Origin of the sequence: Pseudomonas sp. M2, from assembly GCF_015751845.1 — a bacterium.
Classification (GTDB): domain Bacteria; phylum Pseudomonadota; class Gammaproteobacteria; order Pseudomonadales; family Pseudomonadaceae; genus Aquipseudomonas; species Aquipseudomonas putida_E.
Genome location: NZ_JADOUD010000001.1, coordinates 5,546,212 through 5,602,494 on the forward strand (window position 1 = coordinate 5,546,212; position 56,283 = coordinate 5,602,494).

At 63.3% G+C, this 56,283-nt stretch carries 53 protein-coding genes (2 of these 53 cut by a window edge); 22 read left to right on the forward strand and 31 right to left on the reverse strand.

What is annotated here, in order from left to right; genetic code table 11:
* Both IWW33_RS25620 and IWW33_RS25625 read left to right on the forward strand, forming a co-directional pair.
* Nucleotides 1-215 carry the 3' portion of a bifunctional allantoicase/(S)-ureidoglycine aminohydrolase gene (locus tag IWW33_RS25620; protein WP_012314347.1) on the forward strand. It extends 622 nt beyond the left edge of the window, so only the last 215 of its 837 coding nucleotides appear in the window; its start codon lies beyond the left edge, outside the window; it ends in the stop codon at nt 213-215.
* An 89-nt stretch (nt 216-304) separates the two neighbouring features.
* The gene (locus tag IWW33_RS25625) at nt 305-904 is read left to right on the forward strand and encodes an START domain-containing protein (RefSeq protein WP_046787646.1); all 600 of its coding nucleotides are present in this window, start codon (nt 305-307) and stop codon (nt 902-904) included.
* A 6-nt stretch (nt 905-910) separates the two neighbouring features.
* On the opposite strand, the gene sodC is transcribed toward IWW33_RS25625, so the two are convergent.
* Nucleotides 911-1,426 carry a superoxide dismutase family protein gene (gene sodC / locus IWW33_RS25630; RefSeq protein WP_046787647.1) on the reverse strand — a complete coding sequence of 172 codons (516 nt, stop codon included), beginning with the start codon at nt 1,424-1,426 and terminating at the stop codon, nt 911-913.
* A gap of 206 nt (nt 1,427-1,632) precedes the next feature.
* On the opposite strand from sodC, the gene IWW33_RS25635 reads away from it, so the two are divergent.
* The 3 genes from IWW33_RS25635 to IWW33_RS25645 all read left to right on the forward strand — a co-directional run bounded on the left by IWW33_RS25635 (nt 1,633) and on the right by IWW33_RS25645 (nt 4,316).
* Nucleotides 1,633-2,550: an AEC family transporter gene (locus IWW33_RS25635; protein WP_046787648.1), complete on the forward strand. Its 918-nt coding sequence runs from the start codon at nt 1,633-1,635 to the stop codon at nt 2,548-2,550.
* Between the two features lie 48 nt (nt 2,551-2,598).
* On the forward strand, nt 2,599-3,210 hold the full coding sequence (locus tag IWW33_RS25640) for a cell wall hydrolase (RefSeq protein WP_046787649.1): 612 nt from the start codon (nt 2,599-2,601) through the stop codon (nt 3,208-3,210).
* 254 nt (nt 3,211-3,464) lie between these two features.
* On the forward strand, nt 3,465-4,316 hold the full coding sequence (locus tag IWW33_RS25645; protein ID WP_119688967.1) for a CAP domain-containing protein: 852 nt from the start codon (nt 3,465-3,467) through the stop codon (nt 4,314-4,316).
* On the opposite strand, the gene IWW33_RS25650 is transcribed toward IWW33_RS25645, so the two are convergent.
* Entirely contained in the window at nt 4,283-5,278 is a 996-nt protein-coding gene (locus tag IWW33_RS25650; protein ID WP_119688966.1) for a helix-turn-helix domain-containing protein, read from the reverse strand. The two genes, IWW33_RS25645 and IWW33_RS25650, sit on opposite strands and share 34 nt — an antisense overlap.
* A gap of 106 nt (nt 5,279-5,384) precedes the next feature.
* Here IWW33_RS25650 and IWW33_RS25655 point away from each other — a divergent pair, with 106 nt between their 5' ends.
* The 4 genes from IWW33_RS25655 (at nt 5,385) to IWW33_RS25670 (ending at nt 7,970) form a co-directional block, all read left to right on the forward strand.
* Nucleotides 5,385-5,996, forward strand: coding sequence for a LysE family transporter (locus IWW33_RS25655; RefSeq protein ID WP_174141515.1), 612 nt, complete (start codon nt 5,385-5,387; stop codon nt 5,994-5,996).
* A 98-nt stretch (nt 5,997-6,094) separates the two neighbouring features.
* Nucleotides 6,095-6,448: a cupin gene (locus IWW33_RS25660; protein ID WP_115274980.1), complete on the forward strand. Its 354-nt coding sequence runs from the start codon at nt 6,095-6,097 to the stop codon at nt 6,446-6,448.
* A 41-nt stretch (nt 6,449-6,489) separates the two neighbouring features.
* A complete protein-coding gene (gene alkB / locus IWW33_RS25665) occupies nt 6,490-7,134 on the forward strand; it encodes a DNA oxidative demethylase AlkB (protein ID WP_046787656.1) in 645 nt (214 codons plus the stop codon).
* A 113-nt stretch (nt 7,135-7,247) separates the two neighbouring features.
* Nucleotides 7,248-7,970: a ribonuclease gene (locus IWW33_RS25670; protein WP_115274981.1), complete on the forward strand. Its 723-nt coding sequence runs from the start codon at nt 7,248-7,250 to the stop codon at nt 7,968-7,970.
* A 90-nt stretch (nt 7,971-8,060) separates the two neighbouring features.
* On the opposite strand, the gene IWW33_RS25675 is transcribed toward IWW33_RS25670, so the two are convergent.
* The 19 genes from IWW33_RS25675 to mnxG all read right to left on the reverse strand — a co-directional run bounded on the left by IWW33_RS25675 (nt 8,061) and on the right by mnxG (nt 29,394).
* Nucleotides 8,061-8,912, reverse strand: a complete 852-nt coding sequence (locus IWW33_RS25675) for a CsgG/HfaB family protein (RefSeq protein ID WP_046787657.1) — start codon at nt 8,910-8,912, stop codon at nt 8,061-8,063.
* A gap of 33 nt (nt 8,913-8,945) precedes the next feature.
* Nucleotides 8,946-9,359, reverse strand: coding sequence for a curli assembly protein CsgF (locus tag IWW33_RS25680; protein WP_012314333.1), 414 nt, complete (start codon nt 9,357-9,359; stop codon nt 8,946-8,948).
* A complete protein-coding gene (gene csgE / locus IWW33_RS25685; RefSeq protein ID WP_115274982.1) occupies nt 9,356-9,763 on the reverse strand; it encodes a curli production assembly/transport protein CsgE in 408 nt (135 codons plus the stop codon). Before csgE ends, IWW33_RS25680 begins: the two co-directional genes overlap by 4 nt.
* Complete coding sequence (locus tag IWW33_RS25690; RefSeq protein WP_046787659.1) at nt 9,760-10,287, reverse strand: type II secretion system protein; 528 nt, start codon at nt 10,285-10,287, stop codon at nt 9,760-9,762. Before IWW33_RS25690 ends, csgE begins: the two co-directional genes overlap by 4 nt.
* Nucleotides 10,262-10,636, reverse strand: coding sequence for a type II secretion system protein (locus tag IWW33_RS25695; RefSeq protein ID WP_039601767.1), 375 nt, complete (start codon nt 10,634-10,636; stop codon nt 10,262-10,264). The genes IWW33_RS25690 and IWW33_RS25695 overlap by 26 nt, the downstream gene beginning before the upstream one ends.
* A 5-nt stretch (nt 10,637-10,641) precedes the next feature.
* The gene (locus IWW33_RS25700) at nt 10,642-11,115 is read right to left on the reverse strand and encodes a type II secretion system protein (RefSeq protein ID WP_039601768.1); all 474 of its coding nucleotides are present in this window, start codon (nt 11,113-11,115) and stop codon (nt 10,642-10,644) included.
* Nucleotides 11,112-12,989: a secretin N-terminal domain-containing protein gene (locus IWW33_RS25705; protein WP_115274983.1), complete on the reverse strand. Its 1,878-nt coding sequence runs from the start codon at nt 12,987-12,989 to the stop codon at nt 11,112-11,114. The genes IWW33_RS25700 and IWW33_RS25705 overlap by 4 nt, the downstream gene beginning before the upstream one ends.
* Nucleotides 12,986-13,483: a hypothetical protein gene (locus tag IWW33_RS25710; RefSeq protein ID WP_174141514.1), complete on the reverse strand. Its 498-nt coding sequence runs from the start codon at nt 13,481-13,483 to the stop codon at nt 12,986-12,988. Before IWW33_RS25710 ends, IWW33_RS25705 begins: the two co-directional genes overlap by 4 nt.
* On the reverse strand, nt 13,480-14,046 hold the full coding sequence (pilO, locus tag IWW33_RS25715; protein ID WP_119688963.1) for a type 4a pilus biogenesis protein PilO: 567 nt from the start codon (nt 14,044-14,046) through the stop codon (nt 13,480-13,482). The genes IWW33_RS25710 and pilO overlap by 4 nt, the downstream gene beginning before the upstream one ends.
* Nucleotides 14,033-14,575, reverse strand: coding sequence for a PilN domain-containing protein (locus IWW33_RS25720; RefSeq protein ID WP_012314325.1), 543 nt, complete (start codon nt 14,573-14,575; stop codon nt 14,033-14,035). The genes pilO and IWW33_RS25720 overlap by 14 nt, the downstream gene beginning before the upstream one ends.
* A gap of 1 nt (nt 14,576) precedes the next feature.
* Nucleotides 14,577-15,371, reverse strand: a complete 795-nt coding sequence (locus tag IWW33_RS25725; RefSeq protein ID WP_119688962.1) for a hypothetical protein — start codon at nt 15,369-15,371, stop codon at nt 14,577-14,579.
* Nucleotides 15,352-17,061: a GspE/PulE family protein gene (locus IWW33_RS25730; protein WP_174141513.1), complete on the reverse strand. Its 1,710-nt coding sequence runs from the start codon at nt 17,059-17,061 to the stop codon at nt 15,352-15,354. Before IWW33_RS25730 ends, IWW33_RS25725 begins: the two co-directional genes overlap by 20 nt.
* Before the next feature lie 57 nt (nt 17,062-17,118).
* Nucleotides 17,119-17,652 (reverse strand): response regulator, encoded by a 534-nt coding sequence (locus tag IWW33_RS25735; RefSeq protein WP_042111969.1) that lies wholly within the window; start codon nt 17,650-17,652, stop codon nt 17,119-17,121.
* Nucleotides 17,653-17,889: 237 nt separating this feature from the next.
* Entirely contained in the window at nt 17,890-18,531 is a 642-nt protein-coding gene (locus IWW33_RS25740) for a SurA N-terminal domain-containing protein (protein ID WP_174141512.1), read from the reverse strand.
* 12 nt (nt 18,532-18,543) lie between these two features.
* Nucleotides 18,544-20,070, reverse strand: a complete 1,527-nt coding sequence (locus IWW33_RS25745; protein ID WP_174141511.1) for an ABC transporter substrate-binding protein — start codon at nt 20,068-20,070, stop codon at nt 18,544-18,546.
* Nucleotides 20,071-20,180: 110 nt separating this feature from the next.
* On the reverse strand, nt 20,181-20,846 hold the full coding sequence (locus IWW33_RS25750) for an SCO family protein (RefSeq protein WP_174141510.1): 666 nt from the start codon (nt 20,844-20,846) through the stop codon (nt 20,181-20,183).
* Nucleotides 20,843-21,499 (reverse strand): SCO family protein, encoded by a 657-nt coding sequence (locus tag IWW33_RS25755; RefSeq protein WP_174141509.1) that lies wholly within the window; start codon nt 21,497-21,499, stop codon nt 20,843-20,845. The genes IWW33_RS25750 and IWW33_RS25755 overlap by 4 nt, the downstream gene beginning before the upstream one ends.
* Nucleotides 21,496-23,478 carry a cytochrome D1 domain-containing protein gene (locus IWW33_RS25760; RefSeq protein ID WP_174141508.1) on the reverse strand — a complete coding sequence of 661 codons (1,983 nt, stop codon included), beginning with the start codon at nt 23,476-23,478 and terminating at the stop codon, nt 21,496-21,498. The genes IWW33_RS25755 and IWW33_RS25760 overlap by 4 nt, the downstream gene beginning before the upstream one ends.
* Nucleotides 23,479-23,496: 18 nt before the next feature.
* Nucleotides 23,497-29,394 (reverse strand): manganese-oxidizing multicopper oxidase MnxG, encoded by a 5,898-nt coding sequence (mnxG, locus tag IWW33_RS25765; protein ID WP_174141507.1) that lies wholly within the window; start codon nt 29,392-29,394, stop codon nt 23,497-23,499.
* Nucleotides 29,395-29,664: 270 nt separating this feature from the next.
* Between mnxG and IWW33_RS25770 the strand changes: the two genes are divergently transcribed.
* Both IWW33_RS25770 and IWW33_RS25775 read left to right on the forward strand, forming a co-directional pair.
* The gene (locus IWW33_RS25770; protein WP_012314315.1) at nt 29,665-29,952 is read left to right on the forward strand and encodes a hypothetical protein; all 288 of its coding nucleotides are present in this window, start codon (nt 29,665-29,667) and stop codon (nt 29,950-29,952) included.
* 85 nt (nt 29,953-30,037) lie between these two features.
* Complete coding sequence (locus tag IWW33_RS25775; protein WP_115274994.1) at nt 30,038-30,652, forward strand: Yip1 family protein; 615 nt, start codon at nt 30,038-30,040, stop codon at nt 30,650-30,652.
* Between the two features lie 17 nt (nt 30,653-30,669).
* Here IWW33_RS25775 and IWW33_RS25780 read toward each other — a convergent pair whose 3' ends face one another.
* The 4 genes from IWW33_RS25780 to IWW33_RS25795 form a co-directional block, all read right to left on the reverse strand.
* A complete protein-coding gene (locus IWW33_RS25780; RefSeq protein WP_115274995.1) occupies nt 30,670-30,930 on the reverse strand; it encodes a DUF1652 domain-containing protein in 261 nt (86 codons plus the stop codon).
* 218 nt (nt 30,931-31,148) lie between these two features.
* Nucleotides 31,149-32,024: a pirin family protein gene (locus tag IWW33_RS25785; RefSeq protein ID WP_174141506.1), complete on the reverse strand. Its 876-nt coding sequence runs from the start codon at nt 32,022-32,024 to the stop codon at nt 31,149-31,151.
* A gap of 101 nt (nt 32,025-32,125) precedes the next feature.
* Nucleotides 32,126-32,998, reverse strand: coding sequence for an alpha/beta hydrolase (locus IWW33_RS25790; RefSeq protein WP_174141505.1), 873 nt, complete (start codon nt 32,996-32,998; stop codon nt 32,126-32,128).
* A gap of 21 nt (nt 32,999-33,019) precedes the next feature.
* Entirely contained in the window at nt 33,020-33,649 is a 630-nt protein-coding gene (locus IWW33_RS25795; RefSeq protein ID WP_174141504.1) for a LysE family translocator, read from the reverse strand.
* Nucleotides 33,650-33,777: 128 nt separating this feature from the next.
* On the opposite strand from IWW33_RS25795, the gene IWW33_RS25800 reads away from it, so the two are divergent.
* Nucleotides 33,778-34,257, forward strand: coding sequence for a GNAT family N-acetyltransferase (locus tag IWW33_RS25800; protein ID WP_115274999.1), 480 nt, complete (start codon nt 33,778-33,780; stop codon nt 34,255-34,257).
* A gap of 139 nt (nt 34,258-34,396) precedes the next feature.
* Here the strand turns inward: IWW33_RS25800 and IWW33_RS25805 are convergent, their stop codons facing one another.
* The gene (locus IWW33_RS25805) at nt 34,397-35,518 is read right to left on the reverse strand and encodes an MFS transporter (RefSeq protein ID WP_174141539.1); all 1,122 of its coding nucleotides are present in this window, start codon (nt 35,516-35,518) and stop codon (nt 34,397-34,399) included.
* A 230-nt stretch (nt 35,519-35,748) separates the two neighbouring features.
* On the opposite strand from IWW33_RS25805, the gene mexE reads away from it, so the two are divergent.
* From mexE to IWW33_RS25830, 5 genes are all read left to right on the forward strand, one after another.
* Complete coding sequence (gene mexE, locus IWW33_RS25810; protein WP_115275000.1) at nt 35,749-36,990, forward strand: multidrug efflux RND transporter periplasmic adaptor subunit MexE; 1,242 nt, start codon at nt 35,749-35,751, stop codon at nt 36,988-36,990.
* Nucleotides 36,991-37,002: 12 nt separating this feature from the next.
* Nucleotides 37,003-40,182: an efflux RND transporter permease subunit gene (locus tag IWW33_RS25815; protein WP_012314307.1), complete on the forward strand. Its 3,180-nt coding sequence runs from the start codon at nt 37,003-37,005 to the stop codon at nt 40,180-40,182.
* The gene (locus IWW33_RS25820) at nt 40,179-41,594 is read left to right on the forward strand and encodes a TolC family protein (protein WP_115275002.1); all 1,416 of its coding nucleotides are present in this window, start codon (nt 40,179-40,181) and stop codon (nt 41,592-41,594) included. Before IWW33_RS25815 ends, IWW33_RS25820 begins: the two co-directional genes overlap by 4 nt.
* 200 nt (nt 41,595-41,794) lie before the next feature.
* The gene (locus tag IWW33_RS25825; protein WP_115275003.1) at nt 41,795-42,850 is read left to right on the forward strand and encodes a tetratricopeptide repeat protein; all 1,056 of its coding nucleotides are present in this window, start codon (nt 41,795-41,797) and stop codon (nt 42,848-42,850) included.
* Between the two features lie 92 nt (nt 42,851-42,942).
* Nucleotides 42,943-44,556, forward strand: coding sequence for a response regulator (locus IWW33_RS25830; RefSeq protein WP_119688950.1), 1,614 nt, complete (start codon nt 42,943-42,945; stop codon nt 44,554-44,556).
* Nucleotides 44,557-44,561: 5 nt separating this feature from the next.
* On the opposite strand, the gene IWW33_RS25835 is transcribed toward IWW33_RS25830, so the two are convergent.
* On the reverse strand, nt 44,562-46,550 hold the full coding sequence (locus IWW33_RS25835) for an ATP-binding protein (protein ID WP_174141503.1): 1,989 nt from the start codon (nt 46,548-46,550) through the stop codon (nt 44,562-44,564).
* A 334-nt stretch (nt 46,551-46,884) separates the two neighbouring features.
* Here IWW33_RS25835 and IWW33_RS25840 point away from each other — a divergent pair, with 334 nt between their 5' ends.
* Complete coding sequence (locus tag IWW33_RS25840) at nt 46,885-47,568, forward strand: type 1 glutamine amidotransferase domain-containing protein (protein WP_115275006.1); 684 nt, start codon at nt 46,885-46,887, stop codon at nt 47,566-47,568.
* A gap of 134 nt (nt 47,569-47,702) precedes the next feature.
* Nucleotides 47,703-48,509: a CSS-motif domain-containing protein gene (locus tag IWW33_RS25845; RefSeq protein ID WP_115275007.1), complete on the forward strand. Its 807-nt coding sequence runs from the start codon at nt 47,703-47,705 to the stop codon at nt 48,507-48,509.
* 16 nt (nt 48,510-48,525) lie between these two features.
* On the opposite strand, the gene hppD is transcribed toward IWW33_RS25845, so the two are convergent.
* Complete coding sequence (hppD, locus tag IWW33_RS25850; RefSeq protein WP_046787683.1) at nt 48,526-49,602, reverse strand: 4-hydroxyphenylpyruvate dioxygenase; 1,077 nt, start codon at nt 49,600-49,602, stop codon at nt 48,526-48,528.
* Nucleotides 49,603-49,899: 297 nt separating this feature from the next.
* On the opposite strand from hppD, the gene IWW33_RS25855 reads away from it, so the two are divergent.
* Nucleotides 49,900-51,486: an EAL domain-containing protein gene (locus IWW33_RS25855; RefSeq protein WP_115275008.1), complete on the forward strand. Its 1,587-nt coding sequence runs from the start codon at nt 49,900-49,902 to the stop codon at nt 51,484-51,486.
* A gap of 32 nt (nt 51,487-51,518) precedes the next feature.
* Nucleotides 51,519-52,406 carry an EamA family transporter RarD gene (rarD, locus tag IWW33_RS25860; protein WP_115275009.1) on the forward strand — a complete coding sequence of 296 codons (888 nt, stop codon included), beginning with the start codon at nt 51,519-51,521 and terminating at the stop codon, nt 52,404-52,406.
* Here rarD and IWW33_RS25865 read toward each other — a convergent pair.
* Nucleotides 52,369-53,940, reverse strand: a complete 1,572-nt coding sequence (locus tag IWW33_RS25865; RefSeq protein WP_046787686.1) for a TerC family protein — start codon at nt 53,938-53,940, stop codon at nt 52,369-52,371. The two genes, rarD and IWW33_RS25865, sit on opposite strands and share 38 nt — an antisense overlap.
* A gap of 257 nt (nt 53,941-54,197) precedes the next feature.
* On the opposite strand from IWW33_RS25865, the gene IWW33_RS25870 reads away from it, so the two are divergent.
* Nucleotides 54,198-54,779, forward strand: coding sequence for a LysE family translocator (locus IWW33_RS25870; protein ID WP_125923049.1), 582 nt, complete (start codon nt 54,198-54,200; stop codon nt 54,777-54,779).
* A gap of 19 nt (nt 54,780-54,798) precedes the next feature.
* Here IWW33_RS25870 and IWW33_RS25875 read toward each other — a convergent pair whose 3' ends face one another.
* Both IWW33_RS25875 and IWW33_RS25880 read right to left on the reverse strand, forming a co-directional pair.
* Nucleotides 54,799-55,575 (reverse strand): AraC family transcriptional regulator, encoded by a 777-nt coding sequence (locus IWW33_RS25875; RefSeq protein WP_115275011.1) that lies wholly within the window; start codon nt 55,573-55,575, stop codon nt 54,799-54,801.
* Between the two features lie 143 nt (nt 55,576-55,718).
* Nucleotides 55,719-56,283, reverse strand: partial view of a TIGR00366 family protein gene (locus IWW33_RS25880; RefSeq protein WP_012314293.1) — the final stretch only. It continues 854 nt past the right edge of the window; the window shows 565 of its 1,419 coding nt (coding positions 855-1,419); the start codon falls outside the window, past its right edge; it ends in the stop codon at nt 55,719-55,721.

Sequence of the window (56,283 nt, forward strand, 5' to 3'; positions counted from 1 at the left end):
AAACCCACGTCATGGAACACGGCCTGTACGTGCTGGAAGGCAAGGCGGTCTATCGCTTGAACCAGGACTGGGTTGAAGTGGAAGCGGGCGACTTCATGTGGCTGCGCGCATTCTGCCCGCAAGCCTGCTACGCCGGCGGCCCAGGCAAGTTCAGCTACCTGCTGTACAAAGACGTGAACCGTCACGTGCACCTGACGCTGAACCCGCAGCGTTAAGGCCTGAATGCTGTAGCAGAGCCCGCCACCTGGCGGGCTTTGTGTTTGCCGCACATACTCAAGGGCCTACCCACTTCGCGGTGCACGCCATGAACCGCAGTACCCTGTTTGCTGCCCTGTTGGCCTTCACCTGCGTGCAAGCTGCTGATGACTGGAGCCTGGCTTACGACCGCGAAGGCATTCGCGTGTACCTGCGCGGCGTGACCGGCTCACCCTATCAGCAGTTCCGCGGGGTCAGCACCATGCAGGCCAGCGTGCGCACCCTCACCGACCTGCAGGAAAATCTACGTGTCGCCTGTAAATGGCTGTATGCCTGCGCGCAGATGCGCCTGCTGGAAGTCGCGGGCGACAGCACCTGGGTCTACCTGACCACCGACTTGCCATGGCCTACCCTGCCGCGCGACGTCATTCTCAAAGTCACCAGCGAACGGCTCGACGACGGCACCCTGGTACGCCACTTGAGTGCCGAGCCGAACAAGTTGCCGGAGCAGCCGGGGCTGATCCGTGTGCAGCACCTCAGTGGCGAGTGGGTCATGAAGCCGCTGGGCGAGCGCACGACCGAGGTCACTTATCAGCTACAGGCCGATCCGGCCGGGGATGTGCCAGGCTGGCTGGCCAACCGCTTCGTGGTGGATGCGCCGGTAGTGACGCTGCGCACTCTTCGGGCTGTGGCCGAGCGCCAGCCTTGAGGCAGCCTACTGAACCACCCCGCAAGCGACCCGTGCACCGCCGCCACCGAGCTTCTCGGGGTGGTCACTGTGGTTGTCGCCCCCTGCATGCACCATCAGCGCGTGCCCTTTGAAGTCCGAAGCCTTCAGGCGTGGCGCCAGTACCGGGTAGGTGGCCTTGCCATCTGCGCCCACATACAGCGCCGGCAGGTCGCCGCGGTGGCCGCTATCGTCGTAAGGGCCCTTGTGTGCATTGGTCGAGTCCGGATCCCAGTGGCCGCCCGCTGCACCTGCAGGCACAGGTTTGCCATTTTCCTCGGCAGGTGCGCAAGAAGGCTTCTGGTGCAGGTGGAAGCCGTGCACACCCGGTGGCAAGTCTTTGAGGTCCGGGGTGAGCACGGCGCCGTACTTGCTCTGCTCGATGCTGACGGTGCCGATCACTTTGCCCGGGCCGTCCGCGGCGGCCAGCTTCAGTTCCACGGTCTGCGCTGCCTGGGCGAGGCCGGCCGAGGCCAGCAAGGCGCTGAATACCAGTGCTTTCATGATGTATCTCCATGGTTTGAGGTGAGCGGGTGTCATACCCACATAACAGGTGGGACTGCACAGGTTGGCAGGCATTCAATCCAGCCACAGAATGAAATACTTCCTACCGGAACCGGTCAGCGTACTCTGCAAAGCCCAAATAAGCGTTTTTACCAACCCGCCAGCCGCGCTAACCTGTGGCCGTTACCCGGCCACGGATCCCGCCCATGCTCCACCTCCTGCTGACCACGCTGGCTCCCATCATCCTGCTGATCGCCCTGGGCACATTTTTGCGCGTACGCGGTTTTCTGGCTGAAACCTTCTGGCCTGGTGCCGAGCGCCTGAGCTACTACGTGCTGCTGCCATCGCTGTTCCTTCATGGCCTGGCCACCGCCAACCTGGACGGGGTGCCGGTGCTGGGCATGGTCGGCGTGCTGATGCTCTCTACCTTGCTCGGCGCCGCGCTGCTGGTGCTGTATCAAGGTGCGGTGAACCACGATGGCGCAGACTTCACCTCGGTGTTCCAGGGTGGCGTGCGGTTCAACAACTATATTGGCGCCACCCTGGCCGCCGGGCTCTACGGCAGTGCGGGCATTGCCCTGGCGGCGGTGGCGAACGCCGCCATCGTGCCATTGGTGAACCTGCTTTGCGTGCTGGTGTTCGCCCGTTTCAGCGCACGCCACAGTTCCCCGGTCACCGTGCTGCGGGCGATCTTCGCCAACCCGTTGATCGTGGGGTGTGCTGGCGGGCTGCTGCTGCGCGTCACCGGGTTGGGGCTCCCTGCCGGCATCGAGCCAACAGTCAAGGCGCTGGGCCAGGCCGCCCTGCCCCTGGGCCTTTTGTGTGTCGGCGCAGCACTGGGCGGCGCCAGCGTCGGCCAACAGGTACGCCCGCTGCTGGCGGCTTCGACGTTCAAGTTCCTGGTCATGCCGCTGACCACCTGGGGCCTGTGCCGCCTGCTCGGCCTGAGCGGCCAGGCGGCGGTGGTGGCGGTGCTGTTCCAGGCATTGCCTACAGCATCGTCGTCCTATGTCATGGCGCGGCAAATGGGCGGCAACGCACCGTTGATGGCGACCATCATCGCCTTGCAGACCGTGGCCGCCGCGGTGACCCTACCCTTGATGTTAATGCTTTCGCTCAATTGAAAACGCTTGGCTAGACTGAGGATCAGCAAACACTTCGGAACCTGGACCATGCGCCTATCGTGGATGGTGATCGGCTTCACCTCGGCCCTGCTCGCAGGCCCATTGAATGCCGCCGACACTGCCAAGGCCACTGTTGCCGAGGAAAAGGCCGAGGTGCTTGAAGAGAAGGTGGCCGACGATGCGCCAGCACCGAAAAAAGCCGAAACCCTGACGCCCAGTGAAGTCAAGGCAGTCGACCCCGCAGGCCAGGCGCCGCTGGACGACAGCATCACCTGCCTGGCACGCACGATCTACTGGGAAGCCAAAGGTGCCGATGAAAAAGACATGAGCGCTGTGGCCAGCGTGGTGCTCAACCGCCTTGGCAAGGACGGTTTCCCCAACACCATCTGTGGTGTGGTCAAGCAAGGGGTTGAAAGCAAGTCCTGCCAGTTTTCCTGGTGGTGTGACGGGCGCTCCGACCAGGTCGAGGAGCCGCAGCGCTACGACATCGCCAAGGAGATCGCGCGCAAGGCGCTCAACCAGCAGCTCAAAGACACCACCGGCGGCGCGCTTTACTTCCATGACCGCACAGTGCGCCCCGACTGGGCCAAAGCCTACCGCAGGACCGCCCAGACAAGGCTCTTTCTGTTCTACAAACCCAACCCGGCGTTGGCGCGCTGAGCCGGGTGACTGTTGCGCAGCCCCTGACACCGGCGAACGTTTGCACACAGCGCGCAGTCAAACTCAAGCCCCGACAATGATGGGCAACGCATCGCACTTTTCAGGCAACCCGCGGTCTACCACCTCTTTTGTCGCCTGCAAGCCATTGCTGGTGTTTTGTTTTCATTGCTTTGCACGACACCGGGCCAAAAGCCTTGGGCTTGTGTAGGATGAGCAGCGCATACCAAGACGCTGCCAGTCACAGGGAGATCCACATGCGCGTCCTGTCATCCGTTGCCGCCTTGTCGTTAAGCCTGGCCGTTTCGACTTCGAGCCTGGCTGCCAACGGCGAAGAGGCGCAACTGATCGATTCGATCAATGCCTACCGCAGCCAGGCCCAACCCTGCGGCGATGGAGCATCGCTCGAGCTGCCGCCGCTCAACAGCGACACCCGCCTGGCGCTGTCGCCCGAAGGTACGCGCGACCTGCAGCAGGCCATGACCCGCGCGGCCTACCCCATGGTCAACGTACAGGCGATCAGCCTGTCCGGCCCGCGCGACGCCCGCGCCGCGATGCATGCCATCCAGGAAAGCTTCTGCCAGGTGGTGCTCGACCCGCAGTTCGTCGACATTGGCGTCAGCCAGGAAGGCCGCGACTGGCGCATCGTACTGGCGCGCCCATTGCTCAGCGGGCGCCTGGGCGACTGGCAGGCAGAGGGGCAAAATGTGCTGCAGGCGATCAACGCTGCGCGCAAGGCCCCACGACAATGCGGCGGCCAACCCTTTGCCGCAGCACCCGCGCTTGGCTGGAGCACCGTGCTGGCGGGGGTGGCGGCCAACCATACAAGGGCCATGGCCAACCAGAATTTCTTCGACCACATCGACCGCGACGGCCGCACGCCGGGTGACCGTGCCGAACTGGCCGGCTACCTGTACCAGCAGATTGGCGAGAACATCGCAGCCGGGCGTGACTCGGCACAAAAGGTGGTAGATGGCTGGCTGGCCAGCCCTGGGCATTGCGCAACCTTGATGAACCCAGACTTCCGCGAAATAGGGGCTGCCTATGCAGTGGACCCCAAGAGCGATGCGGGCATCTATTGGACGGCGTTGTTCGGCACGCCGCAATGAGCCGCCTTGCGCAGCGCCTGCGCGGTGCAACCAAAGCGCTGTCGCACGCGCCTGCCCAGGTAACTGGCATCTCCAAGCCCTACTTCCTCGGCAATCTGTGCCAGGCCATGGCTGGAGTTGCACAGCCGCCAGCGGGCCTGTTGCAGGCGCATTTCCAGCCACCAGGCCTTGGCGCTCATGCCGTGGCTGGCCTGGAACTGGCGGTCCAGTTGCCGCCGGCTGATCCCCAGCTCTGCCGCCAATCGCTCGATGGACAGGCGCGCCCCCATATGGTGGCGCATCAACGCCAGCGCGCGCTGCACCTGGCGCCCCTGCCCTGCGCCGGCCTCCAGCGAGCGCAGGGCATGGCGGCTGTCACGGGTCTCATCCACCAGCATGTCGGCCAACCCCTTGAGCGCGCGAGCGCGGCCACAGGCCTCTGACAGCAGCGCCACCGCCAGGTCGATGGCTGCCGTGCCACCGGCGCATGTAATACGGGCCCCATCGATGCAGTACAGCTGCTCGCGCAGTACCTGAAGGTGCGGGAACAATGCGCGGAACTCGGTTTCGTGACGCCAGTGCACAACCACCCTGTGCGCCTCCAGCAAACCACAGGCCGCCAGCAGGAAAACCGCGTTGTCGACGCCGACCAATTTCACCCCAGCCCTGGCTGCGCGCTTGAGCAGGCTCTTGTAGCGAGGAGCCAACCCGGCAGTTGCCTGCGCGTTGCGGCTGCCGAACAGCACCAGGTAATCGAAACCCTCCAGCGCCAGCGAATCGGTAATCGCCGCCACCTGCACCACCGCGCCGCTGCTGGAAACCACAGGTTCCCCGGTCAGCCCGCCGAGTGTCCAGCTGCAGTAGCGCTGGCGGCTGTAATCTTCGTCATCGGCGCTGAAACGCAGCTTGTCCAGAAATGCGCCAAAGGGCAGCAACGCGAAATCCGGCAAGGGCAGGATCAGCAGGCGAATATCGGGGGCCATGCGAGGATGTCCAGAAAGTACCTTCGAATGTCCAGATCATACCCTGCCCCAGCCACGCCGTCGCTTAGACTGGACACCTGAACACTGATCGAAAAAGGCGCGTTGCATGGCTCTGGATACCTGGCTCATTTACCTGCTGGCAAGCATCGGCCTGTCGCTGACCCCAGGGCCGAACAGCTTACTGGCGTTGACCCATGGCGCGCTGTATGGCGCTCACCGTACCTTGTTCACCATCGTTGGCGGTGTGTTCGGCTTCAGCGCGCTGATCGCCCTAGCCATGTTCGGCCTGACGGCCCTGCTGCAAACGTCAGCGGCATTGCTGACGGTATTGAAGTGGGTAGGTGGCGCCTACCTGGTGTGGTTGGGGATTACGCTCTGGCGCAGCCCGGCCTTGCACCTTGAAATGAACACGCGCCCCGCAAAGCTGAGCAATGCCGGTCTGTTCCGCCAGGGCCTGCTGTCGGCCATGGCCAACCCCAAGGTGCTGCTGTTCTATGGCGCATTCCTGCCGCAGTTCATCGACCCGCAGCGCGGCTTGCTCATGCAGTTTGTGCTCATGGCCGCCACCTTCGCCAGCGTGGAGTTCGTAGTCGAATACCTGCTGGCTCGGTTGGCGTTCCGTATCAGGCCTTGGCTGGCCAAAGCTGGCAAGGGTTTCAATCGGTGCTGCGGGGGCTTGTTCGCGTTGATCGGAGTGGCGTTGCCGTTCGGCCGATAAATCTCAGAAAATCCCTACATTCGAGATAGGTGGTCAAGAAGCGCGCGACCTTTCGATCCAGTCCATAGTGAAATACCTCCCATACAGCGAGATGCGCTATGACACCTGCCAACGTGCTGACCACCCTCCCACCGTGTGACCCTGCCACACCGGAACGGGTCGATGACCTCCTGCAACGCCCGGGCCTGCGTATCGAGCGCATTGTTTCAAGCGGCCAGTGCAGCCCTGCCGGGTTCTGGTACGACCAGCCCGAAGGCGAATGGATCGTGCTGTTGAGCGGCAGTGCCGGCCTGCGCCTCGAGCATGAAGCCTACACACGGCTGCTGGCGCCGGGTGATTGCCTGGACATCCCGGCCCATTGCCGCCATCGCGTGGAATGGACCGCACAAGGCACCCATACCGTGTGGCTCGCCGTGTTCTATAGCAGTGAAAAACCCTGGCCTGCCTGCTGAGCGGGTTAGAATGGCCACACACATCCCTCGACATCACGACCATGATCCAGTCCGATCTCGACCTGTTCGGCCCCCAGCCACAACGGCTGGCCAGCCACACCGTGCTGTTGCCCGGCTTCGCCCTTGCGCAAGTCGAGCGGCTGCTCGACGCTCTGCGCCCTGTGCTTCGCGCAGCCCCCTTCCGGCACATGCGTACGCCTGGCGGGCTGCACATGGCGGTGGCCTTGACCAACTGCGGTTCGCTGGGTTGGGTCAGCGACGCCAAGGGCTACCGATACAGCCCGACCGACCCAGCCAACGGCGAACCTTGGCCAGCCCTGCCTGAAGCTCTGCTTGACCTGGCCGGGCGTGCTGCGGCCGCGGCAGGCTTCGACGCGTTCGTACCTGATGCCTGCCTGGTCAACCACTATCTGCCCGGTACCCGCCTGAGCCTGCACCAGGATCGCGACGAAGCGGACTTCGGCCAGCCGATCGTGTCGGTATCTCTGGGGTTGCCGGCGGTGTTCCTGCTGGGTGGTTTCCAGCGCTCGGACAAGACCCGGCGAATAGCGTTGAGCCATGGCGATGTGCTGGTCTGGGGAGGTGAGGACCGGTTGCGCTTTCATGGCGTACTGCCGATCAAGCCGGGCGTGCATCCGCGGATGGGTGAGCGGCGGATCAACCTGACTTTGCGCAAGGCGGGGTGATGCAGTCAAATAGCCACCCGACATTTTTGCCAGTAGACGCGCGCCCTCCTGTTCCCGGTTAATTGGGCTGACGCCGCCACTACCAGAGCGGCCTCGTTCAAGGGAGTGAACCCATGCGCATGTTGATCACAATCCTGCTAGTGCTGACCCTCTTCGGGGCAAGCCGCGTCATGGCGCTCGATGCCAATGAAGAGGCCTATGCCGATGCGCCGCCCGCCAAGTACCTGGTCTACTCCGTCACTTGGCAACCAACTTTCTGCATCATGCGGCCCTCAACGCCAGGCTGTGACCAGGCACCGCAACGCTTTCTCACCCACGGTGTCTGGCCCTACAGCGAAAGCATTGGCAACCTCACCAATCGTCACCCCCAGTACTGCACCAAGTCCCCTGACTGCACCAACGGCGAAGCCTGTGCAATGAGGGCCGATGAGATGAGTGCAGTGCTTGCCAACAAAGCCCTGCGGGACATCGTTACCCGCGAGCCCAAGGGTATGTTGGCGCATGAATGGCAAAAACACGGCACCTGCTCGGGCAAGGATATGCAGGCGTACTTTCAGGACTTCGTCGACTTGAGAAAGGTGGTCAGTTTTGACAATGACGCGTTCCAGGCGATGGTAGGGCACGCTACCGAGTTTTCGAAGATTCGCGAGGTCTTCCCTGAGAACACGGCGTTCAGATGTTACCGGGATAAGCAGGGTAAGCAGTACCTGCATGAGGTGTTCTACCTGATCGACGAAAAAGGGAACCCGTATAGGGACGAAACCAACCTGCAGATCGGCGTTCAGTGTGAAGCGCAGAAAACATGGATCCCGGAGCCTGCCAAGGCGACGTCCTGAAGGCAGGCTGTACGTGGACAAGGATGGCACCTCGAGGTACAGCGCGCTCGGACGCCGCTGTACCGGCGAGGGACGATCTCGTCTCCATGGTCATTGCGCCTGAGACTGGCTCAGGTACTTGTCCACCCCAGCCTTGCCATCCCCTGCATCCCCCGCCACCTGCCACAACCGCCGCTCGATCCCCTGTGCCAGCAAATGCCCTACCGCCGACTCGATAGCCGACAGCACGCACAACTGCGCGGGTTCGTTGGTGGTGTAGCCCACTTCTGCTTCGAGCAGCTTCTTGAACTCGATGAACTTGAACACCCCGGCGCTACGCCCCACCGAGTAGATGGTCTTGCTGGTCATCACGTTGGCCAGTACCTGCCCGGTGCGTACGTCCACCGCCCGCAGGTTGACCGTGACCTGATCGACCCGGTACTCGCGGGAGATGTCGATGCCCAGGTAGCGTGCCCCTTCCCCGCCGCTGCGCACATTGGTGTCGTAGGCGATGATGCCGCCTTCGAGCATCAGGTTGGCCGCTTGCAGCGGCGGCAGCTCGGTCTGGATGTTCTCCGGTACGTCGGCCTTTTTCTGCGAGGCGCGGATGATCTTGCGTTCGGTCAGCAGGTTCTGCAGGCCTTCACGCTCCAGCACCACGAACCAGCCGCTGGCATTGAGGGCATCCATCAGCATGCTCGCCGCCCCTTGGGTGACACTGGTGGAAAACGAGCTGGCCGGGGTCGGCTTGTATTGCCCGGTCTGGTCGCGGAAGCCATACACCACCGCCATCAGCCGGCCCTTGGGGCGTGGCATGTTGATCAGGTCGTAGTAAGTCGACGCGCGCGGGGTCAGGGTCGGGCTTTCCGAGTCCTGTTCGGCCGACATCGGTTCGCGCAGGCCGCAACCTTGGAGGCCTTGCAGGGCGGCGAGGATCAGCAAAGTGCTCAGCAGACGTTTCATGGTGTTCTCTCCCCAGATAACAACCCGTCCCTCTCAGGGGTTCAGGCCGCTGACCTCAATGATCGAAATTTCTCCTGTGACGCGGTCGGTGACCTTGATGCTCAGGGCACCGGAGTCATCGATCACATCGATCAGGAAGGCATCGGTGGCCATGCTGCCGGTCTGGCCATTGCTGATGTTGTCCAGCAACTGCGACAACATCCGCGACTCCAGCTGGTTGCTGAAGCGCTCCAGGGCCGAGGTACCGCCAAAGGCGGAGGTGCGGTCCTTGAGGTCGGGGTCGTCATAGTCGTTCTGCGCCTGGGCATTGTTCAGCAACCAGGTGCCGTTGAGCGGGTTGCCACCGAACGCCGGGTTGACCGGGGTGTACACCAGCTCCGTGGCCTGGGCGGTAACGGCGCAGGCCACGAGACAGGCGGCGATGCAGTGGGGTATACGCGTGTTCATAGCTCGTCCCTCTCCAGATCAGTGGTGTCTTGCAGCAGGCGTTGCAGCTTGCGTTGAATCACCTCCTGCTTGACCAGGTCGGCGGCCGCGATGGCCTCTTCTTTCAGTTGGGTGACGTTGGGTGGCAGAAAGCGGCGGTACAACACGTCGCGCTCGAACTCCACCGTGATCAGGCTGCCCCAGCGGGCATCCGGGCGTTCTCGCACCACCAGGTTGAAATCCAAGCGGCTGGTGGCGCGCAGGCGGTCGGCAAAGTAGTAGTAAAAGTCGTGGCCGATGTGCGAGATGGTGTTGTCGACGATAAAGCCCTTCATCTCGTCTTCGGCATCGGCCTGCGCCACATCGGATACCCCGGCGGCCAGCAGCAGGCCAAGGCTCAGGCAAAACACGTTCAGGCGTTTCATGGCGCGTCCCCCGGGCTGCTGTGGGTCTGTGCGCCACTGGCGCTTTCGTTGAAAGCCTGCTCGGCGACGAACTGCCAGTCGCTGTAGTGCTCGAGGCCTTCGAAGCCGGACCACTGCGTGTCGAAGCCGCTGCGTTTGAACGGGGTGGCGTCGGAGCGGCTGTGCACCCCGGTGATACGCCCGTCGATCGAACGCAACAGCCCCCATTCATCACTGCCGGTGACCGGGTCCGGGTACAACCGGCGGATGTGCCGTTTCGGCTCGGGAAAACGGTTGTCCTCAAGCAGGTCGGCCAGCGCCTGCGGGTACTGCGCCAGGCCTGGCGAAGCGCGGTAATAGCTGCGCAGTGCCTGGGCATACTGGCCACCCACCCACAGCAACTGACGCTCCTTTTCGCGCTGCGCCGCGCTGGACCACAGCGTGCCGCTGGACGCCAGGGCCACGCTGCTGGCTGCGATCAGCAGCAATACACCCAGGTAGGTGAAGCCGTTGCAGGCCTTACCATTGTGCGAAGTGGCTGCCATCACGTGCCCTCCCTGTCGCACCGCTCTTGATGTCGGCCACGCCTCCGGCCACCCCTTCTGGCGGCGGCACCAGTTGCCAGGCATCACCGCGTTCGGTAATCGGGTCGATCGGGGTGTTGCGCAGGTAGCGCTGCTCGACCAGTTGTTCCAGCGAGTCGGGGTAGCGGCCGGTGTCGCCGTAGTAGTGGTCCAGCGCCTCACGCAGCACCGCCAGGCTCTGGCGCAGGGCAGCCTCACGGGAGCTTTCCAGGCTGTTGAAGTAACGTGGCATGGCAATGGTCATCAGCGTGGCGATGATCGCCATCACCACCAGCAGTTCGATCAGGGTGAAACCTCGGCTGCGTTTCATGGCCGTCACCATTGCCCGTAGGGGATGTTGTTGAGGCCTTTGCCGCGGGCCTTGGAGTACACGTCGTAAACGTCTTCGCCGTCACGCGGGTTGTCCGGCCCGCTGTCATAGGCGCGCAAGCCCCAGCCACCGCCGTCATCGTCTTTTGCCGCTACCAGCGGGTCGTGCGGGATGCGCCGCAGGAAGTAGAACTTGTTGCCCTTGGCGCTGCGTACATCGCGCACCCCGTCGACCAGTACCTGCAGGTTTGGCGGGTAGCCACTGGCATCCAGGCCTTTTTCGATGAAACCTGCGTCGAAGGCCCGTTTGTAGGCATCGATGGCATCGCGGATCTGGTACAGCGCCTGACGCAATTGCTGCTCCTTGGTGCGGCGCACCACGGTTTCGGTCAGCGGTGCAGCCATGCTGGCGAGCAGCCCGAGCAATGCCAGGGTCAGCACCACCTCGATCAGGCTGAAGCCTTGCACGCGGCGTTTCATGGCCGTGGGCCCTTGCTGGCAGGCACCACCGCCATCTGGCTGTCGACAACCGGTGCATCGCCAGGCGCCTGGCCCGGCTCATCGGCCGGCAGCGCGCCGGCTGGCAAAGGCAGGGCCAGTTGGCGCACCTGCATGCTCGATTCGGTACCGGTGGCGAACTCCATGTCCGAGGGGCTCTGGTAAGGCAGGTTGCGTACGATCCGCGGGGTGATCGCCAGTACCAGTTCGGACTTGCTCATGTCATCGCGGTTGCTGCCGAACAGCCGGCCCAGGCCAGGGATGTCGCCCAGGCCCGGGATCTTGTTGCCGCTGGAGGTCTTGTCGTTGCGCACCAGCCCCGCCAGCACCTGGGTTTCGCCGTCGTGCAGGCGCAGGCTGGTCTGGGCGTTGCGGGTGTCGACCTGGACCGGGATGGTGCCCTGGCGGGTCGGCTCCAGCGGGGTGGCGTTGCTGACCTCGAGCGCCACCTTGATCGCCACCTCGTTGTTCAGGTGCACGGTAGGCTGCACTTCAAGCTTCAGACCGACATCCAGGTAGGTGACGCTTTCGGTGATCACCGGCCCTTGGGTGGAAGGTACCGAGGTGGCGCTGATGATCGGCACACGCTGGCCGATGTGGATGCGCGCCTGCTCGCGGTTGCTGACGCGGATCACCGGGCTGGCCAACGTGTTGATGTCCTTGTCCTGGGCGTTGATCTTGGCCTGGGGCGCCGGCGAGATGCTGATACGCCCGGAGTTGATGCCGCGCAACTGGTCCAGCACGCTGACCGGGTTGCCCTCATCGCTCAGCACCCCGAAGGTATTGGGCCATTGCAGGCCAAGGTCGAGGATGCGCGAGCGGGCCACCTCCATCACCTCCACTTCCAGCACCACTTCAGGGTTGGACTGGTCCTGCGACTGCAGCAGCTTCTCGGCCATGCGCACGGCGTCGGGGGTGTCGCGCATGGTCAGGGTATTGAGGCGCTCATCAACGAATACATCGCGGGTCTTGAGCATGGTCTTGACCATGTTCAGTGCGGTGTTGGCATCGATGCTGGTCAGGTAGAACGTGCGCATGACCAGTTCCTGGTAGTCCTTGGTCTTCTGCGGCGAGTCGGGGTAGACCAGCAAGGTGTTGTCGTTGACGATCTTCTGGCGCAGCTGGTTCTGTTCCAGCAACAGGGCTATGGCATCCTCGATGCGCACCTCGCGTACGAAGATGGTGGCCTTCATGTCCGGGCGCAGGTCCTTGTCGAAAATGAAGTTGATGCCGGCCACCTGGGACAGCACTTCGAAAATGACCTTGAGCTCGGCATCGCGAAACTCCAGGGTCACCGGGCGTTCCAGCTTGCTGCGCAGTTGCGGGAAGGGCTGCGCCGTGCGGGCCTGGACGTTCTCGATATCGCTGCGCAGCATGATGCCCTTCTGGTTTTGCGGGTCCAGGCGCAGCACCTCACGCATGTAACGCTCGGCACCGAACAGGTCGCCCTGGCGCAGCGCAGCCTGGCCCAGCGCAACACGGTCATCGAGGGTGCGCATCAGTTCCAGCTGGCGGATGCCCTCATGCGCGCGGCGGTTGTTCGGTTCCAGGGTGAGCACGCGGCCATAACCAAGGCGCGCGCCGGCGAAGTCGTGGCGGATGCGGTCGCTGTCGGCCTGGCCAAGCAGCGCCTCGACCGCGTGCTGGCGGCCTTGGGCCAGGGCAATGTTCAGGTCGGTGTCACGCGGGTCGTCGCGCAGCGCCTCTTCCAGGCGAGCGATACCGGCCTCGTACTGGCCTTCTTTCATCAGCGCCTGGCTGTCCTTGCGCACCGCGCTCGAACCGCAGCCGGCAATGGCCACGCAGAGCGCCAGCAGCATGAACGGAGCAGGCTTGCACAACTTCGATGGCTTCATGGTGCGCTCCCGACAGACAGAGTCTGTGACTGGTGCAAAGGCAGGTAGACCAGGCCCAGCTCATTGGCCGAAACCCGATCGAGGCGGTAGGTGTCGTCAATCACGTCGCCCTGGCGCACGACGTAGAGTTTTTCGCCGCTGCGCAGGAAGACCTGCAGGTCATCGCGATCGCCCAGGCGGCCGACGAACTGGAAAGGCAGCGCCGGGGCTGCGGGGGCAGCGGCTACCACCGAGGTGGCGACCACAGGTTGTTCGGTGACCGTGGCCAGGGCCTTGGGTTTGGTCCATTGCTGGCGGGGGAACAGGTCGCGCGTGGCCTGTTCTGGCTTCATCACCGGTACGCCGGCACTCTCTGAAACCGCTTGTGTGGGCGCCGGCTTGCCGGCGATCAGGGCCTCCTCGCTGTCCTCGCCGAACCAGTGCCCAGGCGCCCAGGCCAACGCCCCGGCAAGCCCCAGAAACCCCGCCCACACCACTGCACGCTGAGTGTTCATGACGACCTCGACAGGTAAAGGGTCATGCGCAGGCGGCCATTGAGTTCACTGTCGCCAATGCGCTTGCGCTGCAGCTCCAGGTCTTCCAGCACCAGGGTCGGCAACTGGCCCAGCAGGCCGCGCACAAAGCCGCGGATCTGCGGATAGCTGCCACGTACCGGCAGGACGATCTGGTAACGCGCCAGCTGGGTCTTGGGGTCGACACCCAGGGCGTACTCACCACGGGCCAGGCTGATTCGTTGGGCGCTGGCCAGGTGGTACAGGCGCTCGATCAGCTCGCTGGCTTCAGGTTGCCCTGGCAGTTGCTGGCGCAGGCTGTCCAGCGCTTGCTGTTCAGGCTTGACGGCGACTTTAAGTTCGCCGCGCCTGACCCGCTCGACCTGGGCGCTGGCATCGGCCTCGCTGGCGCGCAGCTCGCGCAGGGCCTGCCACTGCGGCAGCACCCCGGCCAGCGCTACAGCGACTGCCAGGACGGCCATTGCGGCGCCGGCCAGGCCGACCGGGCCGATACGGCGCAACTGCTCCTGAAGGATCAGGCTGTTTATCGAGTCAGGGGCGCGCATGGCCGGTCTCCCAGGTGGCGGTAAGGGTGAAGCGCACCGGGTGCTCGGGTTGGCCCGCCACCACCTCATGGTTGAGCAGCGATACATCGCTGAGCTCGGTGCTCTGTTCCAGGCGGTGGTGGTACTGCAGCATCGCTTCCAGGTTGCGGGCCTCGGCGGCAATGCGCACCTGGCCCTTGCGGGCATCGGGCGTCAGGCTGAGCAGGGCCACGTCTTCCTGGGGTTGCGCTTCAAGCATGGCGAACAGTTGCTGCCAGGGCCGTTGCAGTTGCTGGGAAACGCTGCGCATCTGCGCCAGGCGTTCAGCCTGCTCGCGGCTGGCGGCGCTGTTCTGCGGGGCGACCGTGGCCGGGCGGCGGCCCAGTTGCAGCTCCAGGCTGTGCAGCCGGGCCTCAAGGTGAACCTGCTCGGCTTGCAGGTGCTGTTGCAGCAGTACCAGCACGGCTACCACCGCGCCGCCCAGGGCCAGCAGCGACCAGGCCAGCGGGCTGCTGCGCCGGGGCTGGAATTCCAGGTCAAGGCGGCGCATGTCAGGCCACCGCCCGCCACATGGCGCACAGCGGGTCGGCTTCGCTGGCCGGCTGGCACAGCTGCACCGCCGCCAGTTGCGGCACGTCGCCCCGGCCCGGGGCATGCAGGTAGACCTGCGGCATGTGCTCGCCATACAGCTCGCAGGTCCGTTCGATCAGCGCCTGCAGGGCTTGGTCGCTGTCGGCGCAACCCTGCGTCAGCACCTGCTGCCAGGCGCCACCGGCGGCCAGCAGCAGCACGCTGCGCCGTGGCTCGGCGAGGACAAACAGGAAATCGCCCGCCTGCAGCTGCGATGAGCAGCGGTTGTAGGCAGCCATCAAGTACGGCTGCACCGAACGCAGGCGCAAGCGATTTTCCCGGGCCAGTGCCTGCAGCCCCTGCAGCAGTGCCTCAGGCAGCGCTGTGGCGATACGCGCAGCGCCGGCCGGCTCTGGCGAAAGGGCGATGCGCCAGTCGTCGAGCGGCTGGGCATAGAGGTTCTCGAAGCAGGCCCGGGCGTAGGCCTCAAGCTCGCGTGGATGGCTGATGGCAGCGCTCCAAGGCACCAGGCAGAACCGGCTGTAGCGCGCCGACAGCAGCACCTGGCACTGGCCACCGCGCACGGCATGCTCGCCCAGCAGCGTGGCCAGGGCCTGCAGGGCTGCATCCCAGGCCGGTTGCCCGGCGTCACCGGTGAAGGCGCGGCTGCCCAGCCATTGGTGCTGGTTGCCGTGCCAGCGGCCCAGGCCGACGCCTTCGGCGCCGAGCACGGCGCAGTAACGGGTAGAGGCATGATCACGCAATGAATGTGACACGGTTGATCTCCTCAAGCGTGGTACGGCCCTCGCGGACCAGGTCCAGGGCGGATGCGCGCAGCAGACGCAGGCCGCGCTGGCAAGCCAGCGCCTTGATCTGCGCCAGCGGGCGACGTTCAACGATCATCTGCCGCAGGTCGTCGTCCAGGTGCAGCAGTTCGGCGATGGCGCTGCGGCCGCGGTAGCCACTGCCGCGGCACTGGCCACAGCCCTGGGCGCGGACGAACGTCCAGCCCTGCACGGCGTCACGGGTAAGGCCGGAGGCGGCCAGGGTTTCGTCATCGGCCTCGCACGGCGTGCAGCAATGCGGGCAGGCCAGGCGGATCAGGCGTTGGGCCAGCACAGCGTTGAGGGCGGAGACGAAGCTGTAGGGGTCGACCTGCATCTGGCTGAAGCGGCCGATCACATCGAAAACGTTGTTGGCGTGGATGGTGGTGAACACCAGGTGGCCGGTGAGTGCCGACTGCACGGCGATCTGCGCGGTGTCGGGGTCGCGGATTTCGCCGACCAGGATCTTGTCCGGGTCGTGGCGCAGGATCGAGCGCAGGCCACGGGCGAAGGTCAAACCCTTCTTCTCGTTGACCGGGATCTGCAGCACGCCGGGCAACTGGTACTCGACCGGGTCTTCGATGGTGATGATCTTGTCCACACCGTGGTTGATCTCGCTGATCATGGCGTACAGCGTGGTGGTCTTGCCGCTGCCGGTGGGGCCGGTGACCAGGATCATGCCGTAGGGCTCGGCGGCCAGGCGGCGCAAGGCACGCAGGGTTTCATCGGCAAAGCCCAGGGCCTGCAGCTGCACGCCGCTGACACGGTCGGACAGGTCCTGTTTGTCGAGCACCCGCAGCACCGCGTCTTCACCGAAGATGCTGGGCATGATCGACACCCGGAAGTCGATCTGGCGCTCGCCTACGGCAACCTTGAAGCGGCCATCCTGGGGCACGCGCTTTTCACCGATGTCCAGCTCGGCCATGACCTTGATGCGCGAAATCACCTGGTCGGCGAAGGCGCTGCCACTGGCTTTGCCGGCCGCGTTGAGCACGCCGTCGATGCGGTATTTGATGGTCAGGCCCTGGCCGGTCATGCCCAGGTGGATATCGCTGGCATGCTGCTTGAGGGCGTCGTAAAGGGTTGAGTTGACCAGCTTGACCACCTTGCTCTGGTCTTCGCTGATGCTGGTCAGCGACAGCCGTTGCAGCGGGTCGCTTTCGCTGCTGGCTTCGGCGTCGTGATCGAGGGCATCGACGGCGTGAAAGCTTTCTTCGTGGCGGGCCAGGAAGGTGGCAAGGTCGGCGGCGTGGACCAGGTACAAAGGCGCGCCTTGCAGCACATCGTCGATCCAGGCCAGGCGGGCGTGGTCGAAGGGGTCGGCGAACACACCCCGCAGTTCACCGCCCTGCTCTATCAGCACGAACTCGCGCTTCAGGCATTGGGCCAGGCTGATCTTGTCGAAACGAGGGGTGCTGGCCAACAGGCTCTGGCTGTCCAGTACCGGGTAATGCAGGGTGCTGCCCAGGCGGCGGATGAAGGTGTCGGGGGTGTCGCAGGCGAGGCGTTCGAGGCAGTTGAGCAGGCGCTCGCCGCTGGCTTGCAGGCGGGCCTGGGCCATGAGATCGCGGGGGTAGCTTGAGGCTGGCGGAGCCTGTACTGGCGATGAGGCCGAAACGCTGTGGTCGAATACATCGGACATGGCCTGCGACTCCGCTCAGGGGGCGCGTCGCAGGCTCGGTGAGGGCTGCGGGCGCCGCTATTCCCCAGTGAGCAGTTGGTCGTCGTCGGGTCCAGGGGGCTTGGCGCCATTACGGCGGCGGTCGGCCAGTACCCAGCTACCATCGTACAACTGCAAGGGGAACGATTCGTTCCTGTTCTGGCGTCGTTCGACGAACCCTTCTGCCGGGTTGTCCGTGGCCCTGCGCCGGCGCTCGATGCCCATCAGGTCGAAGATCGGGCGCGCCAGTTCCGACAGCGGGAACGGCTTGAACAGGACATGGGTCACGCCAAGTTCGGCGGCTCGCTCACGGACCTCGGCGGTCGGGTGGGCGGTGATCAGCACGAAGTGGCACTGCCTGTTCTTGCGCACGGTCTCCAGGACCTGAAAACCCTCCATATCGGGCAAGCGGTAATCCAGCACGATCACATCCGGTGCCAGGCACTCAGCCAGGCCGATACCACTGGCACCGTCGTGGGCAACATGGACTTCCAGGCCTTGCGCCTGCAGGTACGCTTGCAGGTTTTGCGCAAGGGTCTGTTCGTCATCGACTACCAATACTCTGTTCACCAAGGTCGACTCCCAAGAACTGCCCGGTTACCCGGTCTGCGAAGTGCGGCCTTGGTAAGGCTTGAGCAGGCTTCGTGCCAGGCATGAATAGTCATGTTGCACCACGTCAAGTTATTGATTTTGCTGGCACCTTTGATAGCCCTACGAACAGGCTCAGGCCCGCTGCCCCACATCCGGGGCACCTGATGGCACTTTGCCAAGCCGTTATTCCCCAGCTTTGGGGAAACGCCATCGCAGGCTTCAGTCAGCGATTTCCACTTTAGCGGATTCGCGCAAACGTTGGCGCGCCGCTTGCCGTGACTGTGCCTGCAACTGGCTGATGAGCGAGGCCCTGGCCAGCAGCAGGCCCTGTTCGCGTATGACCGAAGAATTATCACTTTGGTTCTGCGCTCCTTGCAGTCTCTGTTGGTTGGCCTGATAAAACGCTTCCACCTCGGCCTGGGTGGGTTCGGCTACCGCGCTGAGCTGGGCATACACCTGTTGCGCTGCCAGCTCCCGGTGCAGGTAGTCAGCGTATGCTGCGCGGTCGAACCCTGCCTCTGCAAGCCGTCTTTCAAACAGCGCCGGGCTTGCGAATGCCGCCTCGACTTCACCTAGCTGCGCCGACACCTGTTCATCACTGATGGCGATGCCGCGGCGCTGGGCTTCTTGCCACAGCAACTCCTTGTCGATCAGTTCGTCCAGGGCCTGGCTGCGCAGACGTTTGTACAGCGCAGGGTTGCGGATACTGGTCACCGCCCGCCCCTGTGCCTGCAGGTACTCGCTGAAATAGCGCTCCAGGCGCAGCAGCCCGATGTCCACACCATTGACCCGCGCCGCCGGGCTATCGGCCCAGCCCGCCTTGGCGACCAGCAGCAACAGGCACAGCAACAGGATACGCATGGCAACCTCCACTCAAGGGCTGACCGGTACAGGCCGATACGGGGCGACAGCTGTAAAGCGTGGCCCAGGCAGCGCCACCGCGACCACATGGGCGCCGGCCAGGCCCTGGCGCTGGCCCGGCCCGAAGCCCAGCGGCGGGGTCAGGCCGGTATCGACGCCATGCAGGCCCTCCAGCGCCGCAACCAGGCGCTCGCGGCTGGCGTCACGGCCGATCTGCTTGAGGGCTTCGCCAAGCAGGCGCAGGGCACATAGGGTGTTGACTTGCAGCGAGGCCTGACGCGTGTCGAGGCCTTGACGCTGCTGCAGGCCGGCCAAGGTCGCCATGCCCTGTTCGGTCCAGTCGGCGGGCACGAACGGATAGGCCAGGAACACCCGCTGCGACCACTGGGCCGGTAGCGAGGCCACGGCACCGGCCACCTGGCTGGAGGTGGCGAACAGATAGGGGGCACGGCCTGCCGCCTGCAACGCCGTGGCCAGCTCGGCAAAGGCCTGGGCGCGGCCTAGAAAAACAATGCCCTGCCCCTGCACCGGCTGGCCTTTGAAGGCCTCGACCGGTGCTGGCGCCCAACCCAGCTGCTGCAGGCGCTCGCGCACCTGTTCGGCTTGCGCCGCCTGGTCATCGCCGGCATACACCACACGCAAGCCATCTGGCGCCAGGCCCAAGGTATCGCGGGCATGCACGGCCAGGCTCAGCAATTGCGTGGCGATACCTGGCATGGGGTCGAATATCTGCGCACTGCCGCCACCGCGCGGTGTACTGCCAACCAGTGGCACGCCGTGCTGTTCGAGCAGCAGGGCCAGGCGCGGGTCGAGCATCGGTGCCAGCGGGCTGATCAGCGCAAATACCCGCTGCTGCTCGAGCAACTGCTGCAGCGCATGCTCGGCACTGGCCAGGTCGCTGCCGGGGTCGATCACCACCAGTTCCAGGCGCCGGCCATGAACGCCGCCCTGCTGATTGAGCTGGGCCACCCCGTCCTCGAGCACCGCGCGCACCACCTGCCCGGCCTCGGCCAATGGCCCGCTGGCGGGCAACAGGGTACCCAGGCGCAGCACCCCTTCTTCCACGCCAGGGTCGCGCTCATCAGCCAGGCGTTTTAGGTAGGCGGTGAGGTTGCGCTGGTCGGCCAGGGTCAGTTCAAAGCGAGGCATGGCCGGGTCCAGGCGGTTGCCGGCCGGGTCCAGGCCGTGCTGGATGGCGCGGGCCAGGCTGTTGTCGGTGTAAGCCGGGTAGCTGCGCCCGTTGCTCTGGCGTGCGCCCTGGCCCTGGGCCAGGCGCTGCCAGTCGAGGCTGGGCGGGCGCACCCCGCCTTCGGCGCGGCCACGGCCATCATTGCCGTGGCAACTGGCGCAGGGCAACACGCTGGCGGGCACGCGCATGTCGCTGGCACCAACGCGGGCCAGCAATTGTGCGTCGCTGCTGGATAGGCCTTCGCGGTACAGGCGTTTACCGGCTTGCTCGTGGGCGGTGAGGTCAAGGGCAAGCGCCTGAGCGCAGCAGGTCAGGCCCAGCGCCAAGCAAAGCAATCTCGCTGTGTTCATTCTGGCCTCATCGCCGGCAAGCCGGCTCCCACTGTGTTCTGCGCCGCTGCGCAGATCCTGTCAGTGCTGCCACTGTGTTCTGCGCAGCTGCGCAGATCCTGTGAGTGCATTTATCGTCCGGCCAACGGCTGGGTCAGCAACTGCATGCGCTGGGCAATGGCCGCTGGCGGTGCATCGGGGCGGATCTTGCTCCAGCGCTTGCCCGCCACGTCACCGGCTATCAGTTGGGTCGAGTGCTGCTCGGGGCTGGGCAGGAACTGGCCGATACGCCCCAGCACCAGATCGACGCTGGCCTTGTCGCCGGTCAGGAACAGCCAGTTGGCGCTGTCCACCCCCTGTTTTTCAGCAAAGGCCTTGAGCGCTGCCGGGGTGTCGTTGAGCGGATCGCTGCTGATGGACACGAAGGTCACCTGGCTGGCCAGCTCCGGGCCCATGGCCTCGCGCACCTCACGCAGCTTGCGGGTGATCAGCGGACAGGCATCGGTGCAGTGGGTAAAGATGACGTTGAGCATCACCACCTTGTCTTTGAGCACATCACTGTAAAAGCGCAGCGCGCGGCCATTCTGGTCCTGGAGCACGGTGTCGGTGAACCAGGTGTGCGCATCGCGGGTGCCACCGCCACTGGCCATGGTCGGTGGCGCCGGTTGCGGGCTCGGGGAGCTCGGCGCGTGGCCTTCGTGGGCCATGGCGACCGACGCGAAGATCCACAGGCAACCGGCCAGGGCCAGCCAGTCGAAGCTGCGCATGCCGACGCGACAGGACGCTTGGCTGCTCATGGTTGCACCTCCTGGTGCTCGGCTATGGCCGTACTCTTGGCATGCACCCGACGGGCGCTGAGGCGGTTGATTTCGTCGATCAGCACGGCCGGGTCGGTGAAGCCGTAATAACGCGTCCAGTGGCCGCTGTGCCCGTCACCCACCATGATCATCGGGGGGTGCTGGCTGAGGTCGGCACTGAAGCTGCCCAGGCCTTTGAGGGTCTCGGTGATGGCATAGGGCGAGCCGGTCAGCCAGCTCCAGCCAGGGCCGTGCTGGAAGGCCTTGGCGTAACTCTGCAAGCGTTTGGAGTCGTCACGCTGCGGGTCCACGCTGATCGACACCAGGCGGATTTCCTCGCCTACCCGGCCACCCAGTTGCTGCTGGACCTTGCCCATGATCGAAGACACTACCGGGCATACCGTGGTGCAACTGGTGTAAATGAAGCCCATCACCACCAGATGATCGCCGACCAGGTCCTTTTCCAGGCGCACTGGCATGCCATCCTGGTCGAGCAGTGAAACATCGGCAAAGCGCACACTCGCTTTCTCCTGATGTGCCGCAGGCGGCTGCGGAGCATGCCCACTGTGGTCATGGCCCGCGTGGGCCAGGGCGAGCTGGCTGGCCATGGCCATGGAAAGTGCGAGCAGCTTGCAAGAATGTCTGGCGTTCATTGCACATTCCTCACTTCAGTCTGGGAAGCAGTAGACGCTGCAGCCGGCAGGACACGCAGGCTGGTGTAGTTTTCTTCGGCGAACTTGTGCCCCAGCGACGGCGACTGCACATGCAGGTACCACGCGCCGGCTTCAGGCAGCATCAGTGCAGCCTGGTAAATACCCTCGCCCACCTCTTCCAGGCGCAGGTTGCGCGGCATCGATGACGGCGCCAGGAAGTAGCGCAGAGTCAGGTCGTCCAGGCCAAGGCGCGGGCGGCCGTCGTCACCGAGGATGCGCACTTTGGCGGTGATGGCGCGGTGCTGTGGCAAGGGCTGGTCCAGGCCGATGAACTCGGCATGCGCGCCCTTGCGCTTGACCGCATCCGGGGCGGCAGCCACGTCGGTGCTGAAACAGTGGATGATTTGCGGCTGGTTGAGCAGGAACGCCACGTCGAACTTGCCTGACGCCGGCATCTTCACCGTCGAGCCATACACCCCCGGGGCCAGTTCGCGCAGGCTGCGGTCGATGACGATGGCGGCGCGGGCCTGGTGGCCGCGGTTGTTGTAACCCGACATCGGGGCATTCATGCCTTCGGTATAGAAGTACGTGGTGTTGTCCACCGGATTGACCACGAATACCGAATTGTCGTCCCGTGACACCGACAACCCCTGGGCCAATGGCAGGTCCCCGGCCTGGCGCGGCGCGGCGGGGCCGGCATCGAAGCCCTGGATGATCGGCTGGCGGCCTTCGCCCAGGCTGCTGAGGTTGATCATGCTGACCTTCGAAGACGCCAGGCCGCGCACGTAGGCATAACCTTTGGTGAACGTCAGTTGGTACGGTTCGGCCGCCACCGGGATGCGGTGGATCAACCTGTCGGTACTGGCATCGATCACCAGCGCCTGGTTTTCCAGGGTGTTGAGGACGATGCCGTAACGGCCATCGCTGCTAAAGCGCATCGGCCCCAGGCCCTGCTCGGCCTGAACGGTATGGCGCAACTGATGGCTGCGGGCATCGTACACCCGCACCGTGCCCTCTGAACCGTCGCTCACGTACACCGCCTGGGATAGCGCCGAGTAGGCCACTGCCAACGGATGCGGGCCAACGTCGAGTGTTTTCACCAGGCGCATCTCGGGGATGTCGATGATGCTCAAGGTGCCGCCGTCGCGGTTGCTGACGAAGGCGTAGCGCGAATCGGCACTGAAGGCGATTTCGTGATGCCCGGAGCCGGTGGCGAAGCTTTTCAGCGTGCTGCGGCTGTGCACATCGATCACCGTCACCCCGCCCTTGGCCGGGTCATCGCTGTTGTTGCCAACCCACAAGCGGCGCTGGTCCGGCTGCAGGGCCACGCGCAACGGCATCTCGCCGGCCTCCAGGGTGGCCACGCGGGTAAAAGTTTCGGTGTCGATCACCGCGACCTCGCCGCGCTCGGGTATCGACACGAATACCTGCTTGTCATCGCCGGTAGCCACCCAGTCCATGGGCCGACCCGGCAAATCGATGCGTGCCAGGGTGCTGGTAACACCGCCCACCGAGACTGTCGGGTCGATCACGGTCAGGCTGGCATCCTTGTTCAGCACCAAAAGGAAGTAGCTGTTCAGGTCCAGCAGCGGCCTGGCACCGATGCTGCTCTTGAGAAACAGCGCCACCCGGGCCTTGCAGCTCTGGTCACGGCTGCTTTCCAGCGGGGCCGATTGCGCCGGGTCGATCCACGCCCCTGGCGCCATCCCCGACAGCGGTTGGCCGCTGTTCTGGTCGGTGACCTTGAAGCGGATATTGGCGAAGGCGCCTTCGCGCAGCTCGCTGCCGGCCAGGGGCCGGGCTTCGAACTCCACGGTCACCCCATCCCGGCTGAGCCGGTGCAGCGCCTGCGGGTCGGCAGGCTCCTGCAGCAGCTCGCGCGGGTCGCACCAGAGCTCCTCGTACGCCACGCCCAGGCCGATCAACGCCGTGCCCAGCAATACCCCCAGCACGGCGGGGCGGATTTTCCTGTTATGCATATTGGTGCGCCCCTTTTCTTATTGTGCCGGCGCCGTTGCCGGCGGTGCGTCGTCGGTAACCCGCAGAATCCCCCACAGCCCCGAGGTATTGCCGTAGGCGGCGTAGTCTCGGAACAGATAGTCGCCCGGCACCGCGTTGGCGCCCCCGGCGCTGGGCAACATGAAGCTGAAGTGCGCGGCGGGCAGCACGCTCTCTTGGGCACCGATGTACATCGACATCGGGTTGTAGCCAAAGCGCACCGAACCGATACCAGGCTGCTTCATCGGGTAGCCGTCGAGGTCGTTTTTCTCGGCCTGGTAGGCATGCAGTGGCCACAGGTGCCCGTCAAGCTGGTAGGTGATGCCACGGCTGCCGCCACTGGGCATTACCACATGGTTGCGCACGGGTTGACCGGGTTTGGCATACAGCACCGGAGTTTGCGGGTCGCTGCCCACCAGGGCATTGCTGTAGGCCATGTGCGCGTTGGGTACATCAGCGAAGCCAAAGCCATCGGCACGGCCAAACGGAGCGTCCGGCGCCAGGCCGAAGCGCAACCACAGCGGCTCGGTCTTGTAGTTGATGGCCATGTTGCCGTTGTCTTTCGGGTCACCTGGCACACCGTTGCCTTCGGTGGCGATCCCCTCCACAGGGCGGCCGTCGGCCCAACGCATGTTCAGCGCACGCTGCCAGACGGTGACGAAGTCGCGGTAGTCGGGCTGGCCATTGACCTTGACCGTGGCCTGGGCACGGCTGGCCGCGTCCTCGGTGAAGGTCGCGGTCTGCGGCAGGATGCTCATGGCACCGACCAGGCCTTTCTGCGGTTGCTTGATGACATCCGCCGGGGTGAGGTTGAGGGCGCCGAACTCGATTGCCGTGGTGCGGATGTTGTCCACCGTGCGGCCCAGTTGCAGCACCGGCTTGCCTTCGCGTTCCAGGTGCCCGGCATAGTACTGGTACACCCTGGTCGGGTAGGCACCACTGTTACCACTGCGCGGCGGTACGGTCTGCTCCGGGTTGAGGCCGACGTTGACGCCATCGGACTTGGTGATGTCATAGGCCAGCAGCTGTGCGTGCAGGCCAACGTGGCTGGAGGGCCGTATCAGGTTGTTGTTGAAGGCGGTGGCGCCTTCGCTGTCATTGCGGTCGCGCTTGACCACGTTCTGCATCACCGCCGTGCTGGGCAGGTCCGGCATCACCAGCGGCAGGCGGTTCTCCAGGGTGATGCTGATGCAGTCGCCGGCATTGGCACGCAACACCAGAGGCTCGACCGGCACCCCGGCCTTGAGCTTGCCGGTGCTGGTATCCAGGTCGGCCTTGCGCACGTACAGCACCGCGGTCGGGTCATGCAGTGGCGCGCTGTGCCCGCCCACGGTGAAGGTGGTGCCATCCTCCTCGTCGGTCACCGTCACCTGCGGGATGCTGGTGGTACGGCTGTTGAACACCAGGGTGCCGCCATTGGCCTTCAGCGGGCCGCCGACGTGCTGGCCGATACCGGCCGGGTCGTTGATGCTGACACCGTTGCGGTTTTCGAGGATGTCGTTGGCCAGCGCGGCGACGATTTCATAGTTGCGTTTGACCGTTGGCCGGCTGCCGACGCCGCTGGGGTTGGCCGTGGTTCTCGGGCAGATGCCATCGAAGTTGATGGTGTTGCGCATGGCCACCGGCTGCGGGTTGTTCGGCAGCGCGAACAGGTCGGCACGTTGCGTGGTGTAGTTGCGCATGACGCCCCAGATACCGTTCCAGTAGCCTTCCAGGGCCGCGTCCAGCGAATACAGGTAGTCGCCATTGGTGGCCGCGGAGCTGGAGATCATCGACACCGGCGCCAGGAAGCCCAGCTGCTCGGATATGCCGATCATCTGCGAGGCCTTCCACCCCGAGTTGGAGCTACTGCCGTAGCCGGTGCCGTTCTGCAGCCATTTGACGCCGTGCATCGTGACGTTGTGCTCCTCCTCATAGCCGCCAGCGTGCATGCGCAAGCGCACGTTGTCGCCAGAGTAGGTGCGCAGCATCGGGGTGAACGGGTCGCCTGGCTCGCTGCCTGCCGTATTGATGTGCGGCGGGAACAAGGTGGTGCCACCCGTCGGGCCGACCGCGGAGTTGATCGCCGAGGGCGCCAGGTTCATGGCCGGGATGGCACGGTCGGTCCGGCTCTGCAGGGCATATCCCAGGTCGCCACCGAGGCCGTCGGCCTGCATGCCGCGCTTGCCGTCCGGCGCCACCTTGTTCGGGTCGAACACGCGCAGGGCCAACGGCTCGTTGCGGTAGTTGACGACGAACATGCCCGGGTCATCCACCGAGATCGCCTGTGGGCATGGCCGGGTCGGGCAACCAGGGTTGAGGCCACCGCGCGATTCGACGATCGACTCCAGCAGGTTCGAAGCCTTCTGCCGCACGGGCGGGTTGATGGCGTAGCGGAAGCTGTCGGCCGTGGCTGGGTAGGCCTGGGCGTTGGGCACACCATCGGGGCCGGCGCCCACATACACGCCCGCTTCATAGGCATGCTGGAAGTCGCTGTACTCAAGGAAGAACTCGCGATAGCTGTCGTTCTTGCCATCACCGTCGTTGTCGCCGGTACTGATCACCGCCTGCCACGAGGTCGGGCCACCGTCCTGGCGCAGTGCAGGGTTGTACAGCTGCTCGCCGGTTTCGGCGTGGTGCCAGGTGGAGCCGGCAGGCTCGGCCAGTACAGTGGCATACAGGCCCAACTGCTGGTGGGTCGATGGGCCGAAGTGGTCATGGGTGAAGATGGTGCCGAGGCCGCGGTCGACGTTGTGCACGTTGACCAGCGGGTCGGCGAACCAGCGCTGCATGGCTGTGCGCGCGCCCACCCAGTCGGCCCGGCCAAAGCGGCCGAAGTACGGGTGCAGCTTGGCCGTCGGGCAGGCGGCAGTGCCGTCGCGGCTGTCGCCCTGTGAACAGCCATTGAAAGCACGGATGGCGTTCACACGTTCCACCACGCTGCCGGGCGAGAGGACACCGTCCTCGTAGTTCCAGCCGTTGGCCGAACCGTCGGCTGCGGTCAGGTCCCACTTGGGCAGGTGGATGTGCTGGCCGATCACATCGGTCGGTGTACGCACCTGGTAGTCGTCCATTTCGTAGAACGCCGGGATCAGGTTGGTCTGCTGGTACATGGTGCAGTCGAAGGTGTTCATGCGCATCACCAGCGGCTCTGGTGGGCGCTGCTTGGTGATCACCGGCCATGCGTCTTCCCACAGCGCAAGGATGCGCGCCTGTGGGAAGTGATAGCCGACCTTGTTGTACACCGCGTCGAACTGGATGTTGGCCGCCTTGTAGATACGAGGCCGGTCGGCAGTGAACGTGGAGGCACCACGGAAGTTGATACCGCCCAGGCTCTCGCCGCTGAAGTATTCGCCCGTGGACGAGGCCTGGGTAAGGCGTTTGCCGCGGTCATCCATGCAGGGTTCGAAGAAGGGGGCGCCGGCGGTTGGCAGTGCGCCATTGGTGCGAAACGCCTTGGCCACCGGTTGGCTGCCAGGGATCAGGGCAAAGCTTGGGTGCTCGGCCTTGGCGTGGAACTGCATGGCGGCCTGCTCGACGTCGGTGCCCTCCTCGGGCAGGTAGATCGGCTTGGCCTTTTCTACCACCTTGGAGAAATCCAGCTTGGTGGTGGTGGTCACGGCTTCACCCCCAGCGGACACACCATCGAGCGCATGACGGCCCAGGCCGCCGTCCCAACCGTCGACCTGGTTGCCATCGAGGTTGGCCCACAGTGCTGCGCCGCTGTCCTTGAGCTGGCGCGCCATGGCCGGGTCGAGCATGTCCAGCGGCGGGGTCGGCGGACGCTGGCCGACGCTGCTTTCCATACCACCGATCCAGAAGGGGTAACCTGGGTTTTTCAGGGTGCCGTCAGCGTTGCGGTTGGTTTCGCTGCGGTCGACCAGCGCCAGCGAGCCTACAGCCTTGGCTGCGCCTGGCGCGTCGCTGTGATCGTCATCGCCGTGCTCTGGGTCATCATGATCATCGTCATCCTCGGCGATCAGCTCTTGCGCCAGTTTCGGCACGACCACGACCTTGCCCGGCATCGGCGCCATGGCTTTGCCTGGCAGCGGCACGATCGCCGGGATCGGCGTACCTGCAATGATTTCTCCGTCCGGCAGCGCACGTGCGCCGGCCGCCGGCTTGCCGCTGCGCAAGGCGAACGGCGTGTCATGGAAGCCGCCCTCCCCCTGCCCGCTGACTTCCAGGCGGGTACCCTCCTCGAACACATCGTGCACCCGCCACATGGCCCACATGCCTTGGGCGAAGTGCGGATAGAAGTGGCAATGGTAAATGGCATCACCCGCCACACGGTTACGGTTGCCCGAGCCACCATTGGCGATCTCGTAGGTGTACCCCACACCTGGGCCTATGCCCTGGGCGTCGATGTAGTCGGAGTTGTCGTCATTGGGGTTGAACAGCCACTGGTGGCCGTGCAGGTGGAAAATGTGTTGCTCATGGCCGTTGTGGGTGTTGCGGAACTTGGTGAAGTCGCCAATGTAGCTGTGGTGCACGTTGGCAGGCTCCGACGGGTACAGGGCCATGCTGGCCTTGACGCCAATGGCGTTTGCCGGTGGGGTTTCGCCTGGGCGAATGTGTTCCAGGCCGATGTTGGCCGGCACATCCACCAGGGTGCCGATATCACCCACGGTGTGCGCGCTGAGGAAGAACTCTTCATAGGCGCAGGACAGGCAATCATGCATCGGCCCGACCCCCAGGCGGTTTGCCACGACTTCCGCGCCCATGCCCCCCGAGCCGTAGTTGATCATGAACGCGTCGCGCGCAGGCTCCAGCACATGCCCCATCACCGGGTCGGCCCAGTAGCCGGGGAAGGCCTGGGTGGCCGCCACTTCATCAGCGAACTGGGAGGCGAAATCGCGGAACGCTTCCAAGCGGTTGGGCAAGGCCGGGTTGCGCTTGTTGATGCTTTCCAGTGGGTAGGTGGAACGCGGGAAGCTGCCGTCCGGGTTGGGCCCCATGATAATGGCGTCGGTTTCACTGCTGAGGATTTCGTTGCCGTCGACCATCGCGATGATCGGCTTGCCGGCCTTGCCTTCGGCTATCCACGGCTCAACTTGTGGGTAGCGGGCCTCGTAGTCGACCACGGGCTGGCCGGTGGCGGCACGGCCGGTACTGGCCAGGCGCATTTCCTCTTCGGTCAGGGTGTTTCGATAGGTGCGCCCACCTTTGGGCACCACCACCACCTGGCCAAAAAGGCCATTGGCTACGTTGCCGGCGTTGCCCTGGCCGCCGAACGTGGCACCCTGGCTGGTGGCGGCAAAGGCGCCTTCGCGCTCGGCGTAGAGGGTGTAGCTGCGGGTAGCGCCCGGTGCGATCAGGAAGTTGCCATTGCGGCCGGTGTTGGCGGCAATGTCGCCGATGCTGTTGACGGCCTGAAGGCCGTTGACCTGAAAGCCGACGTGGCGATCAGTGACCTGCTCGTCGGCGACGAAGTGCTCGCCCCCGTCATTCTCCACTTCTGCAGCTTCTTCGGCTTCTTCGGCTTCATCGCCTTCTTCGGCTTCTTCTCCCTCTACACCTTCGAACTCGTTCTCATCCTGGTCGATACCGTGTTTGTTGGGATTGGCCTGATAAGCCAACAGGTTGGTCAGGTTGACCGTCAGGCAATCACCGACGGCAACCCGCAGCACGATGGGACGTGGGCGTTTGTCCGGGCGCAGGGTCACCTTGCCCGGCACTGCGGCGCCCCCCTTGCTCAAGGGTACCAAGTGCTCGTCCACCACATCCTGACGCAGGGCGAACATCATGCCGTTGGCGTTTTGCGCGCCAAGGCGGTTGAACATCAGGGGCTGGTCCAGGGCGATCACGTTGGCCACCAAGGTGCGCTGGCATTGCACAGCCGCCTCGCTGGTCGCCGTCCAGCCCATCAGGGCCAGTACAAGTGATGTGAGGACGGGGCCTTTGTTGGGGGTCGACATGCTGCACCTCCGGGACACAGGAACTGTGCAAGAGGGTCAGCAAGGTGCATGCCAGAAGCAAATCTTCCTTTGATTCAATAACTTGGCTGGCGAATCGAACCGGATTGGGGTGAATTCCCCGCTGCGACCCCCACATCGGGGGATGGTATTCATTGTCATTGCGGGGGATTGGGTAAACGGCTTGTCAACAACCCTTGGAAAAAATTGAACGTCCGCGCTCACTTGCTTTCAAGATGATGAGTGACATCAACTCCCAGGAGCCCCGCAACAATGAAGATGCCCGGCCGCGCCCCCAACGCCAACGTGCAACTCGATTATGTGCGCGACACGCTGTTCGGCCCGGTAGCCCTGAGCGTTGAGTGCCAGTGCCAGCTCGCCGCGTTGAACTTGCAGGGCCGCCCTGCCCTGCGCTTGCATATCTGCCCGCCGCTTCCGGACAAAGTCGAGCGCGCGCACAGCGTAGCTTTCGTGTGGGATGGTCGCAGTTACCACGGTGTTGTTCGTGACAAGGGCAAATGCGGCGATGGTGGGCTGAACCTGCTGGTTGAACTGCAATAAGCCGATCAACGGCCGTAAAGCGGGCTGAACCTGCTGATAAGCACGCGTCTCCATAACTAGAGGCCTATGCCTTCTGGAGAACGCCATGAACAGTCCATTGCTCAAGCTTTTCACTCACCCCGCCGACGCCTGGATGGAAATCCGTCGTGCTGAGGAAGATCACCCGCAGCAATATCTCCCGCGCCTGCTGGCGCTCGCGCTGATCCCCGCGATTTGCCTGTTCGTCGGCACCACCACGTTCGGCTGGAGCCTGGCCGCCGAGGAGCGCGTGCGCCTGAGCATGGCCAGCGCAGCACAGTTGTGCGGGCTGTTGTACGCCACCACCGTGGTCGGAGTGATGCTGATGGGGGTCATGATCCGCTGGATGTCGCGCGGCTTCGATGTACAACCCAGCCTCAGCCAATGCATCGGCTTTGCTGCCTATTGCGCCACCCCGTGGTTTTTTGCCGGCGTCGTCGGCATTCTGCCGATTCGCTGGTTGGCGCTAGTGGTTCTTTTGGCAGCCTCAGCGTATGCCACGCTGTTGCTGTACGGTGGGCTGCAGACATTCCTGCGCCTGCGCAAGGAGCAGGCGATGCTGTTCGCGACCTGCGTATGGGGCGTGGGGCTGTTGCTGCTGGTGACGATCCTGGTGTCGATGATCCTGTTCTGGTTCAACGGCCTTATGCCGGAATACGTGCGCCCGGCCAGCCTCGGCTGACCGGTGCACCCAGGCAGTCAGGCGATCGCCCTTAGCGACGCTGGCTGGCTGTCGCGCAGCGCATGCAACTGATCGACCAGCTTCACCACGTCACGGCAACTGTTCAGGCTCTGCAATGACACCCCGCTGAGCGTCACGCCCTGCTCCATGTTTCGCCCCTGACCCAAGCGAATGGTCAGGCTGGTACCGTCCAGGCAACTGACTTCACAGTGATCAGGCAGGCAGGCCTGTTCAATCATTTGCCGCATTTCCAGCATCGAAACGCCTATCAATGACATGTTACGACCCTCTCTTGAGTGGATGGCCTGTTATTGGAGTACGCCTTTGGCAGGCGGGGTGCCAATTGATAATGAGCATGCCATGGCGGCCGTCCATGCGCCGAGGCAATGGTGAAGCGGGGGATCATCTAGCACCTTAGTAAAAGAACGGGCGCGCCCCGCTACCGTTCGATCCAATGATGGCACTTCACGACAAGCGGTCAGCGATGCAAGGCTGGTCAGTGGGGCTCGACCGCCATCTGGCCGAAGCGCCCTGCATGGAAATCATCGAAGGATTCGGCAATTTCCGCCTGGCTGTTCATCACGAATGGCCCATAACCCACAATCGGCTCGTCGATCGGCTCGCCGCTGAGCAAAAGCACACTGGCGCCGTCCAGTGCCTCGATGGCCACGTCTTCACCCGCTCGCTCCAGCAATACCAGGCTGGCCGGCCCGGCCTCACGCTCACCGTTGACCCGCACAGTGCCACGCAACACTATCAGCGCAGCATTGCGGCCAGCAGCGACAGGCAACTGCACTGCAGCACCTGCGCCCAGGCGCATGTCCCAGACATCCATCGCGGTGAAGGTGCGCGCCGGGCCTGGATGTCCCTGGTAGCTGCCAGCGATCACCCGAAGGCTGCCTGCCTGCCCCGCCAACGGCACTTCAGGGATATCCGCTGCCAGCAGCGTCTGGTAACCGGCAGCGGCTCGTTTGTCCTGCGCAGGCAGGTTGACCCACAGCTGCACCATTTCCAGCAGACCGCCACTGCGGGCGAATGCCGGGGAATGGAATTCCTCGTGAAGGATGCCGTTGGCGGCCGTCATCCATTGCACATCGCCAGGGCCAATCAGGCCTCCGGCACCGGTGGAATCACGGTGTTCCAGTTCGCCCTGATAAACGATAGTGACCGTTTCGAAACCACGATGAGGATGCTGGCCTACGCCTCGCCGGGCACTGGTGGGGGTGAAAGCATGGGGGCCGGCATAATCCAGCAGCAGGAACGGGCTGATCTGGCTTGCCAGGTTGTCGTAGGTGAACAAGCTGCGCACCGGAAAGCCGTCCCCTACCCAATGGGTGTGAGGGCTGCGGTGAATACCCAGGATCTTTTTCATGAGAAGTCTCCTCTCTAAGGCTGGGTTAACCTTACCAATGAGACCAATCAGCCGGTAGCCCGCGCAAATGGCATGCATCGTTCCAGCAATGGAACAGCGATTCAGCCCTGCAGGTAATCCAATATCCGCTGCGCGGCCATGCCCGGGTCTTCCTGCATGAAACAATGGCCTCCGGCGACCTGGCAGGCTTCGACCCTGGGGTTGATCGACGCCAGCCGCTGCACCGAATGCGGCACGAAGGGATAGGTCTGTTCGCCATACAGCACCCGGGTTGGCGCCTGGATGGCGGCAAGATGCGCCCACATGCGCGTCGGGAAGGAACTGAAAATCTCAACTTCACGGCTGGGCCGGCACTTGAGCACCACGCCCTCACCGCAATCGCCGATGGCATGTTCGATGTAGGCCTGCAGCGCCGCATCGCTCCAGCCCTTGAAGATGCCCCGCCCCTGCAGGGAGGCCAGTGCCGCTTCGCGGTCGGGCCAATGGCTGCGGCGGTTGGCGGCCTTGCGTGCCAGGGCATGCCGGCGATGCAGCCCCACCAGCGCGGCGGCCCCCATGACCCCGATCATGCGCCGGCTGAACAATACCGGGTCAAGCAATACGGCGCGCTCGAACAACGCAGGGCTGCTGGCCAGGATCAGCCCGGTGAGCACGCCGCCAAAGCTGTGCCCCAGTGCATAGCGAGGTACGTCGCCATACTCGCCACGGCCCGCTTCGAAAGCCTCCACTGCCAACTCAGCCGTGCGGTTCCAGCCGCGGAACACACCGCCATGGTCACTGTCGCCATGCCCCTGAACATCACTGAGCCACAGGTCGAAGTGCTCGCCAAGGCGCGCCAGCAGCGGCTGGTAGGCCAGGCAGCAGAAGCCATTGCCGTGCAAGAAATGCAGCAGCGGCTTGCCGCTGGCCGGCGAGCGCCAGCCGCGCAAGGTGAAACCTTCGGAGCATTGGTGAGACCAGGGAATCAACTGCATCGGTTTGCCGTACTCTACGCGTTACGAAAACGCCGATTCTACAAACAGCAGCGGGTAAAGCGATATCACTAGCAGCAAGGCCATCAGGACATTGAACAGCATCAGCCAACGCGGGTTCTGCAGCAGGTTGCGCAGCGCACTGCCAAACATCACCCACACGCCGACGCTGGGCAGATTGACCAAGGCGAACACAGCCGCGATGACGATCACGTTCATCACATAGCCCTGGGCCGGTGTGTAGGTGGTGATCGCCCCTACCGCCATCACCCACGCTTTGGGGTTGACCCACTGGAACGCTGCTGCCCCCCAGAAGCCCAGAGGCTTGCGGGCATTGGACGAATCGGCGCTCAACGGCCCGGAGGTGGCGATCTTCCAAGCCAGGTAGAGCAAATAGGCGGCGCCCACGTAACGCAGCACGGTGTACAACGCAGGCCAGGCCTTGAACACCTCGCCAAGGCCCAGGCCAACGGCCAGGACCAGGACCATGAAACCGATGCTGATGCCCAGGGCGTGAGGGATGGAGCGACGCACGCCAAAGTTCACCCCTGATGCCAACAGCATGGTGTTGTTGGGGCCTGGGGTTATCGAGGAAACGAAGGCAAACAGCATAAAGGCCATCAGCAGGTCGAAAGAGGCGAGCATGGCAGGCATTCCAGAATCGTTATTAGTGCTGTCACACTACGGCAGTCGCCTTCCGCACAACCGGTACAGTTACATTAAATTACGCAGATACACATGACTGTATCGATACGACGCACTGCTTTCCAAGGAAGCCCAGCATGAGCCTTATCATTCGCCCCGCAGTACGCGCTGACGCCGCACAGATCCTTGCATTCATCACCGAACTGGCCGAGTACGAGCGTGCGCGCCATGAAGTGATCGCCACCCTTGCCGATATCGAGCACAGCCTGTTCGATGAAGGCAGTACGGTCCACAGCCTGATCTGCGAACGCGATGGCCAGGCAGTGGGGTTTGCCGTGTATTTCTACAGCTATTCGACGTGGCTGGGGCGCAACGGTATTTACCTGGAAGACCTGTACATCACGCCTGAGCAGCGCGGTGGCGGCGCGGGCCGCGACCTGCTGCGGCACATTGCCCGCGAAGCCGTAGAGAACCGCTGCGGGCGGTTGGAATGGAGTGTGCTGGACTGGAATGAACCGGCGATCGGGTTCTACAAATCGCTGGGGGCCGAGCCGCAGGATGAGTGGGTGCGGTACCGGCTGGATGGGGACAGGCTGCTGCAGTTTGCCCGCGGTTGATCAGTAACCTGTGTGGGCTTGCCGGCGATGCAGGCGCTGCGGCGCAGGGCACCGGCTTTGCCGGTGATCGCCGGCAAGCCGGCTCCTACAGGGACCCCGCTGCTCTCAAGCTCAGCGCGAATCCAGTGGGAGCCGGCCGTCACGCGCCGCTGCGCACCCGATGCATCACCGCCCCCACCAGCACCACATTGACCAGCGCCAACAGGCACAAGGTCACCAGCACCCCCATCGCGCCAAAGTGCTCGAACAGGTAGCCCCCCACCACCGGCGTCAACGCTTGGCCGATCAGCGACGGCCGCGACATGCGCCCCATCAACAGCACGTATTGCGCAGGCGGCATCATCGCCAAGGGCAACAGCCCGCGCACGATCGCCCGCAAGCCATTACCACAACCGAACACCAGCAGGCCCACGGCCGTGGCCGCCGGCACCAGTGTCACCAGCAGCAGACCGACCAGCACCAGGCTGACCCAAGCCAAGGCCGTCCAGATCGGATGGCGCTGGCCGGCCAGAATCTGCAACACCCTGGAGGCCACCTGGCTGGGACCGAGCATCGCCGCCAGGCCAATTGCCACCGGCAGCGAGTGCCCAAGGCCCTGGAGCACGGCTACCAGTTGCACGGCAATTGCCGTCATGATGATCGCGCCAATAGCGAACATGCTGGTCAACAGCAGGTAAAGCTGGCGGTCGACCCCGGTCGCGGTGCCTTGATCCTGTGCCTTGCGTACCTCAACCCGCCCTCCGGCCGGCAACACGCGCCAATACAGAGGCGCCACCACCAACAGCAACACGAGCGCATAGCAGCCGCAAGTGGTGCGCCAGCCCAGGTGTTCGATGGCCAAGGCCACGGTCGGCCAAGACAGGGTCGAGGCGAAACCGGCGATCAGGGTGATACCCGTAATGGCTTTGCCCGCACCCTCGCCATACAACCCGCCAAGGGTGGCGAACAGTGCCTCGTACAGCCCCATCGCCATGCCGACCCCGATCACCACCCAAGCCAGCAAAAACAGCCCCAGGCCCTGGCTGGCTGCCATGATCAGCAAGCCCACCGCAACCACGGCGCCACTGGCTGCCATCTGCGGACGGCCACCGTAGCGTGCAACAAGGCGGCTGGACAGCGGGGCAAACAGCGCCGAGACCATCAAACTCAGCGATAGCGCACCGTACACCCACTGGCTGGGCCAGCCAGTGTCGCGGCTGATCGGCTCTGCCATCACCGCCATGAGGAAGAACGAACCGCCCCAGACCAGGATTTGCAGTATGCCCAGGCAGACGATGCCGAGGGGCCCGGGTAGTTGCGGGGAGCTGTTCACGATCGGGCCTTGGTTCACATACGGGGGAGGATAAGAGCCGGCACCCTACCATGCTCGCCATCGATGAAATATCCCGACATATCATTGGGCGTGATAATAACCTTCGCTGCGTTCGATTCGTGCGTCACGCGCAAGGCACTCACACTCCGCCCACTACTAATACTTTGGCGGAGTTCTCCATGGACCACTCACTCAAACCCTTGCGCTTCCCCCTCGCTGCCCTGGCAGTGGTGGTGCTCAGCGCTTGTGGCCGCACCCCAGATGCCGTGCAGGCTCCCGCCGCGCCCAAGGTCACCGTCGCCAAGGTGATCGAGCAGCCGATCAACGAATGGGACGAATTCACTGGCCGCCTCGAGGCCCCGGAAACCGTCGAAGTGCGCCCGCGCGTGTCCGGCCAGATCGACCTGGTGGGCTTCACCGAAGGCGCCCAGGTCAAGAAAGGCGACCTGCTGTTCCAGATCGATCCACGCCCGTTCCAGGCTGAAGTGCGCCGCCTCGAAGCCCAGTTGCAACAGGCCAAGGCCACCGCCATCCGCAGCGCCAATGAAGCTCGCCGTGGCGAGCGTCTGCGTGACAGCAACGCCATCTCCGCCGAGCTTGCCGAGTCGCGCAGCAGCGCTGCCGCCGAGGCCCGCGCCGGGGTCGATGCGATCCAGGCCGAGCTTGACCTGGCCCGCCTGAACCTCAGCTTCACCCGCGTCACCGCGCCGATCAGCGGCCGTGTCAGCCGCGCCCAGTACACCGCCGGCAACATCGTCACTGCCGATGTCACGCCACTGACCAGCGTGGTCTCCACCGACAAGGTCTATGCCTACTTCGATACCGACGAGCGCGTGTACCTCAAGTACACCCAGCTGGCGCGTGAAGGCCAGCGCGGCCAGGCCACCCCGGTCTACCTGGGCCTGACCAACGAAACCGGCAACCCGCATCTGGGCCACATGAACTTCGTCGACAACCAGGTCAACCCGCGCACCGGCACCATCCGTGGCCGCGCCGTGTTCGACAACCGCGACGGCCAGTTCACCCCTGGCCTGTATGCCCGCCTGAAACTGGTGGGCAGCGCCCAGTACGACGCGGTACTGATCAACGATGAAGCCGTGGGCACTGACCTTGGCAAGAAGTTCGTACTGGTCATGGACAAGGACAACAAGGCGACCTACCGCACCGTGGAACTGGGGCCCAAGCTCGAAGGCCTGCGTATCGTACGCAGCGGCCTGGGCAAGGATGACCGCATCGTGGTCAAGGGCCTGCAGCGGGTACGCCCTGGCTCGCCAGTCACCCCGCAAGAAACGCCCATGGCCAGCGAGCAGACCCTCGCCGCCCTCGCCCAGCAGCGCCAGGCTCTGGAAGCCAGCAACCCGGCGCCGAAGGTTGCCGGCACCCATGCAAAAGTCGCCGGCGCCCAAGCGCCGCGCGGTTAAGGGACAACACCGATGAACTTTTCGAAATTCTTCATTACCCGGCCGATCTTCGCCGCGGTGCTGTCGCTGGTGCTGCTGATCGCGGGTTCCATCTCGCTGTTCCAGTTGCCGATCAGTGAATACCCGGAAGTGGTGCCGCCTACCGTGGTGGTGCGCGCCAACTTCCCGGGCGCCAACCCCAAGGTGATCGGCGAAACCGTCGCCGCACCGCTGGAGCAGGCCATCACCGGTGTCGAGAACATGTTGTACATGTCCTCGCAATCCACCGCCGACGGCAAGCTCACCCTGACCATCACCTTCGCCCTGGGCACCGACCTGGACAACGCGCAGGTGCAGGTACAGAACCGCGTCACACGCACCCAGCCCAAGCTGCCGGAAGAAGTGACCCGTATCGGTATCACCGTCGACAAGGCTTCGCCCGACCTGACCATGGTGGTGCACCTGACTTCGCCGGACAACCGCTACGACATGCTCTACCTGTCCAACTACGCCATCCTCAACATCAAGGATGAACTGGCGCGCCTGGGCGGCGTGGGCGATGTGCAACTGTTCGGCATGGGCGACTACTCGCTGCGGGTGTGGCTCGACCCGAACAAGACCGCTTCGCGCAACCTGACCGCCGGTGACGTGGTCGCGGCCATCCGCGAACAGAACCGCCAGGTTGCCGCGGGCCAGCTGGGTGCACCGCCCGCCCCCGGTTCGACCAGCTTCCAGCTGTCGATCAACACCCAGGGCCGGCTGGTGAACGAGGAAGAGTTCGAGAACATCATCATCCGCGCCGGTGCCGATGGCGAAATCACTCGCCTGAAGGACATCGCCCGGGTCGAGCTGGGCTCCAGCCAGTACGCCCTGCGCTCGCTGCTGAACAACCAGCCGGCGGTGGCCATTCCGATCTTCCAGCGCCCGGGCTCAAATGCCATCGAGATCTCCGACGAAGTACGGGCGAAGATGGCCGAGCTGAAGAAAGATTTCCCTGAAGGCATGGACTACAGCATCGTCTATGACCCGACCATCTTCGTGCGTGGCTCCATCGAAGCGGTGGTGCACACCCTGTTCGAAGCGCTGGTGCTGGTGGTGCTGGTGGTGATCCTGTTCCTGCAGACCTGGCGCGCCTCGATCATCCCGCTGCTGGCTGTACCGGTGTCGCTGATCGGGACCTTCGCGGTGATGCACCTGTTCGGCTTCTCGCTCAACGCCCTGTCGCTGTTCGGGCTGGTATTGGCCATCGGTATCGTGGTGGACGACGCCATCGTCGTGGTGGAAAACGTCGAACGCAACATCGGGCTGGGCCTCAAACCGCTGGAGGCCACGCAAAAGGCAATGGGCGAAGTGACCGGGCCGATCATCGCCACCGCCCTGGTGCTGTGCGCAGTGTTCGTGCCCGCCGCGTTCATCTCCGGGCTTACCGGGCAGTTCTACAAACAGTTCGCCCTGACCATCGCCATCTCGACGGTGATTTCGGCGTTCAACTCGCTGACCCTGTCGCCGGCCCTGGCCGCCGTGCTGCTCAAGGACCACCACGCACCTAAGGATCGCTTCTCGCGGCTGCTGGAAAAACTGCTGGGCAGCTGGCTGTTCGCCCCGTTCAACCGCTTCTTCGACCGCGCCAGCCACAGTTACGTCGGTGGCGTGCGCCGCGTCATCCGCTCCAGCGGCATCGCCCTGTTCGTCTATGCCGGTCTGATGGGCCTGACCTACCTGGGTTTCTCGTCCACCCCGACCGGTTTCGTGCCAGCGCAGGACAAGCAGTACCTGGTGGCGTTCGCCCAGTTGCCTGACGCCGCCAGCCTCGACCGCACCGAGGCGGTGATCAAGCGCATGAGCGAAATCGCCCTGAAGCAACCCGGCGTGGCCGACTCGGTAGCCTTCCCGGGCCTGTCGATCAACGGTTTCACCAACAGCCCCAACAGCGGCATCGTGTTCACCCCGCTCAAGCCGTTCGATGAGCGCAAGGACCCGAGCCAGTCGGCAGCGGCCATCGCTGCGGCGTTGAACGCCCAGTTCGCCGACATCCAGGATGCCTACATCGCGATCTTCCCCCCACCGCCAGTACAAGGCCTGGGCACCATCGGCGGCTTCCGCCTGCAGATCGAAGACCGTGGCAACCTGGGCTACGAAGCGCTGTACAAGGAAACCCAGAACATCATCGCCAAGAGCCACAACGTGCCGGAGCTGGCTGGCCTGTTCACCAGTTACCAGGTGAACGTGCCGCAGGTCGATGCGGCCATCGACCGGGAAAAGGCCAAGACCCACGGCGTGGCGATCACCGACATCTTCGACACCCTGCAGGTTTACCTGGGCTCGCTGTACACCAACGACTTCAACCGCTTCGGCCGCACCTACCAGGTCAACGTCCAGGCTGAGCAGCAGTTCCGCCTCGATGCCGAGCAGATCGGCCAGTTGAAGGTGCGCAACAACCTGGGCGAGATGATCCCGCTGGCGACCTTCCTGAAGGTCAGCGACACCTCCGGGCCTGATCGCGTGATGCACTACAACGGCTTCATCACTGCGGAAATCAACGGCGCGGCTGCCCCGGGCTACAGTTCCGGCCAGGCCGAAGCGGCCATCGAGAAACTGCTGAACGAGGAACTGCCCAACGGCATGACCTTCGAGTGGACCGACCTGACCTACCAGCAGATCCTCTCCGGCAACACCGCGCTGCTGGTGTTCCCGCTGTGCGTGCTGCTGGCGTTCCTGGTGCTGGCGGCCCAATACGAAAGCTGGAGCCTGCCGCTGGCGGTGATCCTGATCGTGCCGATGACCTTGCTGTCGGCGATTACCGGAGTGATCGTCTCCGGTGGCGACAACAACATCTTCACCCAGATCGGTTTGATCGTACTGGTGGGCCTGGCGTGCAAGAACGCCATCCTTATCGTCGAGTTCGCCAAGGACGAACAGGCCAAGGGCCTCGACCCGCTGGCTGCGGTGCTGGAAGCCTGCCGCCTGCGCCTGCGGCCGATCCTGATGACCTCGATTGCGTTCATCATGGGCGTGGTGCCGCTAGTGTTCTCCTCCGGTGCCGGCTCGGAAATGCGCCATGCGATGGGCGTCGCGGTGTTCTCGGGGATGATCGGCGTGACCGTGTTCGGCCTGTTCCTGACACCGGTGTTCTTCTTCCTGATTCGCCGTTTCGTCGAACGTCGCCAGGCCCGCAAGGCCGAACGCGTTCAATCGCTGGAGAACCACGCATGAAGCTGCTCAAACCCCTGACCCCGAGCCTGCTGGCCCTGGCCCTGGCGGCCTGCGCGGTAGGCCCGGACTACAAAGCGCCGGACACTGAGCCTGCGCGTTTGGCCAGCGACGTGCAGGCCAAGGCCTTCGACCGTAGCCGCTTCGAAAGCGTGTGGTGGAAGCAGTTCGATGACCCGGTACTCAACCAGTTGGTGCAGGCTTCGCTGGACGGCAACCGCGACCTGCGCGTGGCCTTTGCACGGCTCAAGTCGGCGCGGGCGATCCGCGATGATGCCGCCAATGACCAGTTGCCGGTGGTCACCAGCCGCGCCAGCAGTGAGATCGGCAAGGGCCAGGTACCCGGCCAGACCGATCAACGGGTCAACAGCGAGCGTTACGACCTGGGCCTGGACATGGCCTGGGAGCTCGACCTGTTCGGCCGTATCCAGCGCCAGATCGAGGCCAGCGACGCTCAGGCAGCGGCCGCCCAGGCCGACCTGCAACAGCTGCAGGTCAGCCTGATCGCCGAACTGGTCGATGCCTATGGCCAACTGCGGGGTGCACAACTGCGCGAGAAGATCGCCGTGGCCAACCTCAAGACCCAGCAGGAGTCGCGCAGCATCACGGTGACCCTGCGCGACGCCGGGGTCGGCAACGAGCTCGATGTGGTGCGCGCCGACGCCCGCCTGGCCGGGGTCGAAGCCACCGTGCCACAACTGCAGGCCGAGCAGGCACGGGCTCGCCACCGGATTGCCACCCTGCTCGGCCAGCGCCCGGATGCCCTGAGCGTGGACCTCTCGCCCAAGGCCTTGCCGGCTATCGCCAAGGCCCTGCCGGTGGGCGATCCGGGTGAGCTGCTGCGCCGCCGCCCGGATATCCGTAGTGCCGAGCGCCAACTGGCCGCAGCCACCGCCAATGTGGGCGTGGCGACTGCCGACCTGTTCCCGCGGGTGAGCCTGAGCGGCTTTTTAGGCTTTACCGCCGCGCGCGGTTCGCAGATCGGTTCGTCGGCAGCCAACGCCTGGGGGCTGGGGCCAAGCATCACTTGGGCTGCGTTCGATCTGGGCAGCGTGCGGGCCCGACTGCGCGGTGCCAAAGCCGATGCCGAAGGGGCCTTGGCCAACTATGAGCAACAGGTACTGCTGGCCTTGGAAGAGTCGGCCAACGCCTTCAGCGACTATGACAAGACCCAGCAGCGGCTGCTGTCGCTGATGCGCCAGAGCGAGGCCAGCCGCAAGGCGGCTGACCTGGCTTCGGTGCGTTACCGCGAAGGTACGGTGGATTATCTGGTGCTGCTCGATGCCGAGCGTGAGCGGCTGAGCGCCGAAGATGCACAGGCGCAGGGCGAGGTTGACCTGTATCGCGGCATTGTCTCGATCTACAAGGCGCTGGGCGGCGGCTGGCAGCCGGACTCGGTGGCCAGCGTGCGCTGATTTCCCACTTTTTAAACGACTCCTTTGGTTGGCTCCTCCCCCAACCGTTTGCCCCGCTGGCCTTGGCTTGCGGGGCTTTTTTTGGTTTGTTTACAGGTCGCTGATGGTGCGGCCGGGCGCATGCCTTGATTGCTGTGCTGCCCTTGCAGCCCACGCCAATCTGCCCCAAGCTTCCACTTCCCCTGCCATGGCCCCCTCCGATGCCCACACGCCACCGCTACCTGATCGCTGCTTTACTGCTGATTCTGGTATCAGTCGGCATCGCCTACCTGCGCCGCGATACCCCGCCAGCACAACCGACACTACCCCCGCACAGCTACGCCAAAGCCCTGCGCCAGGCGCATGAAGGCCAACCGGGCGCTGCGCGGGTGCTCTACCAGCAACTGCAACGCAACGACCTGGCGCCGATCCGCCGCGCAGCCCTGTACGCAGAGCTGCCCAACTACCCCTCGCCACAAGCGCTGAAACTGGCCCGCATGGACCTGGAAAACGATGAGCCCTTGGTCCGTCGCGCGGCCATCGCCAGCATCCGCCGCCTGCTGCCCGCCGCACAACGCAGCCTGGTTCTTGGCCCCCTGCTCGATGATGACGAGCAAAGCGTACGCTTTGCCGCCGTCGATGCCTTGCTTGGCCTGGACCCCGACGCCATTGGTCTGTACTTCGGCCCACTGCAGGCGGCACTGGAGCAATACCAGCAAACGCTGGAAAAACAACCTGAGGATGCGGCGGCCCAGGTGCACCTGGCACGCCTGTATCTGCATGAGAATGACTACACCGAGGCCGCAGCCGCCCTGCACCGCAGCCTTGCATCAAATCCGGACAACCTCGACGCCCTGGCGACCCAGGTACGCTTGCTCGAACGTCAAGGCCATCACGACCAGTCCCGGCAGGTACTGGCCCAGGCACTGGCGCTGCGACCGGATTCGGCCTTCCTGCAACACGAACTGGGGCGCTGGCTGATCCGCCATGGCCAGCGCGAATTCGCCCTGCTCGCGTTGTCCCGCGCGGTCGAGCTGGAGCCGGACAATGCCGACTATCGCTATAACCTGGCAGTGACCCTGCACGACCTGGAACAGTCCGATGCAGCGCAAAAGCAGCTTGAAACCCTGCTCAGCCGGCAACCGGCCAACCGGCGGGCACGGGTGTTGCTGATTCGATACTGGAAAGAAACAGGTCAATTGCAGAACGTTCAGGTGCTGCTTGCCGAACTGGAGCGGCAAAACCCGGATGACCCATTTCTGCAGCAAGGACTTTAGATACGTTGAACCCTGGGGGTTTGCCTGCGGTCCAGTGGGTAACGGACCACTCACGGCTTGGCCAGGCATGGCAGCCCTTAAGGAGAATCACATTGGCCAGCTCGCTGTCGCTGGACGAACGTGCCTTGATTCTGGCACCCAGGCAACTTGCCACGCACACCTCGACGTTTCTGACGAGCGCTGGCATCGATTGCGTGTGTTCGCGCGACATCACCCATCTGCGGGACGGGCTGGACAGAGGCGCAGGCTTGCTGGTCGTCGACGAACACACGCTCAACAGCAGCCAAAATGAACTGCTGCAGGCTTTTATCGACCAGCAACCGCCCTGGTCGGACCTCCCCATCGTGCTGCTCACGCAAACCCCACAAGCCTCAGCCAGCCCCTGTACGCCCGCCGACCATCCACTGGGTAACCTGACACTGCTGGCTATTCCGTTCGAAGATGAACAGTTGCTTGAACTGATCAAGTTGGCGCTGCGTCAACGTCGCCGGCAATACCTGGCTCGCGACCAGTTAGTCGATCTGCAGCAACGCCTGGATGGACACAGCGAGGCACAGCACAGCACCGAGCAGGCTATGCACCAGACCCGCAAGATGGACGCCATCGGGCAATTGGCCGGGGGGGTGGCTCACGATTTCAATAATCTGCTGACCAGTATCGGGGGGAGCTTCGAACTGATCGACAGGCGGTTGAAGCAAGGCAGCACCAAGGGGCTGGAAGGCCTGCTCAGCAGGGGGCAGGAAGCCGTTTCGCGTGCAGCGCGCCTCACCCATCGGCTGTTGGCGTTTTCGTCCCGACAATCGCTGCACAGCCGTCGCATCGACTTACGGGCGCTGCTGCAGCCACAACGGCTGGAGGCCGTACTGCAGCATGGCGTATTACTGCAACTGCAAATACCTGAACACACCTGGCCAGTGGCCGGCGACGACACACAATTGCAAGAAGCCGTGGACAACCTGCTGCTCAATGCCTGCGAAGCCATGCCCAACGGTGGCAAGGTGCGTGTAGAAGCCAGCAATCGAGAGGTAGCAGCGACGCAGTTCGCCGATGGCAGCCTGGCGGTGGGCGACTATACGTGCCTGAGCGTCACTGACGAAGGCCAAGGCATGTCGCAGAGCACGCTCGAACATGCCTTCGAGCCGTTCTTCAGCACCAAGCCGGTGGGCCAAGGTATCGGCCTGGGCCTTTCGATGGTCTACGGCTTCAGCAAACAGTCCCAGGGGCATGTGGTACTGCATAGCCAGATAGGCCAAGGTACCCGCGTGGACCTTTACCTGCCGCGCCACCTGGAGCAGGAGCAAACCCAGGTGCAAGCAGCCCCACCACGTTCACAGGGTGGCGGCCGCACGGTACTGGTGGTCGAGGATGATCCGGATGTGCGCCAGTTGTTGTGCCAGACCCTGCAGGAGCAGGGTTTCCCGTGTTGCAGTGCCTGCAATGCCAGTGAGGCCCTGCAGGTATTGCGCTCATCCAAGGCAATCGACCTGCTGGTCAGTGACGTTGGCCTGCCGGGGATGAACGGGCGGCAACTGGCAGAGATCGCCCGTACCTTGCACCCTCACCTGCCCATATTGTTCATCACTGGCTACACCGAAACGGCAATGGCCCGGGAGGGTTTTCTCGGCGCCGGCATGCAACTGATGTGCAAACCATTCGAACTGGCGCAATTTCATGCCCGAGTAATGCAGATTCTCGGTGAGACCTGACGGGCTCAGTCGTCCAGCAACAGCAGTGCCTGGTTGGCCAAGGTCGACAATTCAAAGGGTTTGATCAGCAGCGCCGTGCCTGGCACTTGCAACAGGCCAGGTTCCAGCGGTTGATCGGTATAGCCGGTGATGAACAGCATCTTCTGGCAAGGGTTGACCGTACGCATGACCTTGGCCAATTGCTGCCCACTGAAGCCTTCAGGTAGCCCGATGTCGGTGATGACCAGATCGTACGGGCCATCGTGACGAAAGCGCTCCATCGCGGTATTGGCGTCGGCCACATCACTCACCGTAAAACCTCGCTCGCGCAGATACTCGCCCATGACCGTGCGCAGGTTATGCTCGTCGTCGATCAACAACACACGCCGCCCACTGGCCAGGGAAACCTGGGGCATCGCCGCAGCAGGCGTTTGCGGTATCGCTTCCAGGCATCGGGGGAAGAGCATGCAGACCTTCGTACCTTGGCCCGGTGACGACTCGATCCATACGTAACCGCCAGATTGGCCGACGAAGCCATGCACCATCGCCAGCCCCATCCCTGAGCCGCGCCCAGTGGGCTTGGTGGTAAAAAATGGCTCGAAGGCCTTGGCCACATCCTTGGCCGGCATGCCATGGCCATCGTCCATGATCTGCAAGCCAAGATAGTCACCTGGCGCCAGACCGCCCTCTTCAGGGAAGGCCGAGGCCAGCCTGGTGTTGATCGTGCGAATCGCAACGTTGCCGCGGCCCAGGCAGGCTTCTCGCGCATTGGCGCACAGGTTGATCAGGCTGCTTTCCAATTGGCCGACATCCAGACACACGGTCCATGGGTCGACATCCAGTTCCCAGGACAAACTCATTTCAGTGCCAACTGCATGGCGCAACATCGGTTCCATGGCAGCCAGGTGGCGGTTCATGTCCAGCGGTGCCGGGGCCAAAGGCTGATGGCGGGAGAAAACCAACAGGCGGTGGGTCAGGTTCATGGCCCGCTGCACCGAGTCGCGCGCCAACGCCACGTAACTGTCAATACGCTCCATGCGCCCCTGGCTCAAACGCCGCTGCAACAATTCAAGGCTGCCGCCAATACCCGACAACAGGTTGTTCATCTCATGGGCCATGCCCCCGGCCAGATGACCGACCACCTCCAGCCTCTGGGTGTTGCGCAGCAGGACCTGAGACTGACGCATGGCCGCCTCACGGTCGCCTGTAATGTCTCGCCCAACGGCAGTCAGCACCGAGCCGTCGAAGCTGCCACTCCAGTGGAACCAGCGGTAATGCCCGTCGACATGGCGCACACGTGTTTCGAGCTCTGCAGGCCCTCTGTCGTTGACGAAATCGATTGCAGCCGCTTCAACTTCTTCCCTGTCGGCCGGATGAACCAGTTCCAGGATCGACATGCCCCGCACCTCAACCTCGCTCCACCCCAGGGCGCGATGCCAGGCCGGGTTGGCTGCCAGCATCTTCAGGTCCAGGCTCACGGTGATCATGGCATCGCGCGACAGGCGCCACATGTAGTCGCGGTCAGCCATGTATCGCGCTATCTGACGCTCGAATGTCTGCGCCTGCTCGCGCCACTTGCCATGTGCAGCCACACCGGCGGAGCTCTGGATCACGGTGTGAAGCATACCTACAACTTCATGGTGCTCGTCACGGATTGGCGCATAACTGAAGACGTACCACGCCTGCCCCCCCGTCTTTGCGCACTTGATCTCATAAGGCTGATCTTCGACAAAACTGGTACCACCCTGCAGTGCCTTGAACACCCATGGACCGATATCGTCCCAAACGTCGCTCCACAACGAATCGAAGCGCCTGCCCAGTGCCTGATCCAGGCCACCCAGCAGCGCCACATAGGAATCGTTGTGAACAACGGTCATATTGGGCCCCCAGACCACGGCACTGGGGAAAGAGGAAAGGAGCATCATGTCGATCGCAATGCGCAACGAAGGCTCCCAGTGCGGCAAGGGCCCAAGGTCCGTATGCCGCCAGTCGAACTGCACGATCCTCTCCCTCATGCCACCAGCCGACTCTTTTGTAGGGGTCAGTAATACGCCGTTCGGCGAGGGATCGTAAGGTGTGCTGTTAGCGACCAAAGTGATGGTTCCACTGTTGCTCAAGACTGACGAAGTGATCCTGCATCATCGGCTCCCCGGTTAACTGCTGCAATAGGCCTTTGGCACCACGCCTGCACTCTGGCACCCAAGAGCGGGCAGTGCAAACAACATCGGCCAGCGCAGGAAGCAGCACAAGGCCACTCCCCATACGCTTGCCCGCAAACGCCAGCTATGCTCTATAGGCTTTGCGTGCCATGAGCTGACTTCCCGTTTGATTACAGGCAGGAGTTTAGTAATGAGCAAGAAAATTCTGGTGGTGCTGACCAATACCGCCAAATATCCGACCCTGAGCAGGGCAACCGGTTTATGGCTGGGTGAAGCCGTGCATTTTGTCGATGTGGTTCAGCAGGCAGGTTTTACGGTCGACTACGTCAGCCCCGGCGGCGGCTACGTGCCAATCGATCCGCACAGCCTGCAGATGGCCCCCGAGTTGGATTGGAGCTATTACAACGACAAGGCCTTCATGAACCGGCTGGGCGCCTCGCTAAGCCCCGGCCAGGTCACAGCAGACGAATACTGTGCCATCTATTACACCGGTGGCCATGGCGTTATGTGGGACTTCCCTGACAACCCGCAATTGCAGGAGCTGGCGCGCAAGATATACGAAAAGAATGGCGTTGTGGCCGCTGTCTGCCACGGGGTGGCAGGCCTGCTGAACATCAAGCTCAGCGATAACAAGTTGCTGCTCAAGGACAGCCAGGTCACCGGTTTTTCCAATACTGAAGAAAAGCTTGCCGAACTCGAGGAGGTGGTGCCGTTTCTCACCGAGAACGAACTGGGAGCACGAGGGGGTATTTACAGCAAGCATGATGATCCCTGGAAGCCTTTTGTAGTCTGTGACGGCCGCCTGATCACGGGACAAAACCCCGCCTCTACGCGTTTACTGGCAGAGAAGGTAATTCAGACGCTCAATGGGTAATCCTTCTTACGTCTCGACAATGCAAATCCTCAGTCAGACACGGTTGCGGATTACAGTAGGGGCACCCCTGAATACATAGGCTCTTCGGTCAACTGTCCATCCCGGACAACTCGGATCAGGAGGGCTGCAGTCCCATGTCAAAATTCAGGGTTCTCGGTCGCAGCATGATGGCGCTGCTGCTGACACTGGCGATCAGTTTGATACCTGTTGCGTCAGGCTTGATGGTGATGGTCTATCAGCATGACAACAAGCTCAAAGAGACGGCTCGCGTATCGTTGAAGGAAGCCATCTTTTCCATTGATATGTCCCTTAACCGCTTGCACGACGCTGCTTTGGTGGCAATGCCGCTGGCTGGCAGCGCTTGCGAGACAGCCAAGGCGCACCTGTTGAAACAGGTTCAAGACGTCCGTTACCTGCGAGCGCTGGCATTGACCACCGATGCCCGTATCTACTGTGACACCCTGGTTCCTCCCCGTGCGAAAAACAGGTTTGCGACTGGCTCCGAGGCACCGGTACAACTGATCTTCGATTCTCCTGCAGCGCCCAATGCAGTGCTTGTCGCCTACCAGCTTCGCCGCGAAAATCTGGGTGTGATAGCGTCAACCTACGGCATGGAGCTGCGCAACGAACTGCGTGCATTTCAAACCGGGCTGGTGTTGCTGCTGGAGTTCCAAGATTTTTACATCTGGGCAGATGGCGACAGCCGAGACCCTGCCCGCCCCTCTCAATCCGAGTTCTTCATGAGCGGGAAATCGGACAAGTACGGCTACACCGTGAAGGTCGGCTATCCCGACGGCTTTGCCGCTGATGAAAGGCGCCAGATGCTGATGCAGATCCTGCCGTCACTTGCGTTGATCGGCATCATCACAGGTTCGATCTTCTACTGGGGGCTGTTCAGGCAATGGGGTAAGCGTGACTGTACCGCCGCCCGAAAAGCATGACGGCGGTACACTTCACTTATTGAACGTCGAGCACGCCTCGGCGAACCTGGTCGCGTTCGATCGACTCGAACAGCGCCTTGAAGTTGCCTTCGCCAAAGCCGTCATCGCCTTTGCGCTGGATGAACTCGAAGAATACCGGCCCGAGCAGGGTTTCAGAGAAAATCTGCAGCAGCAGGCGCTTGTCGCCTGCCTCGGAAGCGCCGTCCAGGAGAATGCCGCGAGCCTGCAATTGGTCGACCGGTTCACCGTGCCCTGGCAGGCGCTCTTCGAGCATTTCGTAATAGGTCTGCGGCGGCGCAGTCATGAAGCGCATGCCGTAGCCCTTGAGCGCATCCCAGGTCTTGAGCAGGTCATCGGTGAGGAAGGCCACATGCTGGATGCCCTCACCGTTGAACTGCATCAGGAATTCTTCGATCTGCCCCGCCCCTTTGGACGATTCTTCATTGAGCGGGATGCGGATCATGCCATCCGGAGCGGTCATGGCCTTGGAGGTCAGGCCGGTGTACTCGCCCTTGATGTCGAAGTAACGAATCTCTCGGAAGTTGAAGAGTTTTTCGTAGAAGCCGGCCCAGTAAGCCATACGGCCGCGATACACGTTGTGGGTCAGGTGATCGATGATCTTCAGGCCTGCGCCCGCAGGGTGGCGGTCGACGCCTTCGATGAAGTTGAAATCGATGTCGTAGATCGAGCTGCCTTCTTCGAAGCGGTCGATCAGGTACAGCGGAGCGCCGCCGATGCCCTTGATCGCCGGCAGGCGCAGTTCCATCGGGCCGGTTTCGATCTCGACTGGCTGGGCGCCCAACTCCAGGGCACGGGCATAGGCTTCATGAGCGTTGCGTACCCGGAACGCCATACCGCACACCGACGGACCATGCTCGGCTGCAAAGTAGGAGGCGATGCTTTTCGGCTCGTTATTGAGAATAAGGTTGATGCCACCTTGACGATAAAGGTGCACGTCCTTGGAGCGGTGTGTCGCCACCTTGGTGAAACCGAGCATCTGGAACACCGGCTCCAGAACGCCAGGGGTTGGCGAAGCCAGTTCAATGAATTCAAAGCCCATCAGGCCCATAGGATTGTCGAAGATATCAGCCATGTTCGTGTCCTCATCTGCAGCGAAAATTATTGAGTGCGTGGGATGTGGTACGAAAATGGCGGCGAGCAGGGGATGCCGCGCACGCTTCTGGCGAGGAAGTCACCAATGATCAGCTTGAACCCTTGGTTTGTCATATAGTCCCATTCTCGGTGGGGTTGATCCTTCAATGAAGAAAGACCTTATTGTTGTAATCGTAAACCGATTCTACAGTGCGTAAATTTCTTTGTCGCGCATTAGTTCTCCGCCCGCGCCGACAAACGGCTATCCTCAGTCATTTCATGTAAAGATTACGCCAACATGCCCCTGCGCAGTAAAAGTCCCGCCCGCTGGAGCTGGCGCACCCTTCTCCCCTGGGGCGTTGGCATCTTGCCTCTGGCGTTCGGCCTGATCGTGATGAACTGGCAAATCGAGCGCGAACTGCGCGCCAGCAGCCAGGCCACCACGCGGCAAGTGGTCGAACAGGTCGAGCATATTCTCGACAGCCTTTCCGGTGCCGCTCAGGCCTTGCTGCCGTTGGCTGGCAGCCCGTGCGGGCAAGTCGAACTGGCCTTGCGTGGGCAAGTGACGCGCAACGCCTTTGTGCGTTCGACCAACCTGTTCCGGCAAGACACGCTGTACTGCACCTCTCTGTTCGGCGAGTTCGACGAGCCGGTAGACGCCCGCGACTACACCGATGGCAAGCTGTGGCTGATGGACGGCAATTCGGTGACACCCGGGCACCCGTTGCTGGTGTATCGGGCCAGTGACGGCGACCGAGGCGCCATCACCACCGTGGATGGCGACCATCTGCTGACCGCACTGCGCCTTATCGGCCCCAGCGAGGCGCTGCAATTGCGTGTCGGCACGGCGTGGATGGGCAAGGATGGCGTGGTGCATCAAGGCCTACCGCCCACCGCAGCCATTGGCGACGTGACGCTCGGATCGACGCACTACCCTTTCAGCGTTCACGGCGGTTATGCCGCCGACAAGCGAGGCGAAGTGCTGCGCAGCCGCTACCCGGCACTGCTCAGCTTGCTGCTGTTGCTCGGTGTTGCAGCAGGTTGCACTTGTCGCTGGCAAATCCGCCGCGCCAACTCTCCACGCGCCGAACTGCGCCGTGCGCTGGAAGCTGACGAGTTCCTGCCGTACTTCCAGCCGGTGGTGCGCAAAGGCGATTATCGCTGGGCTGGCGCCGAAGTGCTGATGCGCTGGAACCACCCGCACGAGGGCCTGGTGCGCCCCGACCTGTTCATTCCCTATGCCGAACACAGTGGCCAGATCGTCGACATGACCCGTGCGTTGATGCAGCACACGGCGCACAGCCTGGCGCCTTACGCTGCGTTGCTGGAAGACGGCTTCCATATCGGCATCAACATTACGGCCGATCACTGCCGTGACCTCGCCCTGATCGACGACTGCCGCTCATTCCTCGAGCACTTCCCCCCCGGGCGCGTGGTGCTGACGCTGGAGCTGACTGAACGCAAACTGATCGAGGCCACCGGGGTAACCCTCGAACTGTTCGAAAAACTCCACGAAATGGGCGTGATGATCGCACTGGATGACTTCGGCACCGGCCAGTCCAGCCTCAGTTATCTGCGCCAGTTCAAGGTCGACTACCTGAAAATCGACCAGAGCTTCGTGGCAATGATCGGAGGTGATGCACTGTCGCAACACATCCTTGACAGCATCATCGAGCTGTCGGCGAAGCTAGGCCTGGGCATCGTCGCCGAAGGCGTGGAAAGCGAAGTGCAGCGCGACTATCTGGCCCGTTATGGCGTGGATTTTCAGCAAGGCTATCTGTTCGCCAGGCCAATGCCGGCCGCGCAATTTCTTCAGGCACTGGCCACGCGCCCCGGCGTGAGACAGTTGCCGCATGACGCGGCCCCTGAGATCATGCGCGGCTGATCCAGCCGCCCATCCCGCTATTCGAGGCATTCGTGTCAAAAGGCATTCTCTGTTCGGTCATGGCCTCCTGCCTGTTCGCCGTGATGTACTTCTATACCTCCCTGCTCACCCCGCTCGATGGCGAAGAGATCTTCGGCTGGCGCACGCTGCTGACGCTGCCCTGCCTGACGCTGTTCATGCTGGCCAGCAAAGACTGGAAACGGGTCGGTGACTTGCTGGCGCGCGTGCGCCAGACCCCAGTGCTGCTGCTGGGCATGGTCGGCACCTCTTGGCTGATGGGCGTGCAACTGTGGCTGTTCCTCTGGGCGCCCCTGCACGGGCGCAGCCTCGAGGTCTCGATGGGCTACTTCCTGCTGCCGCTGGCGATGGTGCTGACGGGCCGCCTGGTTTACGGCGAACGCCTGTCACGCCTGCAAAAAGTGGCAGTGGCCTGCGCTGCGTTGGGCGTGGCGCATGAGCTTTACCAGCACGGCAGCTTTGCCTGGGAAACCATGCTGGTGATGGTCGGCTACCCCGTCTACTTCGTGCTGCGCCGACGCTGCCGCACCGACCACCTGGGCGGTTTGTGGTGCGACATGTGCCTGTTGCTGCCCTGGGCCCTGTACTTCGTCATCCAGGGGCCGTTGTCCAGCGCTGACCTGCTCACGCACCCAGGCCTTTACGGCCTGATTCCGCTGCTGGGTGCGATCAGCGCGTCAGCCCTGATCGCCTACGTGCTGGCCAGCCGACTGCTGCCGTTCAGCCTGTTCGGCCTGCTCAGTTATGTCGAACCGGTGCTGCTGGTGGGCGTTGCGCTGCTGCTGGGCGAAACCATCGGCCCGGATCAGTGGCTGACTTACCTGCCGATCTGGGCCGCGGTCCTGGTGCTGGTGCTTGAGGGTTTCAGGCACCTGCTGCGCCAACGTCGCCGTTCGGTTTGAGCCGCACCTGGCGCACCCGCCGTTCCTCCACCGCCACCACAGTCATGCTCCAGCCGTTCCAGGCCAGGTGGTCACCGACCACCGGCAGGCGGTCGAGCAGGCTCATCACCAGGCCTGCAAGGGTCTGATAGTCTTCGGTGGCACGCGCGCTGAAGCCGGTGCGCGCCTGCACCTGGCTGAGGTTCAGCGCACCGCTGACGACGAAGCCGTCACCGTCCTCGACGATCGCCGGGCCTTCCACCTCGCTGGCATCAGGCAGCTCACCGGCGATCGACTCGAGGATATCGGTCATGGTCAGCAGGCCGGTGAAGTCACCGAACTCGTTCACCACGAAGGCGATGTGCGTCGACTGCCCGCGCATCTGCTCCAGCGCATTGAGAATGCTGAAGCTCTCCAGCAGGTTCAGCGGTGCCCGGGCCATGCGTTCCAGGTCCGGCTGGTTGCCCGAGAGCAGCTCTTTGAGCAGCTCCTTCTTGTGCACGAAGCCCAGCGGCTCATCGATGCGGCCGTCACGAATCAGCGGCAGGCGCGAGTAAGGTGAGTTGGCCAACGCCTCGGTAATGGTTGCAGCAGGCTGCGCCAGGTCGAGGACGTCGACTTCGGTACGGGCAGTCATTACCGTGCGGATCGGCCGCTCGGCCAGGTTCAGCACCCCACTGATCATCACCCGTTCGCGGCGGTCGAACAGCACATGTTCTTCACCACCGGCGACCAGGTCAGCGATCTCCTCGCCGACCTCGTCAGCCTCCACCCTGCGCCCGCCGAGCAAGCGCAGCACGGCGTGCGCGGTACGCTCACGCAATGGCCGATGCTGCTGCAGGCTTTGCTTGCGGCGGGCACGGGCGAGCTGGTTGAACAGCTCGATGAGGATCGAGAAACCAATGGCCGCATACAGATAGCCTTTGGGGATATGGAAGCCCAGGCCTTCGGCGGTCAGGCTGAAGCCGATCATCATCAAAAAGCCCAGGCACAGCATGATGACCGTCGGGTGGGCATTAACGAAGCGGGTCAGCGGCTTGCTGGCGACGATCATGATACCGATCGAGAAGATCACTGCGATCATCATCACCGACAGGTGTTCGACCATGCCGACGGCAGTAATCACCGCATCCAGCGAGAATACGGCGTCGAGCACCACGATCTGCGCCACGATGGGCCAGAACGCGGCATGGCGCACCGCGCCACTGGCCTGCGTGACATGGCCTTCGAGGCGTTCATGCAATTCCATGGTGGCCTTGAACAGCAGGAACACACCGCCGAACAGCATGATCAGGTCGCGGCCGGAGAAGCTCTTGCCGAACACCTCTAACAACGGCGCGGTCAGGGTGACCATCCACGAGATACTCGCCAGCAAGCCCAGGCGCATGATCAGCGCCAGGCTCAGACCGATCACACGCGCGCGATCGCGCTGATGCGGCGGCAGTTTGTCGGCCAGGATGGCGATGAACACCAGGTTGTCGATACCCAGTACCAGCTCGAGGACGATAAGCGTCAACAGGCCCAGCCAGGCCGTAGGGTCGGCTAGCCATTCCATTAGCGAGTACTCACGAAGCAAGCGTCACGAAGACGGGGAAAGGATGACCAGGACGGCCGAAAACTGGGGGGTTCCGCGAAGGTGCTCATGGGGACCTTGATAGAAAATAGGGAAAATGATCCTACAAGAGCAGAACAATATTCTGATAGCGCCAAACTATTACAAAACCTGTATGCAGTTTTGGGGGACTTTTCTTCAATATCTTGGTTTGGCTTCTGGGCAGCATGGCAAACACCCCCTTCACACGGACATTTCCGATGAGCCTGTACCTTTCAATGGCTGCGTTTGCGCTGGCAGCATCGATATCCCCTGGCCCTGTAAACATCGTCGCCCTTGGCAGCGGCGCACGTCACGGCCTGCGCGCCAGCCTCGCGCATGTTGCCGGGGCGACCTTGGGCTTTTGCCTGCTGCTGGTGCTGGTGGGCCTGGGCTTGCACGCCCTGTTGTTGCGCTGGCCGTTGCTGGGCGTGGCGCTGCACTGGGGCGGCGTGGCGTTTCTGCTGTACCTGGCGTGGAAGCTGGCCAGTGATGACGGCCAGTTGGGTGGTGAGCAGCAGCAACGTGCACCTTCGGCCTGGGAGGGCGCAGCCATGCAGTGGCTGAACCCCAAGGCCTGGCTGGCGGCGGTGGCGGGCGTGGCTGCCTATACCGGTGGCGAGCAGCAGATGCTGTGGCTGTTCACCTGGATCTATGGGCCGATCTGTTTTGTTTCGGTGGCCAGCTGGGCTTGGGCAGGCAGCATGATTCAGCAGTACTTGCGCAAGCCGCGCTACCTGCAGATGTTCAACCGAGGCTTGGCGTTACTGCTGGTGATCAGTGCGCTGTATCTGCTCGCTTGATGCTCGCTGAGCCGGGCCTTCAGGCCTTGCGATAATGCCCGGGTGTCGTCGCCAGATGTTGCTTGAACGCACGCTGCAGATGCGCCTGGTCGGCAAACCCTGCCTCCAGTGCCACCTCGGCAATCGCCCGCCCCGTGCGCAGTTGCGCGCGGGCATACTGCACGCGCTGATCCAGCAGGTAGCCATGCGGCGTCAAGCCGAAACGCTGGGCAAAGGCACGGATCAGATAAGAGCGGGACAACCCGCTGGCGGCACAGATGTCTTGCAGCGTCAGCGGGTCGGTGCGGTGGGCCCGGATGAACGCAGCTGCCGCCTCCAGCTGCGGGTGATGAGCTTGCGTTTTGCCGGTAGCAGCCTGCAGGTAGTCTGGCAGTGCATTGAAAAAACACGCCAGCCGGGCCTCTCGGTCATCCAGGTTGCCGTCGAACAGGTCGGCAAACACTTGCAGCACGGCACTGTACAGTGCCGGCGAGGTACTGCAGGCTTGCGCCGGCAAGTTGAAACCCAGCGCCTTCAGCCACGGCATGTCGACGAACAGCATCAGGTACGACCACCCCTGCCCTGCAATCGGATTGCACGTGTGGACCACACCGGGGTTCATGAGCACCGTGGTACCAGCGCCCACTTCGACTTGGCTGGTCCCACTCAGGTAGGTGCTGCGCCCCCCGGTGATCACGCCGAGCGAAAAGCTCTCATGGGAATGGGCGGCATAGCACACCTGACGCCCATCCCCAACGCGCCTCGCTTCTACAAAAGGCAACGCCGAATCCCGCCAGAACCGCGACACCTCGATCATCGCCCTGCCCTCACCTGCTGCTGTAGCCGGGCCTGTGCTCAGACGCTAACGCCTGCGCGACAAGAGCCACGCTTCGTACCCGGCTCGCCATCATACACACCCGTAAAAGGTGTGTTCAGCCGCGCCTTCTATGAAAGTTCAGCTCAAGGCATCACCGGCGGCACGTACTGCAAAGTCGTACCCAACGCCCACAGCAGCACCAGCACCAGCGGCACATGCACCAGCAACTGCACGAACGAAAAGCCGATCAGGTCACGTGCCTTCAGGCCCAGCACCCCCAGCAGCGGCAGCATGTAGAACGGGTTGATCAGGTTCGGCAGCGCTTCGGCGGCGTTGTAGATCTGCACTGCCCAGCCCAGGTGGTACTGCAGGTCGTTGGCCACCAGCATCACGTAGGGCGCCTCGATGATCCACTTGCCACCGCCCGAAGGGATGAAGAAACCCAGCACCGCCGAGTACACGCCCATGAGTACGGCATAGGTGTCATGGGTGGCGATCTGGGTGAAGAAAAGCGAGATGTGGTGGGCAAGGGTTTGCTCATCGACCCCCTTCACCTGGGTGAGGATGGCGGCGATCGAGCCATACAGCGGGAACTGGATCAACACCCCGGTGGTGGTCGGCACCGCACGCGCCACGGCGTCGAGGAAGCTGCGTGGGCGCCAGTGCAGCAAGGCACCGAGCATGATGAACAGCAAGTTGTAGGTATTG

Bases quoted from the DNA above. Each gene is read 5' to 3' on its own strand.
- IWW33_RS25625 (WP_046787646.1), top strand. From the start codon at position 305: ATGAACCGCAGTACCCTGTTTGCTGCCCTGTTGGCCTTCACCTGCGTG.
- sodC (WP_046787647.1), bottom strand. From the start codon at position 1,426: ATGAAAGCACTGGTATTCAGCGCCTTGCTGGCCTCGGCCGGCCTCGCC.
- IWW33_RS25635 (WP_046787648.1), top strand. From the start codon at position 1,633: ATGCTCCACCTCCTGCTGACCACGCTGGCTCCCATCATCCTGCTGATC.
- IWW33_RS25640 (WP_046787649.1), top strand. From the start codon at position 2,599: ATGCGCCTATCGTGGATGGTGATCGGCTTCACCTCGGCCCTGCTCGCA.
- IWW33_RS25645 (WP_119688967.1), top strand. From the start codon at position 3,465: ATGCGCGTCCTGTCATCCGTTGCCGCCTTGTCGTTAAGCCTGGCCGTT.
- IWW33_RS25650 (WP_119688966.1), bottom strand. From the start codon at position 5,278: ATGGCCCCCGATATTCGCCTGCTGATCCTGCCCTTGCCGGATTTCGCG.
- IWW33_RS25655 (WP_174141515.1), top strand. From the start codon at position 5,385: ATGGCTCTGGATACCTGGCTCATTTACCTGCTGGCAAGCATCGGCCTG.
- IWW33_RS25660 (WP_115274980.1), top strand. From the start codon at position 6,095: ATGACACCTGCCAACGTGCTGACCACCCTCCCACCGTGTGACCCTGCC.
- alkB (WP_046787656.1), top strand. From the start codon at position 6,490: ATGATCCAGTCCGATCTCGACCTGTTCGGCCCCCAGCCACAACGGCTG.
- IWW33_RS25670 (WP_115274981.1), top strand. From the start codon at position 7,248: ATGCGCATGTTGATCACAATCCTGCTAGTGCTGACCCTCTTCGGGGCA.
- IWW33_RS25675 (WP_046787657.1), bottom strand. From the start codon at position 8,912: ATGAAACGTCTGCTGAGCACTTTGCTGATCCTCGCCGCCCTGCAAGGC.
- IWW33_RS25680 (WP_012314333.1), bottom strand. From the start codon at position 9,359: ATGAACACGCGTATACCCCACTGCATCGCCGCCTGTCTCGTGGCCTGC.
- csgE (WP_115274982.1), bottom strand. From the start codon at position 9,763: ATGAAACGCCTGAACGTGTTTTGCCTGAGCCTTGGCCTGCTGCTGGCC.
- IWW33_RS25690 (WP_046787659.1), bottom strand. From the start codon at position 10,287: ATGGCAGCCACTTCGCACAATGGTAAGGCCTGCAACGGCTTCACCTAC.
- IWW33_RS25695 (WP_039601767.1), bottom strand. From the start codon at position 10,636: ATGAAACGCAGCCGAGGTTTCACCCTGATCGAACTGCTGGTGGTGATG.
- IWW33_RS25700 (WP_039601768.1), bottom strand. From the start codon at position 11,115: ATGAAACGCCGCGTGCAAGGCTTCAGCCTGATCGAGGTGGTGCTGACC.
- IWW33_RS25705 (WP_115274983.1), bottom strand. From the start codon at position 12,989: ATGAAGCCATCGAAGTTGTGCAAGCCTGCTCCGTTCATGCTGCTGGCG.
- IWW33_RS25710 (WP_174141514.1), bottom strand. From the start codon at position 13,483: ATGAACACTCAGCGTGCAGTGGTGTGGGCGGGGTTTCTGGGGCTTGCC.
- pilO (WP_119688963.1), bottom strand. From the start codon at position 14,046: ATGCGCGCCCCTGACTCGATAAACAGCCTGATCCTTCAGGAGCAGTTG.
- IWW33_RS25720 (WP_012314325.1), bottom strand. From the start codon at position 14,575: ATGCGCCGCCTTGACCTGGAATTCCAGCCCCGGCGCAGCAGCCCGCTG.
- IWW33_RS25730 (WP_174141513.1), bottom strand. From the start codon at position 17,061: ATGTCCGATGTATTCGACCACAGCGTTTCGGCCTCATCGCCAGTACAG.
- IWW33_RS25740 (WP_174141512.1), bottom strand. From the start codon at position 18,531: ATGCGTATCCTGTTGCTGTGCCTGTTGCTGCTGGTCGCCAAGGCGGGC.
- IWW33_RS25745 (WP_174141511.1), bottom strand. From the start codon at position 20,070: ATGAACACAGCGAGATTGCTTTGCTTGGCGCTGGGCCTGACCTGCTGC.
- IWW33_RS25750 (WP_174141510.1), bottom strand. From the start codon at position 20,846: ATGAGCAGCCAAGCGTCCTGTCGCGTCGGCATGCGCAGCTTCGACTGG.
- IWW33_RS25755 (WP_174141509.1), bottom strand. From the start codon at position 21,499: ATGAACGCCAGACATTCTTGCAAGCTGCTCGCACTTTCCATGGCCATG.
- IWW33_RS25760 (WP_174141508.1), bottom strand. From the start codon at position 23,478: ATGCATAACAGGAAAATCCGCCCCGCCGTGCTGGGGGTATTGCTGGGC.
- mnxG (WP_174141507.1), bottom strand. From the start codon at position 29,394: ATGTCGACCCCCAACAAAGGCCCCGTCCTCACATCACTTGTACTGGCC.
- IWW33_RS25770 (WP_012314315.1), top strand. From the start codon at position 29,665: ATGAAGATGCCCGGCCGCGCCCCCAACGCCAACGTGCAACTCGATTAT.
- IWW33_RS25775 (WP_115274994.1), top strand. From the start codon at position 30,038: ATGAACAGTCCATTGCTCAAGCTTTTCACTCACCCCGCCGACGCCTGG.
- IWW33_RS25780 (WP_115274995.1), bottom strand. From the start codon at position 30,930: ATGTCATTGATAGGCGTTTCGATGCTGGAAATGCGGCAAATGATTGAA.
- IWW33_RS25785 (WP_174141506.1), bottom strand. From the start codon at position 32,024: ATGAAAAAGATCCTGGGTATTCACCGCAGCCCTCACACCCATTGGGTA.
- IWW33_RS25790 (WP_174141505.1), bottom strand. From the start codon at position 32,998: ATGCAGTTGATTCCCTGGTCTCACCAATGCTCCGAAGGTTTCACCTTG.
- IWW33_RS25795 (WP_174141504.1), bottom strand. From the start codon at position 33,649: ATGCCTGCCATGCTCGCCTCTTTCGACCTGCTGATGGCCTTTATGCTG.
- IWW33_RS25800 (WP_115274999.1), top strand. From the start codon at position 33,778: ATGAGCCTTATCATTCGCCCCGCAGTACGCGCTGACGCCGCACAGATC.
- mexE (WP_115275000.1), top strand. From the start codon at position 35,749: ATGGACCACTCACTCAAACCCTTGCGCTTCCCCCTCGCTGCCCTGGCA.
- IWW33_RS25815 (WP_012314307.1), top strand. From the start codon at position 37,003: ATGAACTTTTCGAAATTCTTCATTACCCGGCCGATCTTCGCCGCGGTG.
- IWW33_RS25820 (WP_115275002.1), top strand. From the start codon at position 40,179: ATGAAGCTGCTCAAACCCCTGACCCCGAGCCTGCTGGCCCTGGCCCTG.
- IWW33_RS25825 (WP_115275003.1), top strand. From the start codon at position 41,795: ATGCCCACACGCCACCGCTACCTGATCGCTGCTTTACTGCTGATTCTG.
- IWW33_RS25835 (WP_174141503.1), bottom strand. From the start codon at position 46,550: ATGAGGGAGAGGATCGTGCAGTTCGACTGGCGGCATACGGACCTTGGG.
- IWW33_RS25840 (WP_115275006.1), top strand. From the start codon at position 46,885: ATGAGCAAGAAAATTCTGGTGGTGCTGACCAATACCGCCAAATATCCG.
- IWW33_RS25845 (WP_115275007.1), top strand. From the start codon at position 47,703: ATGTCAAAATTCAGGGTTCTCGGTCGCAGCATGATGGCGCTGCTGCTG.
- hppD (WP_046787683.1), bottom strand. From the start codon at position 49,602: ATGGCTGATATCTTCGACAATCCTATGGGCCTGATGGGCTTTGAATTC.
- IWW33_RS25855 (WP_115275008.1), top strand. From the start codon at position 49,900: ATGCCCCTGCGCAGTAAAAGTCCCGCCCGCTGGAGCTGGCGCACCCTT.
- IWW33_RS25865 (WP_046787686.1), bottom strand. From the start codon at position 53,940: ATGGAATGGCTAGCCGACCCTACGGCCTGGCTGGGCCTGTTGACGCTT.
- IWW33_RS25870 (WP_125923049.1), top strand. From the start codon at position 54,198: ATGAGCCTGTACCTTTCAATGGCTGCGTTTGCGCTGGCAGCATCGATA.
- IWW33_RS25875 (WP_115275011.1), bottom strand. From the start codon at position 55,575: ATGATCGAGGTGTCGCGGTTCTGGCGGGATTCGGCGTTGCCTTTTGTA.